45 protein-coding genes and 1 pseudogene (1 of these 46 running past the window's edge) are annotated in these 57,671 nt (G+C 64.2%); 24 read left to right on the top strand and 22 right to left on the bottom strand.

What is annotated here, in order from left to right; translation table 11 throughout:
- Positions 1 to 276 carry the 3' portion of a septation protein SepH gene (gene sepH / locus IWX64_RS08150; RefSeq protein WP_196866639.1) on the top strand. 972 nt of this gene lie to the left of the window's left edge, so 276 of the gene's 1,248 nt are visible here — the last part of the coding sequence; its start codon lies beyond the left edge, outside the window; the stop codon is at positions 274 to 276.
- Positions 277 to 328: 52 nt separating this feature from the next.
- On the opposite strand, the gene IWX64_RS08145 is transcribed toward sepH, so the two are convergent.
- The 4 genes from IWX64_RS08145 to IWX64_RS08130 are packed head-to-tail and all read right to left on the bottom strand — an operon-like array spanning position 329 to position 5,665.
- Positions 329 to 1,045: a thymidine kinase gene (locus IWX64_RS08145; protein WP_196866638.1), complete on the bottom strand. Its 717-nt coding sequence runs from the start codon at positions 1,043 to 1,045 to the stop codon at positions 329 to 331.
- Positions 1,038 to 2,234: an alkaline phosphatase family protein gene (locus IWX64_RS08140; RefSeq protein ID WP_196866637.1), complete on the bottom strand. Its 1,197-nt coding sequence runs from the start codon at positions 2,232 to 2,234 to the stop codon at positions 1,038 to 1,040. Before IWX64_RS08140 ends, IWX64_RS08145 begins: the two co-directional genes overlap by 8 nt.
- Positions 2,235 to 2,240: 6 nt before the next feature.
- Entirely contained in the window at positions 2,241 to 2,918 is a 678-nt protein-coding gene (locus tag IWX64_RS08135) for a DUF5998 family protein (RefSeq protein WP_196866636.1), read from the bottom strand.
- 44 nt (positions 2,919 to 2,962) lie between these two features.
- A complete protein-coding gene (locus IWX64_RS08130) occupies positions 2,963 to 5,665 on the bottom strand; it encodes a bifunctional acetate--CoA ligase family protein/GNAT family N-acetyltransferase (RefSeq protein WP_196866635.1) in 2,703 nt (900 codons plus the stop codon).
- A gap of 82 nt (positions 5,666 to 5,747) precedes the next feature.
- On the opposite strand from IWX64_RS08130, the gene IWX64_RS08125 reads away from it, so the two are divergent.
- Complete coding sequence (locus IWX64_RS08125; protein WP_196866634.1) at positions 5,748 to 8,228, top strand: DNA gyrase/topoisomerase IV subunit A; 2,481 nt, start codon at positions 5,748 to 5,750, stop codon at positions 8,226 to 8,228.
- Between the two features lie 2 nt (positions 8,229 to 8,230).
- Here IWX64_RS08125 and IWX64_RS08120 read toward each other — a convergent pair whose 3' ends face one another.
- On the bottom strand, positions 8,231 to 9,217 hold the full coding sequence (locus IWX64_RS08120) for a GNAT family N-acetyltransferase (protein ID WP_334683213.1): 987 nt from the start codon (positions 9,215 to 9,217) through the stop codon (positions 8,231 to 8,233).
- A 134-nt stretch (positions 9,218 to 9,351) separates the two neighbouring features.
- On the opposite strand from IWX64_RS08120, the gene IWX64_RS08115 reads away from it, so the two are divergent.
- Positions 9,352 to 9,717: a BlaI/MecI/CopY family transcriptional regulator gene (locus IWX64_RS08115; RefSeq protein WP_196866633.1), complete on the top strand. Its 366-nt coding sequence runs from the start codon at positions 9,352 to 9,354 to the stop codon at positions 9,715 to 9,717.
- A 4-nt stretch (positions 9,718 to 9,721) separates the two neighbouring features.
- Positions 9,722 to 10,699, top strand: coding sequence for a M56 family metallopeptidase (locus IWX64_RS08110; protein ID WP_196866632.1), 978 nt, complete (start codon positions 9,722 to 9,724; stop codon positions 10,697 to 10,699).
- Between the two features lie 160 nt (positions 10,700 to 10,859).
- On the opposite strand, the gene IWX64_RS08105 is transcribed toward IWX64_RS08110, so the two are convergent.
- Positions 10,860 to 12,968: a DNA gyrase/topoisomerase IV subunit B gene (locus IWX64_RS08105; protein WP_196866631.1), complete on the bottom strand. Its 2,109-nt coding sequence runs from the start codon at positions 12,966 to 12,968 to the stop codon at positions 10,860 to 10,862.
- A gap of 259 nt (positions 12,969 to 13,227) precedes the next feature.
- On the opposite strand from IWX64_RS08105, the gene IWX64_RS08100 reads away from it, so the two are divergent.
- Positions 13,228 to 13,452: a DUF7455 domain-containing protein gene (locus tag IWX64_RS08100; protein WP_196866630.1), complete on the top strand. Its 225-nt coding sequence runs from the start codon at positions 13,228 to 13,230 to the stop codon at positions 13,450 to 13,452.
- 102 nt (positions 13,453 to 13,554) lie between these two features.
- On the opposite strand, the gene IWX64_RS08095 is transcribed toward IWX64_RS08100, so the two are convergent.
- From IWX64_RS08095 to IWX64_RS08085, 3 genes are all read right to left on the bottom strand, one after another.
- Positions 13,555 to 14,802, bottom strand: coding sequence for an RNA polymerase sigma factor (locus tag IWX64_RS08095; protein WP_196866629.1), 1,248 nt, complete (start codon positions 14,800 to 14,802; stop codon positions 13,555 to 13,557).
- A gap of 285 nt (positions 14,803 to 15,087) precedes the next feature.
- Complete coding sequence (locus IWX64_RS08090; RefSeq protein ID WP_196866628.1) at positions 15,088 to 16,398, bottom strand: DUF4192 domain-containing protein; 1,311 nt, start codon at positions 16,396 to 16,398, stop codon at positions 15,088 to 15,090.
- Between the two features lie 98 nt (positions 16,399 to 16,496).
- Entirely contained in the window at positions 16,497 to 17,495 is a 999-nt protein-coding gene (locus IWX64_RS08085) for a proteasome assembly chaperone family protein (RefSeq protein WP_196866627.1), read from the bottom strand.
- A 177-nt stretch (positions 17,496 to 17,672) separates the two neighbouring features.
- On the opposite strand from IWX64_RS08085, the gene IWX64_RS08080 reads away from it, so the two are divergent.
- The 4 genes from IWX64_RS08080 (at position 17,673) to IWX64_RS08065 (ending at position 23,200) form a co-directional block, all read left to right on the top strand.
- A complete protein-coding gene (locus tag IWX64_RS08080) occupies positions 17,673 to 19,208 on the top strand; it encodes a leucyl aminopeptidase (protein WP_196866626.1) in 1,536 nt (511 codons plus the stop codon).
- 189 nt (positions 19,209 to 19,397) lie between these two features.
- Entirely contained in the window at positions 19,398 to 20,780 is a 1,383-nt protein-coding gene (gene lpdA / locus IWX64_RS08075; RefSeq protein ID WP_196866625.1) for a dihydrolipoyl dehydrogenase, read from the top strand.
- A 125-nt stretch (positions 20,781 to 20,905) separates the two neighbouring features.
- Positions 20,906 to 22,723 (top strand): 2-oxoglutarate dehydrogenase, E2 component, dihydrolipoamide succinyltransferase, encoded by a 1,818-nt coding sequence (gene sucB, locus IWX64_RS08070; protein ID WP_196866624.1) that lies wholly within the window; start codon positions 20,906 to 20,908, stop codon positions 22,721 to 22,723.
- Positions 22,724 to 22,768: 45 nt separating this feature from the next.
- Positions 22,769 to 23,200: an OsmC family protein gene (locus tag IWX64_RS08065; RefSeq protein ID WP_196866623.1), complete on the top strand. Its 432-nt coding sequence runs from the start codon at positions 22,769 to 22,771 to the stop codon at positions 23,198 to 23,200.
- A 74-nt stretch (positions 23,201 to 23,274) separates the two neighbouring features.
- On the opposite strand, the gene IWX64_RS08060 is transcribed toward IWX64_RS08065, so the two are convergent.
- Positions 23,275 to 26,664: a S41 family peptidase gene (locus tag IWX64_RS08060; protein WP_196866622.1), complete on the bottom strand. Its 3,390-nt coding sequence runs from the start codon at positions 26,662 to 26,664 to the stop codon at positions 23,275 to 23,277.
- A gap of 118 nt (positions 26,665 to 26,782) precedes the next feature.
- Here IWX64_RS08060 and IWX64_RS08055 point away from each other — a divergent pair, with 118 nt between their 5' ends.
- Positions 26,783 to 27,682, top strand: coding sequence for a TIGR01777 family oxidoreductase (locus IWX64_RS08055; RefSeq protein ID WP_196866621.1), 900 nt, complete (start codon positions 26,783 to 26,785; stop codon positions 27,680 to 27,682).
- Between the two features lie 40 nt (positions 27,683 to 27,722).
- Here the strand turns inward: IWX64_RS08055 and IWX64_RS08050 are convergent, their stop codons facing one another.
- Positions 27,723 to 29,471: a protein kinase domain-containing protein gene (locus IWX64_RS08050; protein ID WP_196866620.1), complete on the bottom strand. Its 1,749-nt coding sequence runs from the start codon at positions 29,469 to 29,471 to the stop codon at positions 27,723 to 27,725.
- Positions 29,472 to 29,582: 111 nt separating this feature from the next.
- Here IWX64_RS08050 and lipB point away from each other — a divergent pair, with 111 nt between their 5' ends.
- The 4 genes from lipB (at position 29,583) to IWX64_RS08030 (ending at position 32,559) form a co-directional block, all read left to right on the top strand.
- Positions 29,583 to 30,299 (top strand): lipoyl(octanoyl) transferase LipB, encoded by a 717-nt coding sequence (lipB, locus tag IWX64_RS08045; protein ID WP_196866619.1) that lies wholly within the window; start codon positions 29,583 to 29,585, stop codon positions 30,297 to 30,299.
- Between the two features lie 3 nt (positions 30,300 to 30,302).
- Positions 30,303 to 31,307, top strand: a complete 1,005-nt coding sequence (gene lipA / locus IWX64_RS08040) for a lipoyl synthase (protein ID WP_196866618.1) — start codon at positions 30,303 to 30,305, stop codon at positions 31,305 to 31,307.
- Positions 31,308 to 31,403: 96 nt separating this feature from the next.
- Positions 31,404 to 32,156 (top strand): DUF4191 domain-containing protein, encoded by a 753-nt coding sequence (locus IWX64_RS08035; protein WP_196866617.1) that lies wholly within the window; start codon positions 31,404 to 31,406, stop codon positions 32,154 to 32,156.
- Between the two features lie 64 nt (positions 32,157 to 32,220).
- Positions 32,221 to 32,559 carry a YciI family protein gene (locus IWX64_RS08030; protein ID WP_196866616.1) on the top strand — a complete coding sequence of 113 codons (339 nt, stop codon included), beginning with the start codon at positions 32,221 to 32,223 and terminating at the stop codon, positions 32,557 to 32,559.
- A 14-nt stretch (positions 32,560 to 32,573) separates the two neighbouring features.
- Here the strand turns inward: IWX64_RS08030 and IWX64_RS08025 are convergent, their stop codons facing one another.
- Positions 32,574 to 33,011 (bottom strand): RDD family protein, encoded by a 438-nt coding sequence (locus IWX64_RS08025; protein ID WP_196866615.1) that lies wholly within the window; start codon positions 33,009 to 33,011, stop codon positions 32,574 to 32,576.
- A 261-nt stretch (positions 33,012 to 33,272) separates the two neighbouring features.
- On the opposite strand from IWX64_RS08025, the gene glnA (IWX64_RS08020) reads away from it, so the two are divergent.
- A complete protein-coding gene (gene glnA, locus IWX64_RS08020) occupies positions 33,273 to 34,697 on the top strand; it encodes a type I glutamate--ammonia ligase (RefSeq protein WP_196866614.1) in 1,425 nt (474 codons plus the stop codon).
- A gap of 209 nt (positions 34,698 to 34,906) precedes the next feature.
- On the opposite strand, the gene IWX64_RS08015 is transcribed toward glnA (IWX64_RS08020), so the two are convergent.
- The 3 genes from IWX64_RS08015 to IWX64_RS08005 all read right to left on the bottom strand — a co-directional run bounded on the left by IWX64_RS08015 (position 34,907) and on the right by IWX64_RS08005 (position 41,010).
- Positions 34,907 to 37,918 (bottom strand): bifunctional [glutamine synthetase] adenylyltransferase/[glutamine synthetase]-adenylyl-L-tyrosine phosphorylase, encoded by a 3,012-nt coding sequence (locus IWX64_RS08015; RefSeq protein ID WP_196866613.1) that lies wholly within the window; start codon positions 37,916 to 37,918, stop codon positions 34,907 to 34,909.
- Between the two features lie 13 nt (positions 37,919 to 37,931).
- Positions 37,932 to 39,272 (bottom strand): type I glutamate--ammonia ligase, encoded by a 1,341-nt coding sequence (gene glnA / locus IWX64_RS08010; RefSeq protein ID WP_196866612.1) that lies wholly within the window; start codon positions 39,270 to 39,272, stop codon positions 37,932 to 37,934.
- A 124-nt stretch (positions 39,273 to 39,396) separates the two neighbouring features.
- The gene (locus tag IWX64_RS08005; RefSeq protein ID WP_196866611.1) at positions 39,397 to 41,010 is read right to left on the bottom strand and encodes an SLC13 family permease; all 1,614 of its coding nucleotides are present in this window, start codon (positions 41,008 to 41,010) and stop codon (positions 39,397 to 39,399) included.
- A gap of 116 nt (positions 41,011 to 41,126) precedes the next feature.
- Here IWX64_RS08005 and panB point away from each other — a divergent pair, with 116 nt between their 5' ends.
- Positions 41,127 to 42,023, top strand: coding sequence for a 3-methyl-2-oxobutanoate hydroxymethyltransferase (gene panB / locus IWX64_RS08000; protein ID WP_196866610.1), 897 nt, complete (start codon positions 41,127 to 41,129; stop codon positions 42,021 to 42,023).
- A gap of 1 nt (position 42,024) precedes the next feature.
- On the opposite strand, the gene IWX64_RS07995 is transcribed toward panB, so the two are convergent.
- Positions 42,025 to 42,189: an SPOR domain-containing protein gene (locus IWX64_RS07995; protein ID WP_019481305.1), complete on the bottom strand. Its 165-nt coding sequence runs from the start codon at positions 42,187 to 42,189 to the stop codon at positions 42,025 to 42,027.
- A gap of 60 nt (positions 42,190 to 42,249) precedes the next feature.
- Between IWX64_RS07995 and map the strand changes: the two genes are divergently transcribed.
- Positions 42,250 to 43,128 carry a type I methionyl aminopeptidase gene (map, locus tag IWX64_RS07990; RefSeq protein ID WP_196866609.1) on the top strand — a complete coding sequence of 293 codons (879 nt, stop codon included), beginning with the start codon at positions 42,250 to 42,252 and terminating at the stop codon, positions 43,126 to 43,128.
- A 62-nt stretch (positions 43,129 to 43,190) separates the two neighbouring features.
- Positions 43,191 to 44,030, top strand: a complete 840-nt coding sequence (gene ppgK / locus IWX64_RS07985) for a polyphosphate--glucose phosphotransferase (RefSeq protein ID WP_196866608.1) — start codon at positions 43,191 to 43,193, stop codon at positions 44,028 to 44,030.
- A gap of 289 nt (positions 44,031 to 44,319) precedes the next feature.
- On the opposite strand, the gene nrdR is transcribed toward ppgK, so the two are convergent.
- The 3 genes from nrdR to IWX64_RS07970 form a co-directional block, all read right to left on the bottom strand.
- Complete coding sequence (nrdR, locus tag IWX64_RS07980) at positions 44,320 to 44,817, bottom strand: transcriptional regulator NrdR (protein ID WP_196866607.1); 498 nt, start codon at positions 44,815 to 44,817, stop codon at positions 44,320 to 44,322.
- Positions 44,818 to 44,914: 97 nt separating this feature from the next.
- Positions 44,915 to 46,291, bottom strand: a complete 1,377-nt coding sequence (hisD, locus tag IWX64_RS07975; RefSeq protein ID WP_334683212.1) for a histidinol dehydrogenase — start codon at positions 46,289 to 46,291, stop codon at positions 44,915 to 44,917.
- 97 nt (positions 46,292 to 46,388) lie between these two features.
- The gene (locus IWX64_RS07970; protein ID WP_196866606.1) at positions 46,389 to 47,489 is read right to left on the bottom strand and encodes a D-TA family PLP-dependent enzyme; all 1,101 of its coding nucleotides are present in this window, start codon (positions 47,487 to 47,489) and stop codon (positions 46,389 to 46,391) included.
- A 1,023-nt stretch (positions 47,490 to 48,512) separates the two neighbouring features.
- Between IWX64_RS07970 and IWX64_RS07965 the strand changes: the two genes are divergently transcribed.
- From IWX64_RS07965 to IWX64_RS07950, 4 genes are all read left to right on the top strand, one after another.
- On the top strand, positions 48,513 to 49,637 hold the full coding sequence (locus tag IWX64_RS07965) for a TerC family protein (RefSeq protein ID WP_196866605.1): 1,125 nt from the start codon (positions 48,513 to 48,515) through the stop codon (positions 49,635 to 49,637).
- Entirely contained in the window at positions 49,634 to 50,506 is an 873-nt protein-coding gene (locus IWX64_RS17000; RefSeq protein ID WP_334683211.1) for a helix-turn-helix transcriptional regulator, read from the top strand. Before IWX64_RS07965 ends, IWX64_RS17000 begins: the two co-directional genes overlap by 4 nt.
- Before the next feature lie 162 nt (positions 50,507 to 50,668).
- Positions 50,669 to 51,253 carry a dTMP kinase gene (locus IWX64_RS07955; RefSeq protein WP_196866604.1) on the top strand — a complete coding sequence of 195 codons (585 nt, stop codon included), beginning with the start codon at positions 50,669 to 50,671 and terminating at the stop codon, positions 51,251 to 51,253.
- On the top strand, positions 51,250 to 51,705 hold the full coding sequence (locus IWX64_RS07950; protein WP_334683210.1) for a succinate dehydrogenase hydrophobic membrane anchor subunit: 456 nt from the start codon (positions 51,250 to 51,252) through the stop codon (positions 51,703 to 51,705). The genes IWX64_RS07955 and IWX64_RS07950 overlap by 4 nt, the downstream gene beginning before the upstream one ends.
- A gap of 194 nt (positions 51,706 to 51,899) precedes the next feature.
- Here the strand turns inward: IWX64_RS07950 and IWX64_RS07945 are convergent, their stop codons facing one another.
- Positions 51,900 to 54,530, bottom strand: a complete 2,631-nt coding sequence (locus IWX64_RS07945; protein ID WP_334683209.1) for a cation-translocating P-type ATPase — start codon at positions 54,528 to 54,530, stop codon at positions 51,900 to 51,902.
- 352 nt (positions 54,531 to 54,882) lie between these two features.
- On the opposite strand from IWX64_RS07945, the gene IWX64_RS07940 reads away from it, so the two are divergent.
- On the top strand, positions 54,883 to 55,731 hold the full coding sequence (locus IWX64_RS07940) for a universal stress protein (RefSeq protein ID WP_196866601.1): 849 nt from the start codon (positions 54,883 to 54,885) through the stop codon (positions 55,729 to 55,731).
- Between the two features lie 95 nt (positions 55,732 to 55,826).
- On the opposite strand, the gene IWX64_RS17275 is transcribed toward IWX64_RS07940, so the two are convergent.
- The gene (locus tag IWX64_RS17275) at positions 55,827 to 56,078 is read right to left on the bottom strand and encodes a PLD nuclease N-terminal domain-containing protein (RefSeq protein ID WP_442859044.1); all 252 of its coding nucleotides are present in this window, start codon (positions 56,076 to 56,078) and stop codon (positions 55,827 to 55,829) included.
- Positions 56,079 to 56,728: 650 nt separating this feature from the next.
- Between IWX64_RS17275 and IWX64_RS17270 the strand changes: the two are divergent.
- Positions 56,729 to 56,869 (top strand): annotated as a pseudogene (locus IWX64_RS17270) (tetratricopeptide repeat protein); the annotation flags it as partial.
- An 11-nt stretch (positions 56,870 to 56,880) separates the two neighbouring features.
- Here the strand turns inward: IWX64_RS17270 and IWX64_RS07925 are convergent.
- The coding region (locus IWX64_RS07925; RefSeq protein WP_196866598.1) for an IS3 family transposase at positions 56,881 to 57,671 on the bottom strand (791 nt) is incomplete at its 5' end.

The raw sequence follows: 57,671 nt of genomic DNA, 5'->3' as shown, positions 1-57,671 counted from the left end.
GACGACCAGGAGCACCAGACCTACAGTGATGGCTCGCCCCGCCTCTCCGAAGCAGTGAGCACTGAAACCCACGAGATCAGTATTTTCGCCCGGCCCAGCCGCCCGGTACAGCCGTCGGATGACCCGGCTGAGGCAACAGATGACCGCCAGGGACGGGACCCGGTGCCCGCCAGCTCACCGAAGGCAGCAGACGAGCCGGCAGATCGCAAGATCCGGCCGAAGCGGTCAAGCGTCCCCAGCTGGGATGAGATCGTCTTCGGTACCAAGAGCGACTAGGTGTACTGAGACCACGTGCACTGAGACAACGAAATGCTGCTTCCGTTCCCCCCTAGGGTGAGAACGGAAGCAGCATTTCGTTGCTCTTCATTGCGTTGGCTGTCCGCAGGGTGACCCGCCGGGTGTGGTGTCGCCGGCACAACGTTTCGTAACCCGTCACGGGCAGGTGGGGAGCGTCTTCCTCAACCCCGTCAACAATCGGTAGTTCGGGTTGCAGCGGGTCCCGCTGCACCTTCTGTAGTTCGACGTCGCCCACCACCACCTGGTCGCCCTCCACAACCATCACGCCGTCGATGGTCCGAGCATTGTGGGTAGCCCGCCGGCCGCACCAGCAGAGCGCCTCCACCTGAAGCACCTGGACCCGGTCCGCGAGTTCAATCAGCCGCTGTGAGCCCGGGAAAAGCCTGGTTCGGAAATCCGAGGTGATCCCGAACGCAAACACGTCGACGTCCATCTCATCGACAATGCGCGCCAGCTGGTCGATCTGCTCGCCGGTGTAAAACTGGGCCTCGTCGCAGATGAGGTAATCGACCCGTTCCGCGGCCGTACGCCGTCGGACAATCTCGGCCCAGAAATCGCTGCTGTCAGAGACCTCCACCGCCCCCGTCTGGAGCCCGAGCCGGCTGGAGATCATCGCCTCCCCCGCCCGGTCGTGGGAGCTGAAGAGCAAACCGGCACGCCCCCTGGCACGGTGGTTGTGGTCCATCTGCAGAGCCAGCGTCGACTTGCCGCAGTCCATGGTGCCGGAAAAGAAGATCAGTTCAGCCACGGGTGACCTTCCCGCCCGGACGGCCGAGCGTCAGCAACGGCACTTCGCGTTCAGCGCGGGTCAGGGAGCCGTGCTGCCCCACGACTTCCATCGCCGATTCGGAGGTGCGGCGGCGATCGTACAGCGCAATGGGTTCCCGTGCCGCGACCAGGAGGTCACCGATGCGAGGCAGGACCCGTTCGTCGACCTGTCCGAACAGCCCTCCCTCGATGGCCTGCTCACGGGTGAAGATCCACGCGAACTGCCCGTAGGCCTTCTGCCAGGCCGCGATGAGGCTCTCGCGCCGGTCAGCGGACAGACCGGGCTCCAGGTACAGGTGGAGCATCCGCGGCTCTCCGGCCGTGTGGGCGACTCCGTCGATCAGTGTGGGATCGGTCGAAAAGTCGTAGCGGTGCGCTACATCGACGTCGACCATCCCGTGGTCCGCGGTCAGCAGCAGCAGCGTGTCGGATGGCACGCGGGCGGCGAGCGTTTTGACAGCGGCGTCGACATCCTCCAGCTGGGTACCCCACTGGGGCGAACCGCAGCCGAACCGGTGTCCAGCCTTATCCATCTCGTTGAAGTAGAGGTACACGAGGGAGCGCTTCGTCGCAGCAAGCTGCTCATGTGCACTGCGCACCCGCGCCTGCAGGGTTCCCGCTGCCACGTAGCTGCCGCCCCTGAGTGCGGCGCGGGTCATGGCAGAATCAGCGAACTTCGGGAGGGAAACGCTCACCACGGGGATCTGGGAGGAAACCTGTTCGAAGACCGAGGGGTAGGGCTGCCAACGCTCTGGGTCCACTGCGGAGTCCCAGCCGCCGAGCATGTTCACCACCTTGTCCTGCCCGGGATCCAGGACGTCGTAGCCAACCAGGCCGTGCATCCCGGGAGGCAGACCGGTGCCGAGGCTGGCCAGCGACGCGGCGGTCGTTGACGGGAACGCCGATCCGATGGTGCGCGCGCTGTCCAGGTGCCGCCGCAGGAACGGAGCGTGCCCGCCACGTTTCTTCAGCAGCGCCGACCCGAGACCGTCGACCACCACCACGCAGACGCGGGACGCGTCCGGCAGGCCAAGGGCATTATCGAAGGGGCCGGTGGCCGAGGTGAGATCCAGGGCGGCGGCGGCGCTGGTAAACACCTCGGCGATGGTGCTGCGGCCATAGGCGGGTGCCGCCGGAAGAGGCTCCCGGTGTCCGGTTACGTGGTCCACTGCGGGCTAGCCCTGGTGGTGCGTCCGGCTGAAACGCGCACCGAGACCGGGCTGCCTGCGCGGCGCCGGAGCCAACGTGCCCGCGGCGGCGGGCGTGACCGGGTTGGCCGTGTTGACCTTCCGCAGCGCGCGGGCAAACGACTTGGCGTTCTGAACGGCCTGCATGCCGTCGGCCTCGGCGCTCACGCGGAGCACAATGTCCTCCTGCGAGATGGTGCCGGTGTAGCCGTGGTCAGCGTCGCACTGTGGGTCGCTGCAGCCGGCCGGTCCCATATCCAGCCGCTGGCCGCCGGACCAGGCGATAGCAAGGGTCAGTTCACGCGCCTGATCGGAGGGCTTGTAGTCCTGCGGCTGGGCGTACAGGTAGCTGAGCACCACTGACCGGATCTGACTGACCGGGACGGACTCGGTGGAGACCTGCGCCATCATCTGCTGCCCGTCCTCGTCCAGCTGCTGATCGTCCACGTGGGTGATCACCAGCATGTCTTCGGTGAGGACCAGCACGGTGATGTGGCGGTGCACCTCGTTCCGCTCGAAGTGAGTCTCCAGGTGAACCACGTGTGAGAGCGGTTCCCTGCCGTCGAGGGCATCGTGCACCGTGTCTGCGACCAGACGCGGATAGAAGCCAGCCCGTTCCAGGGAGGCGTCGAGGCTGCGGCGTTCAGCGGAGAGCGATGAGGTCATATATCCAGTTTCCCTTACGTGGGCGCCCGCCGCCTAACCCGGTGTCAGTCCCGCATGGCGCGCCGGGCACTGTCGGTCCGTCGCTGCGGGTTGCCCACCAGGATGTCCGTGCTCAGGATAACCAGCCCACCCGCCGAGACCAGCACCGGGTTGAACTCGAGCAGGGCAATCTCGGGGTGGCGGTCCTTCAGGACGGCAACCCTCTTGATCAGGTTCTCGATCGCCGCGATATCGGTGGCCGGGAGGCCCTGGTACCCGAACAGTTTGCGCGAGGCCCGGGGTGCACGGACCAGGTCCGAAATGTCCACGGTGGAGAGCGGCGGAATGCTGTGGGCCCAGTCGTCGAGGAGGTCGACGGCGTCGCCCGCCAGCCCGAAGGACAGCACCGGCCCCAGCAGTGGGTCCTCGATGGCACGGAGGGTGCACGCCTGACCGGATGGCGCCATCGCCTGCACCTCCATCCCGCTGACTCCGAAGGGCGCGAGCACCTTCTCCATCTGGGCAATGTTGAGGCGCAGAGAGTCGGCATCCTCGATGTTCAGCCGGACGCCGCCGAGATCGAGCCGGTGCCGGAGGTGCTCATCGACGGTCTTGATGACCACGGGCCAGCCCAGCCGGTCGGCGGCCGCGACCGCCTCATCGGCGGTGGTGAACCGGACAGCGGGGAGCAAGGTGATGCCGTAGTGGTCCAGCAGGGTGGCAGATTCTGCCGCGTCCAGGCGGGTCAGCCCGTCCCCGTCGACCCGTTCCAGCGCCTGATGGAGCAGCTCCGACGCCGCGTCCGGATCGATATCCGCCGGTTCGTGGAACCCGCCGTTGTCCCGGGCCCGCCACCGGGCGTACGTCACGACGGCTCCCAGCGCGGCGACTGCCGCTCCTGGGCCCGCATAGCACGGCACCCCCCGCTGGCCGGTAGGTTCCCCCACCGGATTGTCGGGGACAGCGAGCAGCCCCTCGGAGCGGACCATCGGGTCCAGGATGCCGGCGAAGGACGCGACCAGCGGCTTGTTGGCCGTCCCTGAGCAGTCCCTGAGGCAGGCGGCGATGGCGTCGACCGTCAGGCCCGGGGCGGGCAGCAGGGCAACGACCGCCGAGTGCACCTCCTCGTCCGCCAAGGCCTCCAGGACCGCTGCGCGGAGGGCGGGCAGGGCGACCGACTGTCCGGTGTCCAGGTCGATGTCGGTCACCAGGCGCCGTACGTCCAGGGATTGGGCGGCGGCTGCATCGGCCACCACCTTGCCGAGCGCCAGGGAGTTGCTGAACACCGCAAGGGTGGGACCGGCGGGCAGCGGCTGGCTGACAAGGATCTGGGCGATGTCCACCAGTTGGGCAGTGGTCTCTACCCGGATCACCCCCGACTGCTTGAGCATCGCATCCAGCGCGCCGGACGGCGCCTGGGTGGTGCGCACCGCGTGGCCCGGCGGCAGCTGGAGGCCCATCACGTCGGACTTCGCCACGATGACGGGTTTCGTCTTGGACAGTCGGCGGGCGATACGGGAGAACTTGCGGGGGTTACCGACCGATTCGAGGTAGAGCCCCACCGCCCGGGTGGAGGGATCATCTTCCCAGTACTGCATGGCATCGTTGCCGGAAATGTCAGCGCGGTTCCCGGCGGAGACGAAGGAGCTCAGTCCCAGTCCGCGCCGCCCGGCGGCCGCGTAGAGCAGAACACCGATCGCCGCCGACTGGCTGAACAGGCCCAGTGCTCCGGCGGTGGGCAGGGCGGGAGCCATTGACGCGTTGAGCCGGACCGCCGGGTCGGTGTTCACCAGTCCCAGGGATGCCGGTCCCACCACCCGCATCCCGTAGGCCCGGGCCCGGTGAACGAGGGTCCGCTGCCGGGCCAGGCCGGCGGCGCCGTCGTCGGCGAACCCGGCGGTCGCGACGAGCAGACCCTTGACGCCGGCCTCCCCACACTGGTCGACCACCGCTGCCACCTGGTCGTAGGGCACCGCGATGACCGCGAGGTCGACGGGCCCCGGCACCTCCGCGATCGATGCAAAGGAGATCATTCCCGCCAGTTCGAAGGCCTCGGGGTTCACGGCGTACACGTCACCGGTGTAGCCGGCGTCGATGATGTGTTCCAGGAGGGAGTACCCGATGGTTCCCCATTCGCGGCTGGCGCCGATGACGGCGACCGACGACGGCGAGAGCAGGTCAGCGACGCTGCGCGCCTCAGCGCGGTGCTCGCGGGACTCCATGACGGCTCGTGACTTCTCGGTGGGGTCGATGTTGAACTGCAGCATCACCACGCCGTCGTCGAAATGGCGCTGCACCTCATACCCGGCCTCAGCGAAAACGGTGATCATTTTCCGGTTCTCCGGAAGGACCTCAGCCGAGAACCGGCTGATCCCGTTCTCCCGGGCCGCTGCCGCGAGGTGTTCCAGCAGGATGGACCCCAGCCCCCTGCCATGATGGGCGTCCGAGACGTTGAACGCGACCTCCGCTTCGGTCGGGTCATCGAGCCGGTCATACCGGCCGATGCCCAGGATGTCGGTGCCGCGGGTGACAACGAAGGCGACCCGGTCGCGGTGGTCCACCTCGGTGAACCGCTTGAGCTCTTTGGTACTCAGCGACGACTTGTAGGTGAAGAACCGCAGGTAGATGGAATTCTCGGACTGCTGCATGTGAAAGTGCTGGACAGCATCCGCGTCGTCGGGCGAGATGGGTCGCAAATGTGCGGTGGCGCCGTCCCGCAACACGACGTCGGCCTCCCAATATTCCGGGTAATGTCCGCCAGCAGCCATAGACTCACCCTAGTGGGCGTTTGGCGCCCACGTCATTACCGTTGGCAGCACACCCCCTTCACGACCCGAGGACCACCCGATCATGGCCAGGCGCCAAACCACAGCAGCCCCGGTGGATTACACCGAGAACATCATCGATATCGACGTCACTTCCGAGATGGAACATTCGTTCCTGGAGTACGCCTACTCGGTGATCTACTCCCGGGCGCTGCCCGACGCGCGGGACGGGCTCAAACCCGTCCAGCGGCGCATTCTCTACATGATGACCGACATGGGTCTGCGGCCGGACCGCGGGCATGTGAAGTCCGCCCGCGTGGTGGGCGAGGTGATGGGAAAGCTGCACCCCCACGGGGATGCGGCGATTTACGACGCGATGGTGCGCATGGCCCAGGACTTTTCGCTGCGCCTGCCCCTGATTGACGGTCACGGCAACTTCGGCTCGCTCGACGACGGCCCGGCCGCCCCCCGGTACACCGAGGCACGGCTCGCGGCCGCGGCGCTCACCATGACCGACCATCTGGACGAAGATGTGGTGGATTTCGTCCCGAACTACGACAACCAGCTCCTGCAACCGGAAGTACTCCCGGCGGCGTTCCCCAACCTGCTGGTCAACGGTGCCACCGGCATCGCCGTCGGCATGGCCACCAACATGGCACCACACAACCTCGGCGAGGTGATCGCCGCCGCCAGGCACCTGATCAGCAACCCGGATGCGGGTCTCGATGACCTGATGCGTTTCGTTCCCGGACCGGACCTTCCGAGCGGCGGCAAAATTGTCGGTCTCGCCGGGGTGCGGGACGCTTATGCCACCGGCAGGGGATCGTTCAAGACCCGGGCCACCGTGGGCATCGAACAGCTCTCCGCCCGGCGGACCGGTCTGGTGGTGACCGAGCTCCCCTACACGGTGGGACCGGAAAAGATCATCGAGAAGATCAAGGATGCCGTCACCTCCAAGAAGCTGCAGGGCATCTCCGACATTGTGGACCTGACCGACCGCCGTCACGGTCTCCGGCTGGTCATCGAGCTGAAGAACGGATTCAACCCGAACGCGGTCCTCGCCCAGCTGTACCGGTACACGCCGATGGAAGATTCCTTCGGGATCAACAATGTGACCCTGGTGGACGGGCAGCCCCGCACCCTTGGCCTGGTCGAGTTGCTGCAGGTCTACATCAAGCACCGGCTCTCGGTGGTCCGGCGTCGCACCACGTACCGGCTGGGGCGCAAGAAGGACCGGCTGCATCTGGTCGAGGGTCTCCTGATCGCCATCGTTGATATCGACGAGGTCATTCAGATCATCCGCTCCTCCGACGAGTCGGCGCAGGCGCGGGAACGCCTGATGTCGATCTACGACCTGTCCGAGCTGCAAGCCAATTACATCCTCGAACTACGTCTGCGCCAGCTGACCAAGTACTCGCGGATCGAGCTCGAGAAGGAACAGGACGAGCTGCGCCGCGAGATTGCGCTGCTGGAAGAGCTGCTCGGCTCCGAGGAACGGCTGCGGGCCCTCCTGTCGGAGGAACTTGCCGACGTAGCGGAGAAATTCGCGACGCCGCGCCGGACGGTCCTGCTGGAGTCCGAGTCCAGCTCCCCGCTGAAGGGCACCGTGATGCCGACCGCTGCTGCGACCGGCGGCAAGCCGGCACCCCTGCCCCTCGAGATCGCGGACGACCCCTGCTGGGTCATCCTCTCCACGTCAGGGCAGCTGGCGCGCACCTCCACCCAGGATCCCTTCGGTGAGGGCGGGCAGCGGGTCAAGCACGATGTGTTCCGATCGGTCCTTCCCTCCACCGCCCGGGCAGAGGTCGGTGCGGTGACCTCCGCCGGGCGGATGCTCCGCCTGCAGGTGATGGACATGCCGGCGTTGGCCCCCACCGCTGGCATTCCGAACCTGGCCGGTGGCGTCCCCGCCCAGGAGTTTATGACCCTGCTTCCGGGAGAGGTCCTGGTGGGGTTGGCGCCCCTGGACACCGTGATCGCCCTGGGCACCGCACAGGGCGTGGTGAAGCGGGTGGCTCCCGAGTACCCGCTCAACCGGGACGAGTGGGAGGTCATTTCCCTGAAGCCGAAGGACCGGCTGGTGGGCCTGGCCGCTGCTGCCGAGCAGGATGCGCTGGTCTTTATCACCTCGCAGGCACAGCTGCTGCGCTTCCCTGCGGCGACAGTCAGGCCCCAGGGCCGCACCGCCGGCGGGATGGCGGGCATCAAGCTGGGAACGGGCGACTCGGTCATTCACTTCGGTGCGGTGACCGCGGACGACCCGGCCGCCGTCGTCGTCACCGTTGCAGCCGCCAGCGGGGCGCTGCCCGGCACCTCCGCGGGATCGGTGAAAGTCACCGAGTTCGCCGAGTACCCAGCGAAGGGCAGGGCCACCGCCGGGGTGCGCGCCCACCGGTTCCTCAAGGACGAGGATGGGTTGGTCGTCGCCTGGGCTGGACACGGACCGGCGAAGGCCGCATCCTCCAGCGGTGTGTCCCGGGCGCTGCCCACCGAGCACGGTCGGCGTGATGGTTCAGGCGTGGCGCTCAGCCAGACGGTCGATGCGATCGGGCCCAGCCCGGTCTGAGGCTAGATCGGTAGTTCGCAGACCCTGACCCGGTGGGTGGGTTCGTAGCCCAGACGTTCGTACAGGCCGAGCGCGCCTGACGGATTCTCGGTGTCCACGCCCAGACCTGCGTTCTCGATACCGTCGGCCGCGAACCGGCGCATCGCCTCGACGAGCAGCGCGGGGGCCAGCCGGAGCCCCCGCCAGTTCCGGCGCACCCCGAGCAGGTCGGTGTAGGCCTCCGTGTATCCCAGGATGTCCTTCGAGCCGGGATCGAAGCTGACCAGCTGGTAGGCGGCCACCTCGCCGGTTTCCTCGTCGACCACTGCCAGGGACCAATCCGGCTTGAACTCGGGGTGGGTCACTGTGTACCGCCAGGATTCCTCATCCCGCGGTTCGCTGCCCCAGTGGTCCTGGAAAGCTTCGTTGTGGGCCAGCCGGACCGCCTCGGAAAGTTCCTCGGAAAACGTCGCGATCCGTAGTCCCGCCGGGATCTCGACCGTCGGGATCTCGGTCCGCAGCGGGCGGGTCATCTCGGTGAAGTACCGCACCACGGAGTTCCCGGTCGCCTCCATCAGGGCCAGCTGGGAGGGAACCCGCTCCTCGGCGTAGGTGCGCAGCACGCCTGCCGCTGCGCCGTCTTCGTCAAGGCGACGACGGGCCCGCCCGGCCTGCCACCCATACAATGCGGTACCAATGCCGCGGCGCCGCCAGGCCGGATCCACTCCGCCCATCGTGTGGATCAGGGTGGAACCATGGTTCTTCTGGATGGCACCGAACGCGCGGGGCACGCCGTCAGCGTCCAGGCCCAGGATAGTGTCCTGCACCGGGTCTGTTTTCGACGATTCCAGAATCTGCTCCAGGTCGGCGCGCTCTTCAACCCAGTCCGGCTTGTCTTCCTCGGCCATGCGCTTGAGCAGTTCCAGCCACTGCCCGATATCGTCCGGCGTGATGGGCCGCCACTGCAGGGGCGTGCCGGTGGGAAAGTATTCCGTCACTGACTTAGTCATGGCAAAAGAATATGACACGAGGCCGGGTGAAGCATTTCGCCGTCGTCAATGTGATCTGTTCTACCGTATGTAGAACATTGCTGGAAAAGGGAGTAGATTTAGCCAGTAACCCACAACTAACACGAAGGATTTGCATGGCCACCCTCGGAGAACTCGAACGCACAGTGATGGACCTGCTGTGGGGCACCCCCGGGGCTTTGACAGCCAATGCGCTCCGCGACCTGCTGGCACTGGCCACAAATGAGGCCGTGGGCAAGGAACTCGCTGTGACAACTGTCCTGACCGTCCTGTCACGGTTGGAGAAAAAGGGCCTGGTGGAGCGGGAACGCGAAACCCGCCCACACCGCTACCGGGCCATCACCAGCCGCGAGGAACACACCGCCGAGCTGATGCACGAGGTCCTCGTCACCGCGCCGGACCGGGAAGCTGTTCTGGCACGGTTCATCGGAAGCGTATCGGACAGCGAGGCACAGGCGCTGCGTAAACTGCTCGGCAGCTGAACGGATGTTTTGGGCCGCCCATCTGTTGGCCGGGCTCGCCGTCGTTCTCGCCTGGCCCGCTCCGGTAGCACTGTCGCGGGCCAAGTGGCCCACCCGGGCACCAGCGATCGCCATGATCCTCTGGCAGGCCATTGCACTGGCCGGTGGGCTCTCGATGATCGGTGCCATGCTGGTGTGGGGGCTCGACCCGCTGGGAGACAACCTCGTGGAGGCTCTCGGCCGGTTGGGAGCCATGGCCGTCAGCAATGAGCCGGCCGCTGAACTGGGCCTAGTGCACGTCTTCGCGCTCAGCGCGGCAGGCTTGTTGGGCGCCCACCTGATCTTCACGCTGCTGTTGACCTACGCCAAGATCCAGGGCCAGCGTCGCCGCCACCGTGACATGCTGAACCTGCTCAGCTCACCGGCCGCGAACCGCCCGGCCACACTGGTCATCAACCACCCCACCCCCGTCGCCTACTGTCTGCCGGGGGGCGCCCGCTCAGTCACCGTCCTGTCGAACGGGCTGTTGGAACTGCTGACCGCGCAGGAGCTAGACGCCGTCCTGGTGCACGAGCGCGCCCACCTCCACCAACGCCACCACCTGCTGCTCTGGGCGTTTGCCGCCTGGCGGTCGGCACTGCCGTGGTTGCCGACTTCCCAGCTGGCGCAGCGAGCGGTCAACGAGCTGATCGAGATGCTCGCTGACGACGAGGCGCTGAAGACGGTTAGCGAGCCGGTCCTGGCACGGGCGATCGCCATTGTGGCGTCCGGTCCGCTGGACGCTCCCGACGGCGTCTGCCCACCCGACGCGTTGTCCACCACCATGCTGACACCCGGGCCTCCGAACGGGCAGGACACCGGATCCACGGTGAACCGTGTCCACCGGCTCCTCACCCCGCAGCCACCCCTTTCGCCCGCGCAGCAGGGAGTAGCCCTCGGCACCTCCGGCCTGCTGCTGGTGGCCCCCACCCTGCTCCTGATCGCCCCGTGGGTGTTGGGCTAGGACATCACGCCGTAGCCCGGGGCGCCCTCCACTCGTGGTGCCCCTGTGCAGGGAGGCCCTGGCGGGCACGGCTGCTCACCACGGGATCACCCTCACTGAGCATCAACGCTCATGCACATTGAAGCCACTCCCCTGGTGAGCATTCGTGCTGACTGAACGGTCAGGCGTCGATCTGCTCCCGGTCCAGGGACGCGGCGCCCGCCACGATGAAGTCCTTGCGCGGCGCGACATCGCTGCCCATCAACAGGTCAAACACCCGCTCCGCGGATTCGGCCTCCTGGATCCGGACCCGTCGGAGGGTTCGGTGCCGCGGGTCCATGGTGGTTTCGGCCAGCTGCTCGGCGTCCATCTCCCCCAGCCCCTTGTACCGCTGAATGGGTTCCTTGTACCGCTTGCCCTGCTTCTCCAGCGCGGCCAGGAGCCGGTTCAGCTCCTGCTCCGAGTAGGTGTAGATGGTCTCGTTGGCCTTGGACCCGTGGTTGACCACCTCCACCCGGTGCAGCGGCGGCACCGCAGCAAACACCCGTCCCGCGTCGACCAGCGGGCGCATGTACCTGAAGAACAGGGTGAGCAGCAGGGTCCGGATGTGGGCGCCGTCGACGTCGGCGTCGGTCATCAGGATCACCTTCCCGTAGCGGGCTGCGTCCAGCTGGAAGCTGCGGCCGGAGCCGGCGCCCACCACCTGGATCAGGGCGCCGCATTCGGCGTTGGCGAGCATGTCCCCCACCGAGGCCTTCTGGACGTTGAGGATCTTCCCGCGGATGGGGAGCAGCGCCTGGTAGTCGGAGGAGCGCGCCAGCTTCGCTGTGCCGAGCGCACTGTCACCTTCGACGATGAACAGTTCGGAACGCTCGACGTCGTCAATCCGGCAGTCGGCCAGCTTGGACGGCATCGACGAGGTCTCAAGCGCGTTCTTCCGTCGCTGGGTTTCCTTGTGAACCCGCGCCGAGATGCGGGACTTCATCTCCGCGACAACCTTTTCCAGCAGCAAGGCACTCTGTGCCTTGTCGCCGCGGGCCGTGGAGTTGAGTCTGGCGAGGATTTCCTTCTCGACCACCTTCGCCACGATGGCCCGCACCGCTGACGTGCCGAGGATTTCCTTGGTCTGGCCCTCGAACTGTGGTTCCGCCAACCGCACGGTCAGGACGGCTGTCAGCCCGGCAAACACGTCGTCCTTTTCGATCTTGTCGCTGCCGGCCTTGAGCTTCCGGGCGTTGGCTTCGATCACCTTGCGGAAGGACTTCAGGAGGGATTGCTCAAAGCCGCTCTGGTGCGTGCCGCCCTTGGGCGTCGCGATGATGTTCACGAAGCTCTTGACGGTGGTGTCGTAGCCGATCCCCCAGCGCAGGGCGATGTCGACCTCACAGTCGCGTTCCACCTCGGCGATCTCGCTGTGCCCGTTCTCTCCGAGGACCGGCACCGACTCCTTGAACCGTCCGGAGCCGTGCAGGCGCCACACATCGGTCACCGCGCTGTCGGCGGCAAGGAAGGTGGTGAACTCGGAGATTCCGCCGTCGTGCTGGAACACTTCCTCCAGTGGTCCTGCCTCGGCGGCGGTGCCAGCGAGACGGCGTTCGTCGCGCAGGGTGATCCGCAGGCCGGGTACCAGGAACGACGTCTGGCGGGCACGGGACTGCAGTTCCTCGTAGGAGAACTTCGCATCAGGGGTGAAGATCTGGCGGTCCGCCCAGTAACGGATCCGGGTACCGGTGACTCCTCGCTTGGTGGTACCGACCACCTCGAGCCGGGAGCTTTCGAGGAACGGCTCAAACTTCGCGGTGGGCGAGGGGGTCTTGGCGTCGAGGAAACGGCCGGGCTCGCCGCGTCTGAAGGACATCTGATAGGTCTTGCTGCCGCGGTCCACCTGGACATCCAGCCGGGCGGACAGCGCGTTGACCACGCTCGCGCCGACGCCGTGCAGCCCACCGGACGCGGTGTAGGACCCGCCGCCGAACTTTCCACCCGCATGCAGCTTGGTGAACACCACTTCGACGCCGCTGAGGCCCGTTTTGGGTTCGGCATCGACGGGAATGCCTCGGCCGTCATCGTGGATCTCGACCGAGCCGTCCGGGTGGAGTATGACCTTGATGCTTTGGCCGTGACCGGCGAGGGCCTCGTCCACCGAGTTGTCGATGATCTCCCAGAGGCAGTGCATCAACCCACGGGAGTCGGTGGAGCCGATGTACATGCCGGGCCGTTTGCGGACGGCTTCGAGCCCTTCCAGGACGGAAAGGTGACGGGCGTTGTATTCGGTGCTTGGTGGCGCCACGTTGGGTGAAACTCCTTGGCAGGTAGTACAGGTTGGAAGCGACACCGGAAGCCGGGCGCCGCGCCGGAGACCTCCGGCCGCACCCCTCCAGCATATTCCCCCGGGCCGACGGTTCGGGGTAGGCGGGCCGCACGGTCCGGCAGCAAAGGTGTGACGGCGTCGGACTGTGCTACGCGCTCAGCGAAAGATCACCCAGCCTGCGATGGATCGGCAACGAATAGTGGTTATATGAACTACAGGAACCACTAAGGAGGCAATCATGACAACAGCAGTAGCAACCCGCGAAATGACCGCGCTGGACCGCTGTGACCGCTGCGGAGCCCAGGCCTATGTGCGCGCAGTTCTTCAGTCCTCCGGTGGTGAGCTGCTCTTTTGTGGCCACCACGCGCGTTCCGTTGAGTCGAATCTCAGGCCGCTGACGTCCGAGTGGCAGGATGAGACCAACCGTCTGAATGCAGCACCCGGACCGGTAAGCGAAGACTAAAAGCGTCACCCGGGCCACGGCCCGGAACCAGAAAGGACCCCCACACTCCAGGTGTGGGGGTCCTTTCTGGTTGAAGCCGGTGTTCCCGGCCCCAAAGGTCTGCTAGTCCAGGTAGTCGCGCAGCACCTGCGACCGGGAGGGGTGGCGCAGCTTGGACATGGTTTTCGATTCGATCTGGCGGATCCGCTCACGGGTCACGCCGTAGACCTTGCCGATTTCGTCTAACGTCTTTGGCTGCCCGTCGGTGAGGCCAAAGCGCATCGCGACGACGCCCGCCTCCCGTTCCGACAGGGTGTCGAGCACCGAGTGCAGCTGTTCCTGCAACAGGGTGAAGCTGACGGCGTCGGCGGGTACGACGGCTTCGGAGTCCTCAATCAGGTCACCGAACTCCGAGTCACCGTCTTCACCCAGCGGGGTGTGCAGCGAGATGGGCTCGCGACCGTACTTCTGAACCTCGACAACCTTCTCGGGTGTCATGTCCAGTTCGAGTGCGAGTTCCTCGGGCGTGGGTTCGCGGCCCAGGTCCTGCAGCATCTGGCGTTGGACACGGGCCAGCTTGTTGATGACCTCGACCATGTGGACAGGGATACGGATGGTCCGTGCCTGGTCGGCCATGGCGCGGGTGATCGCCTGGCGGATCCACCAGGTGGCGTAGGTGGAGAACTTGAAGCCCTTGGTGTAGTCGAACTTCTCGACGGCACGGATCAGGCCCAGGTTGCCCTCCTGGATGAGGTCGAGGAACAGCATGCCGCGGCCGGTGTAACGCTTGGCCAGGGAGACCACCAGGCGGAGGTTGGCTTCCAGCAGGTGGTTCTTGGCCCGCTTGCCGTCATGGATGACCCATTCCAGTTCACGGCGCAGTTTCGGATCCAGCGGCTTGGCGGCGTCCTTGTCTGCGGCGAGCTTCTCCTCGGCGAAGAGGCCAGCCTCGATGCGCAGGGCGAGATCGACTTCCTGCTCCGCGTTCAGCAGAGCTACCTTGCCAATCTGCTTCAGGTAGTCCTTGACCGGGTCAGCGGTGGCACCGGCGGAAATAACCTGCTGGGCGGGGGCGTCGTCGTCGTCGGCGTCCGAGTAGACAAAGCCTGAACCGGCCTTGGTTTCGGCCTCGGCGGCCGCGCGCTCGGTGGTTTCAGCGGGCTCGACCGGGTTTCCCGCGGCGTCGATCTCCGGGCTGTCGTCTTCAACCTCGGCGGCGGCGGCGTTCTGCGCTGCCGCCTTCGCGGCCCGCGCTGACAAGGGCTTCACAGCAGCGGTCTTCGGTGCCGCCTTCTTGGGGGCGGCCCGGCGTTTGGTGGTCGTTACCCCGGGTTCTGTAACATCCGGTGCAGTTGTCTTCTTGGCCGACACAGAGAACCTTTCATACGGCGTCTGTGATGCTGCCAAGGGGGCAACACCACTATGACCCTGTCAAGTCCGTGATTGAATTCAAGGAGATTGACGGGGCTTTCCTCACTGAAGAGGAACTGTCCCGCCGCCTGCACTATTCCCCACACCATCCCGCGAAGGATGGGCGGTTGAGATACAGAACACTTCTTGACACACGGACCCGACCGGGTCTCAATTCCCATTGTCGCACGATTCGTGGGCTTCGATAAATCCCCTGCTCTCCCGAAACCGCCCGATCGCTGCCGCTTAGGTGGCAGCTGGGGTGCCGTTCCGCCACGCCAGATCCTTGTCCCTGGACCATTCGGGGAGCATACCCCGGGCCACCACCTCCTCGAGCAGCTCAGCGAGCGTGTAGCCGGGGTGCACCGTCAACGATTGCTGGAAATACAGGTGAGCGCGGGAACCACGACCGCGCGCCCACTCGATCCACCCAAGCATGGCCAACAGGGCGGCGAGGGGTTCACCCTCGGCGACGGCGGACAACCGGGTCAGGTGGCGGTGGGCTGCGTCGATCCGGTGCCATTGCAGCTGGCCACGGTAGCGACCGATCAGGACGTTGCAGTATCTGTCCCCGGCTGCCCCGGCGTCGGGTGCAGCTACATCGGGGGTATCCACGTCGGGATTTTCCACCTGGGGGGTCTCCCGATCAGCCGTGTCCGCGTGGGGTGTACCAGCGGGCCCAGCACCTCGGAGTAGACCGAGCTCAGCTGCCCCCTGCAGCGCGATGTCTTTGCCCAGTCCGGAGAGGACCAGCACAGCGTCCCGCATGCTGCGGCAGGTGAGGGACGCCAGCAGGTGCGCGGTCACCTCCAGGTCGGCGGCGGGTCCGCCCGTGGTGCACTCTGCCGGCGCAGGTTCCTCCGGTCTGGGTTCGGTCATGGCAGATTCAGGTGCGGTGTCGAACAACTTCTCCCAGAACGCCAGGGTGGCCTTGAATTGGGAGGCATCCCGCCAGCGTCGTCGCAGGCGGGACTCCTCGCGCCGCCACCGGCGGGTGAGGTCCGCCCGATCCGTCCACGGTTCGCGGCCGACGTTGCCCACGGCGGCGGTCAGCGACTCCGCATAGCTGCTCCCCCGGTATACCAATTCCGCGTTCAATGGGCTGTTCTGGACGCTGGCCAAGGGGTGCCCCGGCCAAGGACAGCAGCCCGGGTCCTGACAGAAATAGTCACGCCAGTAGTTCTCGTTCACCAGCCACCCATCGCGCAGAGCAAGGCCCGCCGCGTCCAGTGCCTGCCTGAGGTAGCCGACGAGCTCCTGGCGGGGCGGCGGTCCGTAACGGTCCCACGACTCTCCCGTATAGAGGATCATCAGCGCACCGTCAGCGGAGGTGTCGGAGGCAAGGATTGAGCAAAGGCCCGCCGCATAGGCGCCCGGGTCAGCGTCTGGATGGGGCAGGTCAACCCGCAGCGTCGCCCCGACCCGCTTTCCGGACATGGTGAGCAGGACCAGGCTCGCCTCCGGCTGGAAACCCAGCGTGTGGAGAATGTAGCTCTGGATGTCGGCTGGGGACGTGACCTTGAAGGGAGGCTCGGGTGGGGCTGGCGCGGATGTCATGGATCGAGCATGCCGTCGGCCCGGCCTGCGCGGCGACCGGGCCGACTCTATGTGTGTAAGACCCACACAAAAACCCTTGTGGAGGAAGGGTTGGAACCCTACGGTCCGGCTTCATCCTTGGGCTCGACGTCGGGCTCAGGCGTTTCGCCGGCCTTCCGGTCCTCTTCCAGCAATTGCTCGGACTCATCGGCGGCCTGTGGGCTGGCCAGGTAGGCTTCCACCGCGGCGCCGATCTCGTCAGCGTCCGCCAGTTCGCTGTTCTCCTTCACCAGGAGAGAACGCCGTTCGGCGGATCCAGCGCGCTCGTCGTAGCGCTGCTCAAGCGTAGTGACGACGCCCCGGACGTCGGCGGATCCGTCGACCTGCCGGGCGATCTGCCGTTCCACGTCGCGGCCGGCCTCACGCAACCGGTCGGTAGGCAGCACCAAAGACGCGGACGCACCGAGATACTCAAGGGCCGTGACCGCCGCGGGCGGGTATTCGGCTTCCGCGAGGTAGTGGGGCACGTGCACCACATAGCCGACGACGTCGTGCCCGGATTCGATCAGGCGCAGCTCAAGGAGGTGGCCCACTGACGCCTGCAGCTCAGCGGTTGGCCGCCAGGTATTCAATCCCTCGATCAGGTCCGCACGGTTCCCATGCACTGTCACGCCGAGCGGGCGGGTGTGCGGCACGGGCATCGGCACCGAGTTGATCCAGGACACCAGCGGTACCTCGAACCTGTCCACCAGGCCAGTCACCGCGCTGATGAACCGCTCCCACTGCAGATCCGGTTCAAAACCTGCCAGCAGCAGGAACGGCACGCCCATGCCGTCATACACCCGGTGCAGTTCAAGCCGGGGCGGGTGGTAATCGGCGAGGTGGTCCTCAGCGAAAGTGATCCGTGGGCGCCGGCTGCGGTAGTCGATCAGCTGGTCAGCGTCGAAGACCGCCACCAGTTCATGGTCAAGCGTGGTCAGCATTTCCTCGATCACCTGGGACACCACGTGCCCGGCGTCGACGAATCCAGTAAAACCAGCAAGAAGAGGAAGCCCCCGCAGCTGCTGGCCGTTGATCAGGTCGGCGTTTGAGTTGAACAGAGTTTCAGGATTGAGCATCTCCCCTCCTAACAGGTTCGCGGCTTTCTACAGATACCTTCTCCAACGTCGGAGGGGAGCAGATTCATTCCGCCCGACGTCAGGATCCCTAACAGACTACGATCGATAGTGGAACGGCGCGTCATCGAGCGCCCAGCCACCAATCTGTCCAGCACATGGAAGTGAGGAACACACCCAGTGAATATCGCCAGCGAACTCAAGCTGACAGCTGTCACCAAGGACTCCAAGAAGACCGCAGGTGACGCCCTGGTAATCGGCGTCGGCCAACAGTCCGGAGCGCCAGTCCTGCTCGACTCCCCGCTCTCAGCGAAGGATGCGAAGGCACTCGCCGACTCCCTGCCGCTGCTCGGCATCACCGGCGGAGCCGACGAGGTTCGCCGGCTCCCGGGCCTTGAAGGAGCCACCGCTGAAGTCCTCGTACTCACCGGTGTGGGCCGTCTACCATCGGACGGAACCCTTACCCAGGAGGCGCTGCGCCGCGCCGCGGGGGCGGCAATCCGCCAGCTCATCGGGCTCGACTCGGTAACCATCGCCCTGCCGGCGGCCACAGTGGCCGACGCCGCGGCGGTGGCCGAGGGTGCAGCGATGGGAGCCTACTCCTACGACGAGCACCGGTCCGCCCGCGCTGCCAAGGACGGCTCGCCGGCCAAGCAGCCGGTCAAGAGCGTCACCGTGGTGACCCCGGTGGCGCAGGACCGTCAGTTGAAAGCCGCGCTGAGCCGCGCCAGTATCATCGGCCGTGGCGTCAACATCACCCGGACGCTGGTCAACCAGCCGCCGAGCCACCTGTACCCGGAGACCTTTGCCCAGGCGGCCAAGGACCTGAGCAAGGGCCTGCCCATCAAGGTCACCGTGCTGGATGAGAAGCGCCTGGAGAAGGAAGGCTACGGCGGCATTCTCGGCGTCGGCAAGGGATCATCCCGGCAGCCGCGCCTGGTCAAGGTGGAATACTCCCCCAACTCCGCAAAGAAGAGCCTCGCCTTCGTCGGCAAGGGCATCACCTTCGATTCCGGCGGGCTGTCCCTGAAGCCGGCCGCCGGAATGCAGACCATGAAGCTCGACATGGCCGGCGCCGCCGTCGTGCTCAGCGCCGTCCTGGCGATCGCCGAACTGGGTCTGCCCGTGAAGGTCACCGGCTGGCTGTGCCTCGCCGAGAACATGCCGTCCGGCTCGGCCCAGCGCCCATCGGATGTGATGACCACTTATGGTGGACGCACCGTCGAGGTACTTAACACCGACGCCGAGGGCCGCCTCGTCATGGCCGACGCACTAGCAGCCGCCAGTGAAGAGGCCCCCGACGCGCTGCTCGACATCGCCACCCTCACCGGTGCGCAGATGATTGCCCTGGGCCGACGGGTGTCAGGAGTCATGGGCGACGACGACGTGGTGGATGCAGTCAAGGGTGCGGCCGACCGTTCGGGCGAGCTGTTCTGGCCGATGCCCCTCCCCGAGGAACTCCGACCGAGCCTCGATTCCCAGGTCGCTGACATCGCCAACATCGGCGAGAAGTTCGGCGGGATGATGACCGCCGCCGTGTTCCTGCGCGAGTTTGTTGGCGAAGTCAACGGACGCAAGATCCCTTGGGCACACCTCGATATCGCGGGACCTGCGTTCAACGAAGGAGCCCCGTACGGCTACACGCCGAAGGAAGGCACTGGCGTCGGTGTCCGCACCCTGCTGGCATACGCCGAAGACGTGGCCGCTACAAAGTAAGCCTGCTGGGCAGTCTCGCTTCCCAACCAGGGGTGAGACTGCCCACAAAGGGGCAAACATTGCCCTTCATCAAGTGGATGCTGGTGTGATCTGGGGATAGGGTAAATCCAGATCACACCAAGCATTCCGCCAAAATCATCAATCGACGGACCCAATGGCCCGTCACAGATTACGCGAGGGAGCGTCCAAGTGGCCGATACGGCAGCTGCGCAAGAATTCGACATCCTGGTACTGGGTGGGGGTAGTGGTGGCTATGCCGCTGCCCTCCGAGCCGTCCAACTGGGGTTCACCGTGGGACTCATCGAGAAGAGCAAGCTGGGTGGTACCTGCCTTCACAACGGGTGCATTCCCACCAAAGCGTTGCTGCACTCGGCCGAAGTCGCCGATACCGCGCGATCCGCCGGGAAATACGGCATCCAGGCGACCTTCGAATCGATCGACATGCCTGCCGTCAACGCCTACAAGGACGGCATTATTGCCGGCAAGTACAAGGGCCTCCAGGGTCTCATCAAGTCCAAGGGCATCACGGTGATCGAAGGTGCAGGCAAGCTGACCTCCACCTCCACCGTCGAGGTGGACGGCACGTCCTACACCGGCAAGAACATCATCCTGGCGACCGGCTCCTACTCACGGACCCTTCCCGGTCTGGAAATCGGCGGGAAGGTCATCACCTCGGACCAGGCCCTGCAGATGGACACGCTGCCCAAGAAGGCCATCGTGCTGGGCGGCGGAGTCATCGGCTGCGAGTTCGCCTCCGTCTGGAAATCCTTCGGCGTCGACGTCACTATTGTCGAAGGCCTGCCGTCACTGGTCCCGAACGAGGACGCCACCATCATCAAGGCGTTCGAGCGCGCGTTCAAGAAGCGTGGCATCAACTTCAACACCGGCACCTTCTTCGAGAAGGTCGAACAGAACGACGACGGCGTCGTCGTCACCCTGGTGGATGGCAAGACCTTCGAAGCAGACCTCATGCTGGTCGCCGTCGGCCGCGGACCCGTCACCGATGGCCTCGGGTACGAGGAAGCCGGTGTCACCATTGACCGCGGCTTCGTCATCACCAACGAGCGCCTGCACACGGGCGTCGGGAACATCTACGCGGTCGGCGATATTGTTCCCGGCCTGCAGCTCGCGCACCGCGGATTCCAGCAGGGCATCTTCGTCGCCGAAGAGATCGCCGGACTGAAGCCGGTCATCGTTGAAGACGTGAACATCCCGAAGGTGACCTACAGCGAACCCGAAATCGCCTCCGTTGGGCTGACCGAGAAGGCCGCCAAGGAAAAGCTCGGCGAGGACAGGGTCCTGACCCAGGAATACAACCTGGCTGGCAACGGCAAGACCTCCATCCTGGGCTCCGGCGGACTCGTCAAACTGGTCAGCGAGAAGGATGGACCGGTTGTCGGGGTGCACATGATCGGCACCCGGATGGGCGAGCAGATTGGTGAAGCACAGCTGATCGTGAACTGGGAAGCCTACCCGGAGGACGTGGCGCAGCTGCTTCACGCTCACCCCACGCAGAACGAAGCACTCGGCGAGGCGCACCTCGCCCTGGCGGGTAAGGCCCTGCACGGATAACCGTGCACTAAGCTCGCAACTAAGCGTTCCACCAGCATTACTCGCAACCTTGGCTCGAAGGTGTCGGGTCCCGATGGGGATCCGACACCGCACAGCAAGACCTAATCAGGAGAAACGGGGACACTATGTCTGAATCCGTCAACTTACCCGCCCTCGGCGAAAGCGTTACCGAAGGCACCGTCACACGCTGGCTCAAGGCGGTCGGTGACCGTGTCGAGGTTGACGAGCCCCTGCTCGAGGTGTCCACCGACAAGGTGGACACCGAGATCCCTTCGCCTATTGCCGGGGTCATCGAGGAAATTCTGGTAGCCGAGGACGAGACCGCTGAAGTTGGTGCGCCACTGGTGCGCATTGGTGACGGATCCGGCGGCTCCGAGGAGTCAGGTAGTTCCGATGACGCTGACGCGTCGGAGGCTGCTACTGAAGAGCCAGCGGCCGACGCCGAAGAGCCAGCCGCTGAGGAACCAGCAGCCGCGCCCGAGCCCGAAGAGAAGGCTCCGGAGTCCGAGTCCGCCGCCAGCGATGAGTCGGGTGATTCATCGGGCGAAAGCACCGAAGTGACACTTCCCGCCCTGGGCGAAAGCGTTACCGAGGGCACAGTGACCCGCTGGCTGAAGGAAGTGGGCGACGACGTCGAGGTTGACGAGCCGCTTCTGGAAGTGTCCACCGACAAGGTGGACACCGAGATCCCTTCCCCCGTCGCCGGCAAACTGCAGGAAATCCGCGTCGCCGAGGACGAGACCGCTGAAGTGGGTGCCGTTCTGGCGATCATCGGGTCCGGCGGATCCGCTCCAGCCAAGGCCGAAGGTGGCGCCGAGCCGGTTGCCGCTGCTCCGTCCGAGGAGCGCGAGGAGCCTGTCGCCGAGCCGAAGAAGGCCAAGGAAGAACCTGCAAAGGAAGAATCCGCTCCCAAGGAAGAGGCCAAGCAGGCAGCTCCCCAGGCCGACGAAGACAAGCCTGCAGAGAAAAAGCCAGCCGAACAGAAGCCCGCCGAGGACACATCGGGCGGCTCCGACGCAGCCTATGTGACTCCCCTGGTGCGCAAACTCGCGAACCAGCAGGGCGTCGACCTGCAGTCCATCAAGGGCACCGGCGTGGGCGGTCGTATCCGCAAGCAGGACGTCCTGGAAGCCGCCGAGGCGGCGAAGAAGACGTCCGAGCCAGCCGCAGCAACACCGGCACCCGCAGCAGCTCCAGCAGCACCCTCCGCGGAGGTCTCCAAGCTCAGGGGAACGGTCGAGAAGGCTCCAAGGATCCGGCAGACCATTGCCCGCCGGATGCGTGAATCGCTGGAGGTGTCAGCCCAGCTGACGCAGGTCATCGAAGTGGACATGAGCAAGGTCGCGCGGTTGCGCACCTCGGCCAAAGACAACTTCCAGGCGCAGAACGGTGCCAAGCTCACCTTCCTGCCGTTCATTTCCAAGGCGGTGACCGAGGCCCTGAAGCAGCACCCGAAGCTGAACGCCTCGTTCGATGAGGAAGCGAAGGAAGTCACGTACCACGACGCTGAGCACCTGGCGATCGCCGTTGATACGGAGAAGGGCCTCCTGGTTCCGGTCATCAGCGATGCCGGCAACCTGAACCTTGCCGGGCTGGCCAAGAAGATTGCCGACGTCGGGTCACGGACCCGCAGCGGCAAGATCGGACCCGACGAGCTGTCGGGTGGCACCTTCACCATCACCAACATCGGGTCGGTCGGTGCATTGTTCGACACCCCGATCATCAACCAGCCCCAGGTGGGCATCCTGGGAACCGGAGCGATCGTGAAGCGGCCCGTCGTGGTGACCGCTGATGGGGAAGACACCATCGCGATCCGCTCAATGATGTACCTCAGCCTGACCTACGACCACCGCCTGGTGGACGGAGCCGACGCCGGCCGCTTCCTGCAGTCGCTGAAGTCCCGTCTGGAAGCCGGCGCATTCGAATCGGATCTCGGACTTTAACCGCTCCACCCCCGAGGTCCGATACCAACCCGAAGGAGAACAGCTATGGCTACATCACGTTCAGCCCACACCGTTTGGAGTGGCAACCTGCAGTCCGGTAGCGGACAGGTCAGCCTCGACACATCCGGTATCGGCACCTATGACGTCACCTGGAAGGCACGTTCGGAGGACGCGGGAGGCAAGACCAGCCCGGAAGAGCTGATCGCTGCCGCCCATTCCTCCTGCTTCTCCATGGCATTCAGCCTCGCGCTCAGCGAGGAGGGCAAGACTGCCGAGAGGATCGAAACCAAAGCCGAGGTCGATTTCGTACCTGGTGAAGGAATCACCGCCATCCGGCTGGTCCTCAACGCGTCCATCCCGGACATCGACGACGCTGATTTCCAGCGGCTTGCCGAATCAGCCAAGACCGGCTGCCCAGTGTCACAGGCACTGGCCGGGGTCAAGAGCATCACCCTTGAGGCGACGCTTCAGTCTTAGCTCCTGAGTAGCGTAGACAGTAAAGGCGGCCATCCGGTTACCCGGGTGGCCGCCTTTTTGCATGCCCGGCCTGGCTAGCGACGCGGTGGCCGCGGCGGCAGCTTGCCCGGGTTCAGCTGCGGGTAGTTCGTCCGCACGGGTGGCACGTCGGTGGGGGTGGCAGCGATCATCTCCTGCAGGACTTCCATCCCACGCTGGAGCTGTGGGTCATTTCCCGTCGCATGGGCGTGCGGCGGGAATGGCACCTCGATGTCAGGGTCCACCCCGTAGTTCTCCACGCCCCAGGCCACGCCGCCGGTCATCCAGAACGCATACCGTGGCTGGGTGACAGCCGTTCCGTCCGCGAGGGAGAACCGGCCGTCGATTCCGACGACGCCGCCCCAGGTACGCGACCCGATCACCGGGCCGATCGCCCTGAGCTTTGACACCTGCGTGATGATGTCCCCGTCGGACCCCGCGAATTCGTCGGTCAGGATGACCACCGGTCCGCGGGGCGCGTGCGCGGGGTAGGTGCCCGGCTGCTCGCCCCGGGGAAAGGACCAGGCGGTGACTTTGCGGCCAATAAGTTCGGCGACCAGCTGGGAGGTGTGGCCCCCTCGGTTGCTCCGCACATCCACCACCAGTCCGGCGCGGGCGGTCTCCCGGTCGAGGTCGCGGTGCAGCTGCGCCCACCCCCTGGCCACCATGTCCGGAATGTGAAGGTAGCCGAAACGTCCCTCCGAGGTCTCGTGGACGAGCGTCCGGTTGGCGGTCACCCAGTTCTGGTAGCGCAGCCGTTCCTCGCTGCGCAGCGGCACCACGGCCACCCGCCGGACCTGGGGTTCACCCTGGTCCTGGCGCCTGACCACCGTGAGTTCGACGGTCTTGCCAGCGGCACCGGTGAGCAGCACTGCGGGCCCGTGCGCCGACGGGACGGGGACGCCGTCGACGGCTGCGATGATGTCCCCCACCTCCACTGCGACGCCCGGGGCGGTGAGTGGGGATACGGCCTGTGGGTCGGAGGACTCGCCGGCGAAAATGCGCTGGACTGTCCACCCCTGCTCGGCCGGAGCCAGTTCCGCGCCGAGGAAGCCCTGGGCACCCGTTCCCGGTTCTCCGAACAGCAGCGGCGTCACGTACGCGTGGGAGGTTCCCAGTTCGCCGTGGACCTCCCAGAGGACATCCACCAGGTCGTCATGTGATCCCAGCTGCTCCACCAGCGGACGGTAGCGGTCCCGGATGGCGGGCCAGTCGAGGCCGCCCATGCCCTGGTCCCAGAAGAAGTCGCGCTGCAACCGCCAGGTTTCGTCGAAGGCCTGGCGCCAGACGCTGACGGGATCGAGGAGGACGCGGATCCGGCCCAGGTCGACCTCCACGTTGTCCGGGGAGTCCTTGTCGACCTTGCCCTTGGTGGGGACGGCCGTCACCTTGCCTGCGTGGATGACGACCACTGTGGCGCCGTCGCCGCTCACCTCGAAGCTGTCCACCTCCGACACCAGGGTGTCGGCGTCACGCCTGGCGAGGTCAAAACGTTCAAGGCGTTTCGCCGGATCCTTCGCCGTGGTCGTGGCCCGCCCGTCGCCGGTCACCCCGACGCGCTCCATCGCTGTCCACAGCAGCGCACCGTCGACGGCGCGTAGACCCTCGTAGTTGCCCTGAGGAACGGGTACAGCGATGATCCGCTCGGCCAGGTGCTCCGGGTCGACGGTGATGCTGACGTCAGATTCGTCGTCGGCCTGGCTGGCGCCCATGGCGGCCCCCGGTGCGGAGGCGGCCGGGTGCACTGACGGCCCAAACGGTGACGGCGTCTCCGCCGACAGCGCCACCAGGAAGGGCTTGGTGGACACGGGAAAGCTGAGATCGAAGCGGTGGGTGTCATACACCGGGTCGAAACTCCGGTCAGAGAGGAGGGCTAGGAAACGGCCGTCGCGGGTGAAGACCGGCGAGTGGTCGCGGAACCGGCCATCGGTCACGTTGTGGACCTCCGCGCCGGGTTCCGTCCGGGCGAGCCGGACCCGGGTCCTGGCCCCTTCGCCAGTGACAGGTTCGGCCCACGTCAACCACTGTGAATCCGGGGAGAACGCCAGATCGTCCACCGCCCCGTGATGGGTTGACGCGAGGGTGAACAGGGTGCCACTGCAGAGCTGCAGGACAAGGATTTCGCCCATCTCCCCGGCGATGGCCACCCGGGTTCCATCCGGGCTGGTGGTGAGGTTGCTGGCACGGAATGGACCGTCGAACGCCCACCGCGAAACTCCCGAGGCGGCGGCCGTATCCTGCGCCACAACGGTATCTTCAGCTGCCGTTCCGTCTGTCACCGGCGTTGCGGTTGCCGCTGTTTTCAGGGAGGTGACCGTCGAGGGGACGTCTGCCCTGGGCCCTGCGCCTGGGACTCCGGTGGCAAACACGTCCCGGATGAACAAGGACTCCTCGCCGTCGTGGTCGGCGACGTAGGCCACCCGGTCGGCGCCAAGCGGTCGGCCGAGCCGGGCTCGCACCCCGGCGGTGGCTTCCACCACGCGTGACGGTCCGTCCCTGTGGGTCAGCCAGTGCAGGGTGCCGTGGCTCTCGACGATGCTCGCTGTGCCGGCAGGAACCGGGGTGGCGGCAGCCAGATGCCGGACCACGTTCAGCGGCTGGGGGCGGCGTCCGGTCGAGGCAGAGCCGAGGGAGATGTCCAGCGGGACGGGCTCGGCGTCGAGCGAGCCCATCAGCCAGAGGACACCGGCGGATTCGAAGACCACCCGGGTGCCATCGGTGGTGGCGTGCCGGACATAGAAGTCGTCGTGGTCGGTGTGTCGCTGCAGGTCCTGCCCCTGGGCGGTGACCGAGTACAGGTTCCCGTAGCCCTCATGGTCGGAGAGGAAGGCGAGCCGGTCGTTCACCCACAGGGGGTCGGAGATGTTTCCGTCGAGCTCCGGGATGAATCGGGCGAAGTCTCCGGACCCGTCGGCGTCCATCCAGAGCTTCCCGGCGGTGCCGCCACGGTAGCGCTTCCACCAGGCGGGCTCGCGGGTCAGGACACTGGCAATGACGACCGGCTGGATGCCTCCGGTCACCGGGCCCTGGACCACTGCGTCAAGTGGGCCGTAGGGGTAAACGGTCTGCGCTGAGCCGTCGAGGGGTACGCGGTACCCCCACGCGTGCCGTGGGTCCTGGTGGCGGAACGCACTGGTCGCGATGACATCGCCGTCGGGAGTGAACCCCCGGATCTTGGTGCTCTGATGGCCCCAGTAGGTCAGGCGGCGGAAATTGCCGCCTTCTGTGCCGGCGGCCACTACCTCCGGAGCGCCCGCCTGGGTGACGGTCCAGGCGATGGTGGTCCCATCCGGGGAGAACCGGGGGCCGCGTGCGGGCAGCTGCATTGCTGAAATACGCCAGGCCCGTCCCCCCGTCAGAGGGGCAACCCAGACATCGTTTTCAGCGACAAAAGTGATCAGGTCACCGTGGACATGTGGGAAGCGCAAATAGTGTGAGGGAACCATCCCACGATCATAGTCACTGGCGGCCCCGCGTCGGCCGACTGTACGAGTGTGGAAAACCCCTGGACGCCACGGGCACCACCTGTTCCTTTTGGGCCGCGCAGGATGGTGGGATAGGGGTATGAAAATTCTGATCTCCGGTGCGTCCGGAACCATTGGCAAGGCCTTCATGCAGCAGGTGGCCCCCGGGCCCCATGTGGTGACGCGGCTGGTCCGCCGCACTCCGTCCGCCCCGGATGAAATCCAGTGGGACCCCACGGCGGGTGGCCTGGACCCGGCAATCATGGATGCCACCGACGCCGTCGTGAACCTTTCCGGTGCGGGGATCGCTGGCGCGCCGTGGACGCGCGGCTACAAGGAAACGCTCTACTCGTCCCGGCTGACTGCCACCCGCACGCTGGTCGACAGCATGCAGCGGGCGGAATCACCGCCAACAGTGTTCCTGAGCCAGTCGGCGTCGGGATACTACGGGGACCGTGGATCGGAGCTGCTGCCGGAATCCGCAGCCTCCGGCGACCTGCTGCTCTCCGACATCTGCAGGCGGTGGGAGGCCGAGGCGTTGCGGGCACCCGATTCGGTCCGCACCGTCCTGATGCGCACCGGTGTAGTGATGTCCACCAAGGGTGGCGCCCTGCCCAAGCTCCTTGTGCCACTGCGGCTTTTTGTCGGTGGACCGCTGGGCTCCGGGAAGCAGTGGTGGCCGTGGGTGACCCTCGACGACCAGGCGCGCGCGATGGCTTTCCTGCTGGAGGCCGAGGTCAGCGGGCCGGTCAACATTGCGTCTCCTTCCCCGGCGACGGTCACCGAGCTGACGGAGGCGCTGGGCGCCGCCCTGAACCGTCCCACCCGGTTTCGGGTGCCGGAATGGTTGTTGACCGCGGTGCTGGGACAGTTGGCGCGCGAGTTACTTCTGCCCAGCGCACGTCTGGATCCGACGGTGCTCAGGGACGCTGGATTCGAGTTCCGCGAGGACTCGCTGGACGATCTGGTCCGGTGGGTTCGGGACTCACGGGGCGCCTAGGGTTGCCGGATCCGGGTTTTCCCTTCTCGGGTTCTCGCGCCTAGGGTTCCCTCACCTCCCGGATCAGCCACCGGTCCGCCACCCGCTGCAGGACGAAGACCAGCTGCTGGGTGACTGCCTCCGGGTCAACCCGGTGCGTCTCGCCGTCCGGCGAGGCCTCGGCATAGCCCGAGGTGGTGGCCGTCGCGGCGACCTCCACCGTGACCGTTGCCGCGTCATCAGCCGTGCTGCCCGCAGGGAGCTCTATTCGTTCAAGGTTCTCCAGGCCGATGCTGAGCCCGGTCAATACGTGTCCGCGGGTAGCCAGCTCGACGACGGCGTCCTCGTCGGCGGCCATCGCCGGCGACTCAGGGACGAAGACGTACCGCAACAGAGTCGGATCGGCCGTCTCGAAGGCGCGCTCCCGGACCCGAGACAGGTGCGGCAGCACCACCAGTGGATCGGTTCCGGCGAGGGCTTCGGTCAGGACATCGGCTGCCGCGTCGCTGGCGCGCACCGTTGGTCCAGCTGCCGGAGTGGACCCCCGAGACTGGGTCTGAGCCCGCGTCGGTGGTGCAACCGGAACCGGTGGGGTCGGGAGGGGTATCGCCGTCACTGCCGGTGACGGTGTCGGTGACGTTGACGGTGTCGGTGTCGAGCCCGACAGGACGGCACCGTCCGGGAGTTCGACGCTGCCCATTCTTCCGGCGTCCACGGGTCCGGGCACACTGACCAGCACGGCAGCAATCGCGAGGACAAGCAGGGTGAGGGCAGCGAACAGCACGGCCGCAACTTTGCGTGCCCGGCGCCGGGGTGGGGCGGCGGCCCGGCGTCGTGCACCCGAAGCGGGAGCTACCCGGCGTGGGGTGGACCTACGGGGAACGGGGGTGACGACGGAAGCCGTGAGTCCCCGTCGCCGGCGCTTTTTCTCTGGTTCGCCCGAGTCGGTTCGCCTGGTCCTGAGGCTCGGAGTGACATCGGGGTGGACGGCCGCCAGCAGGTCCAGCGGTGTGGCTGTCGCCGTTCGTTGCACGGCCCGCGCGAATTCGATCGCGGTGGGCCGATCGCCTGGATCTGACTCCAGCCCCCAGCTAATGAGGTCAACGAGCGCCTCGGGGGTGTCGGGGACCAGGAGTGACAGCGGCGGACGCTGGCTCGCCGGGCCGGGGATTCTGCCGGTCAGGGCAAACCAGCCGACAGCGGCCAGGGCGTACAGGTCCGCTTCGGTGTTCAACCCGTGGTGGTCGCTTGACGTCTCCTGAAACCCCGGGGTGCCCGCCGCCACATGACTGCCTTCCCCGATCAGGCGGGCGATTCCCAGATCGGCGAGCAGGGGCTTACCCAACTCGGTGAAGAGGATGTTGCCGGGCGCGACATCACCATGAACGGCACCTCCGTCATGCAGATAGGCGAGCACCTGGGCCATCGGCGTCAGGACGGTCACCACCTCGCCTGGGGAGAGCGGTCCCCGCGCCGAGACAAGGTTCAGTAACGATCCGCCAGCCGCGTAGTCCATTCGAAGCGCGGTGCCCTGCCCGGTCTCCACCACCTCGTGGAGAGCGAGGAGGTGCTCGTGGGCAAACCGGGAAAGCATCAGCTGCTCGCGGCGGACCACGTCCACGCCGTGGTCACCCCGACCCGCCGAATCCAGTACCTTGAGTGCGAAAACCGCTCCCTGACCGTTGCAGACCAGCCACACGGACGCGCTACCACCAGTGCCCAGGAGGCGTTCGCACTGGTAACCGGGCACGCTGGGTGGACGGGCGTCCTGATCGTTCCGGCGGCCCTCGCCGGCGGGTGTGCTGTCCATGTCCCAGTTCTAATGGATGCCGGGAAATCCTGCAGAAGTTATCCACAGGCCTCCGGGCCACGCTGACGGACGCTGTGAACTTTGGTCCCCGGGCAGGTCTACCCTTAAGCCATGACACTTCAGTACTCGCGTATTGGGCTGGACCCGGAGTTCGTCGACTATGAGACCGGCTGGGATCTGCAACGTGAACTCCACGCCGGCGTGGTGGCTGGCACGGCGCCCAGCACCGTGCTGCTTCTGGAACACAGCGCCGTGTACACGGCGGGGCGTCGCACCGAGGAGCACGAGCGGCCCTTCGACGGGACGCCCGTCGTCCCGGTGGACCGGGGCGGGAAACTCACGTGGCACGGTCCCGGCCAGCTGGTCGGTTACCCCATCCTCGCGCTCCCCGAACCGACGCGGGTGGCTGGCTATGTGGCCATCCTCGAGGACGTGATCATCGCCGTCCTGCGGGACTACGGGATCACGGGGATCCGGATCGAGGGCCGGTCGGGAGTCTGGGTAGCGGCGGACGACCAGAGGCCGGACCGAAAGATCGCCGCGATCGGGATCCGCATCAACCGGCGGGTCACCATGCACGGGTTCGCCGTCAACTGCAGCAACGATCTGGCCCCGTTTGAGCAGATTGTGCCCTGCGGGATCAACGATGCCGGGGTGACCACCATCTCGGCGGAAACGGGCGGGACGGTGACCCCGTCAGACGTCGTTTCGCGGATTGAAGAGGAACTGCGCAAGAATGAACCATCACTGGTTGTCGAGGCGGCAGAGGTTTCCCGCCCGTCAAGCACAGTCAACCCTGCCGGTCCCCACCGGCCGGAAGGAGCATAACCCGTGAGTCTAGCCCCCGAAGGACGACGCCTTCTCCGAGTCGAGGCCAGAAACGCCGAGATCCCGGTGGAGCGCAAGCCCGACTGGATCAAAGCGAAGGTGAACATTGGCCCCGAGTTCGTGGCCATGAAAAACCTGGTGAAAAAGGAAGGCCTCCACACGGTATGCGAGGAGGCGGGCTGCCCCAACATTTTCGAGTGCTGGGAAGACCGCGAGGCAACCTTCCTGATTGGCGGGTCCGAATGCACCCGTCGCTGTGACTTCTGCCAGATCGATACCGGCAAGCCCCAGCCGTTGGACCGCAGCGAGCCGTTCAAGGTTGCCCAGTCGGTGCAGTCGATGAACCTGCGCTACGCCACGGTGACCGGCGTCGCCCGCGACGACCTCGCTGACGAGGGCGTGTGGCTCTACGCGGAAACCATCCGGCAGATCCACAGCATGAACCCCGGCACCGGCGTCGAGATCCTCATCCCCGACTTCTCCGGCAAGCCGGAACACATCAAGGCGATCTGCGACGCCGCACCCGAGGTCTTTGCGCACAACGTCGAGACAGTCCCCCGGATCTTCAAGCGCATCCGCCCCGCCTTCCGATACGAGCGTTCGCTTGACGTGATCACGCAGGGCCGGGACCTCGGGATGGTCACCAAGTCCAACCTGATCCTCGGCATGGGCGAGACCCGGGAAGAAATTTCCGAGGCCATGCAGGATCTGCACGACGCCGGCTGCGACCTGATCACGATCAACCAGTACCTGCGGCCAAGCGAACGCCACCTCCCAGTGGACCGTTGGGTGAAGCCTCAGGAGTTCGTCGAATTGCGCGAGGAGGCCGAGGAGATCGGTTTCCTCGGCGTCATGAGCGGGCCACTGGTCCGGTCCTCATACCGTGCCGGCCGACTCTGGGCACGGGCCATGCGCAAGAAGGGACTCGAACTTCCCCCAGCGCTGGCCCACATCGAAGACTCCGGTTCGACGCTCCAGGAGGCGTCGAGTCTCGCACCCACGGGCTAGTCCGTGAGGTCTGCCGAAAGCACCCCAGGTCTGACGGCCGGGGGTGCTTTCGGCACGTCCACCCGCTATTAGAGGATCACGTAGAATTGAGGCACTATGGCCAACAGCATTGAATCAGACGGATCATCCACCCCCAAGCGGCGCCTTTTCTCCCGGAAGCCGAAGCCCCAGAAGGGGCCGAAGAAGACCGGGCGGATGAAGCAAATCTCCGAGGTCTTCAAGATGACCCGGCGGAACGACCCGAACGTTGTCTGGGTCATGCTGCTCGCGTTTCTTTCGATCGTCGCCGTCGGCCTGGTCATTGGTTTCCTGATCCAGAACTGGATCACGATGCTCATCATCGCGATTCCCCTGGGCTTCCTCGCGGCAGTGTTCATCCTGTCCCGGCGCGCCGAACGCGCGGCTTTCTCGCAGATTGAGGGCCAGCCGGGAGCCGCGGGCGCCGCGCTCAGCGTGCTGCGCCGTGGCTGGATCCTCCAGGATCAGCCGGTTGCCATGAATCCCCGGTCGCAGGACGCCGTGTTCCGTGCCATCGGCCGTCCCGGAATCGTCCTCGTTACCGAGGGTCCTTCCGCACGGGTGAAGCCCCTGATCGACGCCGAACGGCGCAAGATGGCAAGGATTGTCCCCAACGTCCAGATTCACGTCATCGAAGCTGGCCGCGGCGAGGGCCAGCTTCCCCTGGCGAAGGTGGCCAAAAAGGCGCAGAAGCTCAAGAAGACCCTGACCAAGCAGGAAGTCCAGGCCGTCAACAAACGCCTCACCGCCTTGGGCACCAAGCTGCCCATCCCCAAGGGCGTCGATCCGTTCAAGGCCCGCCCGGACCGCAAGGCCATGCGCGGACGCTAGACCTTCGATTACATGATCGGCTAGACGCTAGACCGCCACCGGCTGTTGGTGGCACCATCGGGCCATGACTAAATACCTCATCTCTTTCCCGAGCGAAGCCATGGTCCTCACTGACGAGGAGTTCCCCACCGTCGTCGCCGAGTCACACGCGGTGATCGAGGAAGCCAAAGCGGCCGGCGTGTATGTGTTCGGCGGCGGAATCGACGAGGAAGTGGATCCCGTTCTCGTCTCCGCTGACGGTCAGGTGAACACCGAAATCTATCCCGGCAGCGAGCTACGGGGCGGTTTCGCGGTGCTGGAGCTCCCCACCCGAGATGAAGCGGTCGAGTGGGCCCGAAAAATAGCAGCAGCGTGCAGGTGCTCGCAGGAACTGCGCGCGTTCATGTACGACCCGGCCAGTTAGATCCGGACGGCCTGCTAGATCCGGACAAGGACCGTCTGGACGGCGCGGTCGTGCACACCGCGTTGATCACGGTCCACGATGAGCGCGGGAATCACCAGGCAGATCAAGAGGGTTCGTACCGCCGCTTTCCCGTACCCTGCGGGGCGACCGCTGACTGTCTGCACCTGCATCCCCATGATGCGGTGCCCGATGCTGTAGCCGAAGAAGCCGACCAGCAGGATCTGTGTCACCGCGAACACGCCCAGCGTCGCGAAGCTGTTGTAGTCGAAGAACAGGTAGGAGATCAGCGAGCTGAGGGCCCAGTCGAGCAGCAACGCACCGACGCGGCGAGCTGGCCGGGCGATCGCCGCGGGCCCTTCCTTCGGCCGGCCCATCCCCTGCCCCGGCCAGTAGTTGGTGTGGTTCGACGGCGAGCCGCCGAGCCATGAGCCGATGTCATTTCTATCTACCACCGTCCAATCTTAACGCCTCCGGGTGGCACGGATTCCCGGCGTCGCGGTCGTACCCAAGCTCACTTTCCGACCGATGAGCCCAAATCAGGCTAGGCTAAAAGAGCCCCAGTCACCCGACCATCCTTAAGTAACGTGCCGGAAACAATTGCGACACCAGTGGGAAACTGCAATCTCCTACAGTTGTAACTATTGCGGCGGAGCGCTCAATGCCACTGATCTGCGCCCGGTCGTTATCCCCCACATGCGTTAGGAGCATAAACGATGTTCAAGAATGCGGACGAAGTCCTCAAGTTCATCGCTGACGAAGACGTAAAGTTTGTCGACGTCCGATTCACCGACCTTCCCGGAGTGCAGCAGCACTTCAACGTTCCCGCAAAGACAGTCGATGCAGACTTCTTTGTCAACGGGCAGCTGTTTGACGGATCCTCGATCCGCGGCTTCCAGGGAATTGCCGAGTCGGACATGCAGCTGATTCCGGACCCTACGACTGCGTTCATTGATCCCTTCCGCATGGAGAAGACGCTCGCGCTGAGCTTCTCGATTGTGAACCCTCGGACCGGCGATCCCTACCACCGTGACCCACGGGGCGTGGCAGAACGTGCCGAAGCTTACCTGAGCTCAACCGGCATCGCTGACACCGCGTTCTTCGCGCCAGAGGCCGAGTTCTACATCTTTGACAACGTGCAGTACGAATCCCTCCCCCAGGGCAGCTTCTACAAGGTGGACTCGGTCGAAGCCCCCTGGAACAGCGGCCGCGAGGAAGAGGGCGGAAACCTTGGCAACAAGACTCCGTTCAAGGGTGGCTACTTCCCCGTGTCCCCCGTCGACAAGCAGGCCGACCTCCGCGATGCGATCTGCGTCGAGCTGGACAACGCCGGCCTTGAGGTCGAGCGGTCGCACCACGAGGTAGGTGGCGCGGGCCAGGCGGAGATCAACTACAAGTTCACCACTATGACTCACGCAGCTGACGACCTGCAGAAGTTCAAGTACATCGTCAAGAACGTTTCCGATGCGTGGGGCAAATCGGCAACGTTCATGCCGAAGCCGGTCTTCGGCGACAACGGTTCAGGCATGCACTGCCACCAGTCGCTGTGGAGCGCCGGCGAGCCACTGTTCTACGACGAGCGCGGCTACGCAGGACTGTCCGACATGGCCCGCTGGTACATCGGCGGCCTGCTCAAGCACGCTTCGGCCGTGCTGGCGTTCACCAACCCGACGGTCAACTCGTACCGCCGCCTGGTCAAGGGCTTTGAAGCCCCGGTCAACATGGTGTACTCGCAGGGTAACCGCTCGGCCGGTATCCGGATCCCGATCACGGGTTCAAACCCGAAGGCCAAGCGCATCGAGTTCCGCGCGCCGGATCCCTCATCCAACCCGTATCTGGCCTTCGCTGCACAGCTGATGGCTGGCCTCGACGGCATCAAGAACCGGATCGAGCCAGCTGATCCGATCGACAAGGATCTCTACGAGCTGCCCGCCGAGGAAGCCAAGGACATCCAGAAGGCTCCAGGCTCACTGGAGGAAGCTCTGCTCGCCCTCGAGGCCGACAACGAGTTCCTGCAGGCCGGCGGCGTCTTCACCCAGGACCTGATCGACACCTGGATCGAGTACAAGCGCGAATTCGAGATCATTCCGCTGTCGCTGCGTCCGAACCCTTACGAGTTCGAGCTCTACTACGGCGTCTAGTCTCTAGCAAGGAGAAGGCCCGCACAGTAATTCCGTGCGGGCCTTCTTTCTGCCCAAAATTTACTGGACAGCAAGGGTCTATCGCTTGCATAACAAGTTCAACCATCCCGCTGACCACGAACGATCAGTGGGATTGTCTAGACAGTCCCACTGATCGGGGCTGCTGGGTGGGAAAATGCGACGGCGGCGCACCGGGATAGGTGCGAAACTCAGTACCCGTAGAAGGCGCGCTCAAAGATGGACCGGGCGCGCCGGGTCAGCCGCAGGTAGTCCTCTTCCAACAGGGCACCCATTCCGGGGCCGTACCCGCACCAGCGGGCCACCGCTTCCAGATCCCGGCGCGACGACGGCAACAGGTCCGACGCCTTGCCACTCCAGATCACGTTCGCCGCCCGCACCCGGCTCGACAGGCACCAGCTCTGCCGCAGGGTGGCCACGTCCGCTGCAGGAAGCAGCTCGGCTGCGGCGATGGCGTCCATCGCTGTGAGGGTGGAGGTGGTCTTCAGGGCATCGTTCCCGTGGGCGTGCTGCAGCTGGAGCAGTTGCACCAGCCACTCGACGTCGCTCAGGCCTCCCCGGCCGAGTTTAAGATGGCGTGACGGATCGGCTCCGCGGGGAAGCCGTTCCGATTCCATCCGTGCCTTCAACCGGCGGATCTCCCGCAGGCCTTGACTGGAAATGGCCTCCGGATACCGGATCGGGTCGATCAGCTGGGTGAACGCCGCGGCCAGCTCGTCGCTTCCTGCGACAGGCAACGCACGCAGCAGTGCCTGCGACTCCCAGACCAAGGCCCAGCGCCGGTAGTACTCTCGGAAGGACTCCAGCGACCGCACCATCGGACCCTGCTTGCCTTCAGGCCGCAGATCAGCGTCGATCTCCAGCACCCGCTCCGCCTGGATGGCAGGCGTGCAGGGCTGCTGCAGCAGAGCGGACAGCTGACTGACAATCCGCTCGGCCTGACCCTGCGCCGCTGCCTCATCGGCGCCGGGATGGGCACGGTGCACATACATTACGTCCGCATCCGAACCATAGGTGATCTCCCGACCGCCCTGCCGGCCCATCGCGACGACGACGACGTCGGTCAGCGGGGCTTCGTTCGCGAACACCGCACCCTCGGCGACATGCAGCGCGCCGAGAATAGCTGCCCGGTCGGTGGCGGACAGCGCCGCCCCCACCTCTGACTGGTCCAGCAGACCGGAGCTGTCGGCAATCGCAATCCGCAATAATTCCCGACGGCGGATCAACCGGATCAGCCGCATCGCCTCCCGCGGCTCCGGGTGACGTGACATTTTCGACTGGATCTCGCCCCACTGGGCTTCGAACTCGACCGGGACCAGATCCTTGTCGTTGCCCAGCCACTTCGTCGATTCCGGCGAGACTTCCAGCAGGTCGGCGATGAAACGGCTGCTGGAGAGGATGTGGCAGAGCCGTTCCGCGGCGGCCTTCGAGTCGCGGAGCATGCCCAGATACCAGTGGGTCTGTCCCAGCCCCTCACTGAGCCGCCGGAAACCGAGCAGCCCGGCGTCGGGATCCACGCCGTCGGCCAACCAGCCGAGCAGCACGGGCAGCAACTGCCGCTGCAGGGCAGAGCGCCGGCTGATACCGGAAGTGAGGGCCTCGATGTGGCGCATGGCCACCTTCGGGTCGAGGTAGCCCAGGGCGGCAAGGCGAGCCCGGGCCGCCTCGGGTGTGAGCTTGACGTCGTCGACGCTAAGGTTCGCTGCGGTGTTCAGCAGCGGGCGGTAGAAGATGCTCTCGTGCAATCCGCGCACCAGCCGCTTGGTCTGCTGCCATTGCTCCAGCAGGGCGGCAGCTGCGGGCCGGGTGGTGATCTGTGCACCCTGAGAGGTCATGGCGAGGGCGCGGCGTGAGGCGTCGTCCTCGGGCATGAGGTGGGTGCGGCGCATGTTGACCAGCTGGATCCTGTGCTCCAGGACGCGCAGGTACCGGTAGGACTCGTCGAACGCCTTCGCATCGGAACGGCCGATATAGCCCGCCGCGCTCAGTGCCGCGATCGCCGACGTGGTGTCCTTGATCCTGATCGTTTCGTCCGCCTTGCCGTGCACCAGTTGCAGCAGCTGGACGGTGAATTCGACGTCGCGCAGGCCACCTGGCCCGAGCTTCAGCTGGCGTTCCGCCTCGTGGGAGGGAATGTTGTCGGTGACGCGGCGGCGCATCGCCTGGACCGAGTCGACGAACCCTTCACGCTCTGACGAGTTCCAGACGAGAGGTGCCACGGAATCCTCGTACCGGCGGCCAAGGTCGGCGTCGCCGGCAATGGTTCGTGCTTTCAGCAGTGCCTGGAACTCCCAGGTTTGGGCCCATCGCGCGTAATAGGACAGGTGGGAGTCGAGGGTCCGAACGAGTGGACCGTCGCGGCCTTCCGGACGCAGGTTCGCATCCACCTCCCAGAGGCCCGGCTCGATACCGCTGGACGTGATGGCCCGGGAAATCCCGGTGGCCAGTGACGTCCCGATCTTCACGGCCAGGTCCTCGGCGAGGTCGGGCGCGTCGATCACGTAGATGACATCGACGTCGGAAATGTAGTTCAGCTCGCCGGCGCCGCACTTTCCCATCCCCATCACAGCGAGGCGGACCGATGCGATGTCGGCGACAGAGAAACTGCTCGCCAGTTCCGCGCGGGAGACGGCCAACGCTGCTTCGACCACCGCCGCTGCCAGATCTGCGAGCTCCTGGCCGACGGTGGGCAGGTAGTCCACGGGCGACGCCGAACACAGGTCCCGCACAGCAAGCTCCACCAGATGGCGGCGGTAGCGGGTGCGCAGCAGAGCGTAGGCTTCTTTCCCGCCGGTAGCGGCCACCGGCATGCCCGACGACGGGTCGGCGTCGACCGCTTCCAGGAGAGAGGACCGGAGGTGTGCGGCAGGAACTCCTCCGGGGGCCCTGCTGGGACTGACCTTGATGGTGTCGAGGTGCTCGGGCCGGCGCATCAGGAATTCTGCCAGCGCCTCCGACGCACCCAGGAGGCGGAACAGCGGTTCGCTGCTGGCACCGCCGTCGGCCACCACCGAAGCCAGACCGGGCTGGACCGCCAGAAGGCGGACCAGCGACTGCAGGGCAAGATCGGGGTTGGCAGAGCGCGCCAGCCCATCGAACAGGGCCCGCTCCGGGATGTCCTTCAGCTCCGGTGCAGCCAGGAACCGGGTGCTTTTCTCCAGATCAGTAAAACCCCTACTGATGAGTTGGCGGTTCAGGCTCATGGTGGGTGCCAGCTTAGAGGATCCCGAGGTTGCGCCGCAGTTCATAGGGCGTGACCTGGATGCGGTAGTCGTGCCATTCGGCGCGCTTGTTCCGCAGGAAGTTCTCGTAGACCTGCTCGCCCAGTATCCCGGCAACCAGTTCCGAATCCTCCATCACCCGGATCGCGTCGTGGAGGCTTGCGGGCAGCGGGTCGTGGCCCATCGCGCGGCGCTCGGTGGCCGTCAGGCTCCACACATCGTCCTCGGCGCCCGGCGGCAGCTCGTAGCCTTCCTCGATACCCTTCAGACCGGCGCCGAGCAGCACTGAGTAGGCGAGGTAGGGGTTGCTGGCCGAGTCGATACCGCGGTATTCGATGCGCGCCGACTGGCCCTTGTTCGGCTTGTACAGGGGGACGCGGACCAGTGCTGAACGGTTGTTGTGGCCCCAGGACAGGTAGCTGGGGGCTTCTCCCCCGCCCCAGAGCCGCTTGTAGGAGTTGACGAACTGGTTGGTGACCGCTGTGAACTCGGGGGCGTGTTTGAGGATTCCGGCGATGAACTGGCGTGCCGTCTTGGACAGCTGGAATTCGGCTCCGGCCTCGTAGAAGGCGTTGGCGTCGCCCTCGAAGAGGGAGAAATGGGTGTGCATGCCGGAGCCGGGGTGGTCGGAGAACGGCTTGGGCATGAAGGTGGCGTAGCTGTTCTGGGTCAGTGCCACCTCTTTGATGATGGTCCGGAAGGTCATGATGTTGTCGGCGGTCTGCAGCGCGTCCGCGTAGCGCAGGTCGATCTCGTTCTGGCCCGGCCCGGCCTCGTGGTGGGTGAACTCGACGGAGATCCCGACCGATTCCAGCATGGCGACGGCGGTGCGCCGGAAGTCCTGCGCCACGCCGCCCGGCACGTGGTCGAAGTAGCCCGCCTGGTCCACCGGTACGGGCTGGCCGTCCGGGCCCAGCTCGTCGGATTTGAGCAGGTAGAACTCGATTTCCGGGTGGGTATAGCAGGTGAATCCCATGTCCGCGGCTTTCGCCAGGGTCCGCTTCAACACCCCGCGGGGGTCGGCGGTGGAGGGCTCCCCATCCGGGGTGAGGATGTCACAGAACATCCTCGACGTCGGTTCCTTCTCCCCACGCCAGGGCAGGATCTGGAAGGTTGACGGGTCGGGCTGCGCCAGCATGTCCGACTCGAACACCCGCGCCAAGCCTTCGATGGAGGAGCCGTCAAAGCCCAGCCCCTCCTCGAAGGCTCCTTCCACTTCTGCCGGGGCAAGTGCCACCGACTTCAGTGAACCGACGACGTCGGTGAACCACAGGCGCACAAACCGCACATCGCGTTCCTCGATGGTACGGAGTACAAATTCCTGCTGGCGGTCCATTGCTACCCTCTTTCATGCAGTTGATTGGTGCCCGCCCATCATCACGAGGGCGGGCCACCAGTTCACTCTACTGGGCGGGGTCTCGTACGGCAGGATCACCACCGTTATGCCAGGCGGGGTGACGTCAGAGCACCAGGCCCAGGGCGAAAGGACCAATCATGACCGTGAAGATCGTGATGAGGATGACGCCCACGATATTGAGGACAATACCGCCGCGCACCATCTCGGTGATCTTCACGTTTCCGGTGGCGTAGACAATCGCGTTGGGAGGCGTACCGACCGGGAGCATGAACGCGCAGGTGGCCGCGAGGGCTGCCGGAATGAGCAGCGTCTGCGGGTCGATACCAATGCCGATGGCAACGCCGCCGAGGATCGGAATGAAGGTTGCTGCCGTCGCAGTGTTGCTGGTGATCTCTGTCAGGAGCAGTACAATCGTCACCACAACGGCCAGCAGCAACACAATCGGCAGGGCGCCGAGCCCGCTGACCTGCTCGCCGAACCAGGCGTCGAGCCCGGTCCGCGCAACCGCTCCGGCGAGGGCTAGGCCTCCGCCGAACAACAGCAGCACACCCCAGGGCAGGCCCTCTTCGGCATCCTTCCAGACCAGGGTCATGTTTCCCTTCTTGTCAGCCGGGATCATGAACAGTGCGATACCCGCCGAGATCGCAATCGCCGTGTCATCCAGCGATCCAAGCCATGGCATAGCCGACTCGACCGCGCCGATGTTCGACAGGAGACCCGGGAAGATCCAGAGGAAGGCGGCACTCGCGAACACCACGAGGACGGTCTTTTCGCCCTGGCTCATGGTGCCGAGCTTGCTGATCTCGGAATCGATCAGTTCCTTGCCGCCCGGGATTTCCTCGAGGGCGAACTTGAAGATGACACGGGTGATGAGCAGCCAGGCAATTCCGATGAAGACGACGACGATCGGGACACCGAGCATCATCCACTGGACGAAGCCGACGTCCTCACCGAGTTCGGTGCTGATGTATCCGGCGACGATCGCGTTGGGAGGGCTGCCGAGGAGGGTACCCAGACCACCGATGGTTGCTGCCCAGGCGATCGAGAGGATGAGGGCCACACCGAAAATGCGGACCTCCTTGTCGCTGACGACGTCGCTGATGGACTTGCCGGCGTCGAGGTCCCTGGCTGTCTGGCCGGTGGGTGTCTTGGACCCGTGGCTGTTCTCGACGACGAGGGTGAGGATGCTGAGCGCGATCGGGAGCATCATCAGCGTGGTCGCCGTGTTGGAGACCCACATCGAGAGGAATGCGGTGGAGATCATCAGTCCGAGGATGATCCGGCGTGGATGGGTGCCAACGCGGCGCAGGGTCAGCAACGCGATCCGGCGGTGCAGGTTCCATTTCTGCATGGCGATGGCGATGAGGAAGCCGCCGAGGAACAGGAACACGATGGGGTTTGCGTAGGGCGCCGTCGCCTCTGCCACCGTCGATCCGGAGAGCATCGGCAGCAGGACAATCGGCAGCAGCGATGTCACTGACAGCGGAAGCGCCTCGGTCATCCACCACACGGCCATCAGGCCGGCAATAGCCGCGACCGCCCGGGCCTCGTTAGGGAGCTCAGACCCGCCCAGGGCGAAGTAGATCACCAGGGCGATCGCCACCCCGAGTCCCCGCACCATCCAGAGGCGCCCTGCCGACCGGGTCGGCTCGCCGCCCTCGGTTGCGGCGGCTGTTGAAGTACCGCCCGCTCTTGATTCTTCTGCCTGATCACTCATAAGTTCAGCTCCTGCACGCCGTCGTGTTTTGAGTCACAACGTAACACGGGTGGTCATACCGATAACGGATGTTGCGGCCTACATACCGGCAGGGGGTCTGAAGTAGGCTCGGGTGTATGACTTCAGCAGAGATCCCAGCACCTTACGGGTCGGGCGCCCGAGACGCCGACGCGCCAGCCGTTGACGCCACGCCAGCCGTTGACGCCACGCCCCGGACGCCGGCCCGGATCCGCACCCATCACCTGCAGCAGGCTAAGACCGAGGGTCGGCGCTTTGCGATGCTCACCGCCTACGACCAGTACGCAGCGGAGATTTTCGACGACGCCGGCATCGAGGTGCTGCTCGTCGGTGATTCCGCCGCGAACAACGTACTCGGCTACAGCACCACACTGCCGATCACCGTGGACGAAATGATCATCTTCTCCCGCGCCGTCACCAACGGAGCGCACCGCGCGCTGGTGGTCTGCGACCTGCCATTCGGCAGCTATGAGGTCTCCCCCGCCCAGGCCATCGAGTCGTCGGTGCGTCTGATGAAGGAGGGCGGGGTCCACGCGGTGAAAATGGAGGGCGGACGGCATTACGCTGACACCGTCCGGGCCCTGTCCACCGCTGGAATCCCGGTGATGGCCCACGTCGGATTCACGCCGCAGAGCGAGCACGCCCTGGGCGGGTACCGGGTCCAGGGACGGGGTGACGCCGCCCAGGAACTGATTGACGACGCCGTGGCCCTCGCCGACGCCGGAGCATTCTGCGTCCTAATGGAGATGGTTCCCGCCGACGTGGCTGCCGCCGTCGACCGCGCCATCGGAGTGCCGACCATTGGGATCGGCGCCGGCAACGCGACCACCGGGCAGGTCCTGGTCTGGCAGGACATGGCAGGGGTCCGGACCGGGCGTCAGCCGAAGTTCGTCAAGCAGTTCGCTGATGTGCGGTCGGTACTGGCCGCGGCCGCGACGACCTACGGCGAGGAAGTACGCAACGGCACCTTCCCCGGACCGGAACACAGCTTCTGAGCTACTGCTCGTCCTCGGCGTCCCACGCCTGGTTGCGCTGCGCCACCTTCTCCAGGGCGCGCTCAGCCTCAGCCCGGGTGGGATAAGGCCCAATCAGTTTCCGCCAATCGGACTGTGCGTCCTCTTCAATCTCGTGGGTCTGTACGTTGTACCAGAACTCGGCCATGGGTGTCCTCCTCGATGGTCACTTTCGGCGGGACGCCGTACCGCCTATAAGATCAAGAGTATGCCTCAGCAATCCGTCAGCGCACCCGTAGGAACGCTTGTTCCGGGGACCGTCAGCCCACAGCTGCCGGTTCCGGCCAGCATTACCCGCCCAGAGTACGTCGGCCGCAGCGGGCCAGCACCCTTCACCGGGTCCGAGGTCAAGACTCCGGAGACGATCGAAAAGATCCGCCGGGCCAGCCGCCTGGCCGCTCAGGCCATCGTCGAGGTGGGACGCCACATTGAGCCTGGCGTCACCACCGACCACCTGGATCGGGTGGGACACCAGTTCCTTGTGGAGAATGGCGCGTACCCCTCAACTCTGGGCTACCGCGGGTTCCCGAAGTCCATCTGCTCCTCGTTGAACGAGGTGATCTGCCACGGCATCCCCGACACCACGGTGGTCCGCGACGGCGACATCATCAACATCGACATCACCGCGTACCTGGACGGGGTCCACGGGGACACCAACCACACCTTCCTGGTGGGCGACGTCGACGACGAGTCCCGCCTCCTGGTGGAGCGCACCAAGGAATCCCTGAACCGGGCCATCAAGGCGGTAGCCCCCGGCCGGGAAATCAACGTGATTGGGCGGGCCATCGAGTCCTACGCCCGACGGTTTGGTTACGGCGTGGTGCGCGACTTCACCGGGCACGGCGTCGGTGAAGCGTTCCACACCGGGCTGATCATCCCCCATTACGACGCCGCGCCGGCCTACAACCGGGTCATCGAGCCGGGGATGACGTTCACCATCGAGCCGATGCTCACCCTCGGAACCATCGAGTGGGACATGTGGGCGGATGAGTGGACCGTGGTCACCAAGGATCGCCAGCGCACCGCACAGTTTGAGCACACCCTGCTGGTGACCGACAGCGGCGCCGAAGTTTTGACCGTCCCTTAGCCATCGGGTTCCAGCGGCACCCTGCTGCGCCGGCGACCCATGACCTACCCCTGGAGATAAACGTGGGCAAAAGTACCGAGAAGAAGCAGGGCAAGCACCTGCCCAACACCGTCATCGGAATTGATATCGGTGGGACCGGCATCAAGGGCGGCATTGTTGACCTGGTGGCTGGCGAGATCGTCGGTGAGCGTTACCGGGTCCCCACCCCTCAACCATCCACCCCGGAGGCGGTGGCCGAGGTGGTGTCGCACATCGTCGCGGAGCTCTCCACCCGGCCCAACGCACCGGCGGCCGACGTCCCGATCGGTGTCACCTTCCCCGCGATCATCCAGCATGGTATCGCCCGGTCGGCGGCCAACGTGGACCAGAGCTGGGTGAACACCGACGTTGACGGTCTGTTCAGCAAGGTTCTCGGCCGCGACGTTCACGTCATCAACGACGCTGACGCCGCTGGCCTCGCCGAAGTGCGGTACGGGGCTGGCAAGGGGATCGACGGCACGGTGTTGGTCATCACCCTGGGCACAGGGATCGGGTCCGCGTTCATTTTCGACGGGAAGCTGGTGCCCAACGCTGAACTTGGCCATCTGGAGATTGACGGGTACGACGCCGAAACCCGTGCTTCTGCGGTTGCCCGCGAACGCGATGGGATCGACTGGGACGAGTACGCGGTCCGTCTCCAGCGGTACTTCTCACACGTCGAGTTCCTGTTCTCGCCGGAACTGTTCATCATTGGCGGCGGTATCTCCAAGCGCAGCAAGGAATACCTGCCCGCGCTGAACCTGCGCACTCGCATCATCCCGGCCGAGCTGAAGAATCAGGCCGGCATCGTGGGTGCCGCCCTGCAGGCAGCCCTGCACTTCAAGCGGCTCGCGAAGCTGGCGACGGCCGTCCCCGATGCCTGATTCCCATGCCTGACCACCCCGGTGGGGTCCTGGTTCCCGCAACCTGATCTCCTCCACCGGGGTACAGGCGGGCTCCCGGCATCTGGGTGCACCATGCGGCGACCAAGGGTGCGGTGGATGTGCTGGCCTGTCGGCGTGGCGTCCCACATCACCGGGCAATCCTGCCAGTGAGCGGTGGGCGCTGACCCGCCACGAAATGCGGGGGTAGGCGCGGGGGCCTGGCATGGTGAAGAAGTGGTGCCGGTGGTGGCGTCGGCTTCCCCTCCGCAGCCACCACCGGAGCATGGTGTTACCGCGCGGTCAGCGGCCTTTGGGCGCCGGTGGGGCCGGACTGGTCCTCGCCGGCCTCGCGGCGCAGCTTCGCGATAGCCGACTCGAAGTCCTCGAGTGAGTCGAATCCCTGATACACGCTGGCAAACCGGAGGTAGGCCACCTGATCCAGCTTCTGCAGCGGACCAAGAATTGCCAGCCCTACCTCGTGGGCGTCGATTTCCGCGGCACCGCTGGCACGAATCGACTCCTCGACCTCCTGCGCCAGGAGGGCCAGATCGTCTTCGGTGACCGGCCTGCCCTGACAGGCCTTCCGGGCACCGTTGATGACCTTGCTGCGGCTGAAAGGCTCGCCGACACCGGAGCGTTTGATAACGCTCAGGCTCGTGGTCTCGACCGTGGTGAACCGCCGTCCGCACTCCGGGCACTGGCGACGGCGCCTGATGGCTGAACCGTCGTCAGCCAACCGGCTGTCGACCACCCGCGAATCGGCGTTACGGCAAAAGGGACAAAACATGCCGCGCCTTTCAATCGGTGGTGATCGGTAGCGGGGCCACCGTGTGCAATATCACCATTCTAGAACTAGATATGGGAAAACTACAACAGTGTCATTACTACATGTTGTGGTTTCGGCTGAACCGGACGGTGACGGCGTCGCCGTGGGCCGGGAGGTCCTCGGCGTCGGCCAGGCTGGTGATGTGCTGGCTGACTTCCGCCAAGGCTGCCCTGTCGTAGTTGATCACCTGGACCGCTTTGAGGAAGGTCGTCACGTTGAGCCCGGAGGCGAACGTCGCGGTCCCTCCGGTCGGCAGAACGTGGTTGGACCCGGCGCAATAGTCGCCCAGGCTGACCGGGCTGTACTCGCCCACGAAGACTGCTCCGGCGTTGCGGATCCGCGCGGCGACCCCGGCAGCATCAGCGGTCTGGATTTCCAGGTGTTCGGCAGCGTAGGCGTCGCAGACAGCGATGCCGTGTTCGACGTCGTCGACCAGGATGGTGCCGGACTGTTGCCCTGCCAATGCCTCCCGCACCCGCTCGGCGTGTTTGGTGGTCGCGATCTGCGCTGACAGCTGGATCCGGACCATGGAGGCCAGCTCTTCGGAGTCGGTGATCAGCACCGATGCGGCCTGCGGATCGTGTTCGGCCTGGCTGATGAGGTCGGCGGCAATCAGCCGGGGGTCGGCGTCGGCGTCGGCCAGGACGGCAATTTCGGTGGTCCCGGCCTCGGCGTCGATCCCAACCGTGCCTTTCAGCAGGCGTTTGGCGGTCGCCACAAAAATGTTTCCCGGACCGGTGACCACATCGACGCGTTCCAGGGTGTCCTCGGCGGTCTCACCGTCCACCCCATACGCGAACGCGGCCACTGCCTGCGCTCCCCCGATCGCGTACACCTCGGCGATGCCGAGCATCTCCGCGGCAGCGAGGATGACCGGGTGTGGCAGCCCACCGAATTCCTTCTGCGGTGGGGAAGCGATCGCGATTGACTGAACTCCGGCGGCCTGCGCGGGCACCACGTTCATCACCACCGAAGACGGGTAGACGGCCAGACCGCCCGGCACATAAAGGCCCACGCGGCGAACGGCAATCCATTTGTGGGTCACAACGGCGCCCGGGGAGATCTCCACCTCAACATCGCCCGGGACCTGCGCGGCAGCGAATCGGCGAGCGCGGTCGATGGATTCGGCCAGCGCCAGACGCACCTCCGGGTCAAGGTCAGCAAGGGCCCGTGACAGCGCCTCCCGCGGAACGCGCGGCGACGTCTGCTCAACGCCGTCGAACTTCAGCGCCAGCTCCCGCAGCGCGAGGAGGCCGCGCTCCCGGACATCGGCGAGGATCGCGGCGACCGGCGCCTCCACCCCGGAGCCACCCACCTCGGGACGTGGCATCACCTCGCTAAGGGCTGCGCCGGTGAGGTCGCTGCCGCGCAGATCGATGGTCCGGAAGTCGGTAAAGGAATCAGTCGGAGACTGTTGAGCGAGCGAATTGTTCACCCTGTGAGTCTACCGGGCTACGCCAGCGGAGACCTGGTCGCTTTGACGCCGCTCCTTGCCTCGTGGCCATCAGAACCAGTCTGAGCCCGCAGGATGGCTACTTGTTCTTGCCGCGGGCGTCGACCCTCCAGCGGGCAATAACTTTGTCACCACTGACAACGGTCGCCTCATCGACAAGGTTCATGGTCAGGCACACGTGGTTTGGGATCACCCGCAGACGTGTTCCCAGCGCTGGAAGCTCACTATCCTCTGGCCAGATCACCGTGGCGTGATGCTCCGATAGCGCACTGATGCGCGCTTCTGGATGGTCCATGAGACGCCCGAAACCCTTCGCCCACGCCGGACGGTCACTGCCGATGATCTTGCTTCCCGCATCCAGGACACATCGACGGGGTGCTGAACCCTGCCCCTCATGGCGGCTCACGACCGTCGCCGCGATCGTTAGCGCGATCTCGTCGAGGGTGCACCGTTCAAGTTCCAGCTGCTGAGCATCCCCGAAGACATACACACCCGGCCGCACCTCGTTTGCCACTGACCGGCCAGCGAGGGCCGCCGTGGGAGTGGATCCCCCGCTGATCCTGGAAATGTCGAATCCTGCACTGCGCAGAAGGCTGGCTGACTCGTCGAGAGCGACCTGTTCCTGCTCGGCTGCTTTTACCGGCATTCCCGGTGCATAGCTGTGCCCGGGGAAGGTAAAGACCCCGGACACCCGAAGACCTGCAGCAGTTGCCGACTGGGCCACCTCAACAGCGTGTAATGGGCTGACTCCGCTGCGATGGTGTCCACTATCGATCTCCACCAGGATCTCTATCTGTTCGGCCGCGCCGGAAAGCGCCGCGCCCATTGCTTGCGCGGCCTCCACCGAATCTGTGCCGACCGCAACCCGGGCCACGGAGCTGAGCTGGGCCAGCCTGCGAGCATGATGAGGTGTGATCCACAGGGGGTAGGCGATGAAGACATCCCTCGCACCATGTTGCACAAAGACCTCGGCCTCACCGATGGTCGCCACCGTTAGTCCGACCGCTCCCGCCGCGAGTTGCAATTTGGCAATTTCCGGCATCTTGTGGGTCTTCACATGGGGTCGAAGGTCCATTCCCTTGGCCCCCACGACGGTCGCCATTCGGTGAATGTTCTGTTCCAGAACGTCCCGGTCAATCAGGACCTCCGGGGTCTCAATTTCAGCTGGTACAGCACTCATTGTTCCTCTTCCTGGCACCGGCCCTGCGGCATTTCTTACCCCGGTTCCGAACGGATGCTGGTTTCGGATGATGGGCCATTGTCTGACCCGAAAGGTAGTCCGAGGCCCTCATCGCACTGGTAGTTACCCTTTCTGCATACTGCCGCAGCTTCGTGTGATTCCGCAGTAATGCTAGCCTCGAAGCCTCAGAGCATAATCAGCTGAAGAATGATGGGGTTACTGAATGGGATATGCAGGGATCGTTGGTATCTTATACATTCTGGTGGTAGCGATAATCGTAATACTGGCGGTCTATGCGTTAGTGCTATTGACAGTATTCCTTCGACTTCGTATCGAGGAAATCAAGACTGCACAGGGTGCCAGGCGAATAGATTAGTGGGTCAGTTCTCCTCCGCAGGGAGGGTGAGCCCGTGACGCTGGCCGCCCGCAGGTATTCATCCCTCACCGAACAGTCGACCAGATTCTATGAGCTAGCGTTCATCTTCTCAACGCAAGGTATGGCAACCACTATGTTCAGGACGGGCTCGGCCATATCGGCATAAAGCACGAGCTAGGCAGTGTCTTCTCGTTGGAGGAGATCAAAGCGGCAAAACACAGTGCGGCCAAGGTCATCAAATTCGCCTCGACCCTCGTGTGGCGCTCCTGGAACGGGCCCCACATGGAACAACTGCGGGCTAAGTTTCCCGAGTACACCAACAAGAATCTTTCAGCTGCTCTTGACCATGCCCACTTTCTCAATCGATAGCCAATCGCACCCCTTCGACGACGTATCAGGTTTTCCCACCATCGCCCCCTCCGATCGGATCCCGAAAGCCTATTCACTTGGGGTCTGAGTTCAAGTGCTTGATATTTTGGATCTGGCTGAACCTTGACCCTGATACATGAAGCATGTTTCACTTATTCTGTACACGGAGGGGAGTATCCCCTGATTGTCCCGTCGTCACTACGGCCCTTAGCGGCCCGGCGGGCAAGGCCTTTACTGGCCGGGAAAGACCTCCGATCGAATCGATCGGAGGATTTTTTATGGATGTCCCATTCTGGATGTGGGCCGCGGTGCTTAGCTTCATCGTGGTGATGCTCGCCGTTGACCTCTTGGCTCACCGCAAAGCTCATGTCATTGGCGTGCGGGAAGCGGCCGTCTGGTCCTGTGTGTGGGTGGCTTTCGGAGTCGCGTTCGGCGTGCTGGTGTGGATGAACTGGGGTGCCGAATTCGGCCAGCAGTATTTCGCCGGTTACCTCATCGAAAAGTCCCTCTCGGTAGACAATGTGTTCGTTTGGGCCATCATTTTCAGCTACTTCGCGGTCCCTCGGGAGTTCCAGCACCGGGTGTTGTTCCTAGGCGTGTTGGGAGCACTGGTATTCCGCGCTATTTTCATCGCCGCCGGCGCCGTCCTCATCCAGAACTTCGCCTGGATCCTGTACGTCTTTGCCGCCTTCCTGCTCTACACCGGGTATCGGATGATCCGGCAGCGAAATGACCACTTGAACCCCGAACAATCGCTGGTGCTGCGCGGGTTCCGCCGCTTCATACCGATGACCGAGGCGTACCACGGACAAAAGTTGCTGGTACGGCGTAACGGTGTACTCCTGGCCACCCCACTGTTGGCGGTGCTGGTGTTGATTGAGTTCACCGATGTGGTCTTTGCCGTCGACTCGATCCCGGCAATCTTCGCAGTGACCGACGAAGTGTTCCTTGTCTTCACCGCTAACGCCTTCGCGATTCTGGGCCTTCGCGCCATGTACTTTTTGTTGGCGGACCTGATACACCGATTCATCTACTTGAAAGTCGGATTGGCCCTGGTGCTCGTCTGGGTCGGAATCAAGATGCTCCTGAAGATCGATCTTTTTTACATCCCCACGGCTGTCTCGTTGGCCGTGGTTGCAACGATCATCACGGTTTCCGTCGTCGCCAGCCTGCGCGCTACCCGCGGTCAAGGACGCAAATCCATCCCCCAGCCCACGGACCCGCCCTTCCGGGTTGCCACCGACGAAGAGAACATCGAGCTGGAACCGGTATGGAAGCGTCGCCGGACCAAAGCGCACACCCGCCAGCAATCCGATGCCGCAGATACGGATGGTGAGAGTGAGACCAGGGGCGGCGTCGAAGCTGACCGCGAAGTGTCAACCAAGGACGGAGGTTCGCGATGAATACCATCGTCCTAACGCAACGTCGCCCCATTGTTGCCATCATCACTCATGAAACGGACGCAGCAATCGTGGCTCATACCGCAGTAGGGGTAGCTTCAGACCAGGACAGGCCACTACTTCTTTTAGTACCTATCCAGCGGCCGGCGTTTACCGCCGACCCGGCGATCGTGGCACGGATCTATCACCGGTTACTCCGCGAAGCGGAGATCCTGGCCGCCCAGGCACAACCAATCCTTGTAGCGGCAGGATTCATCACACCCACCCGCGTGGCGTGGCACGGCGCCAGGTCTTTCAGACGATCCCGACCAGCCCGAGCCACAGCCCTCACCCGCGCCGCACACCGGGCACGCGCGGCTGTCATCGTCACACCGATCAAACTACCCAGGGCGCTGACACGCGGGATGGAGGTGCTGTGTCTAACAAATGACGACACAGCACAAAGATCAGAAGAAGCTTCATCGACGTCCATAGAAAGGACCGCTGCAATGCCGCACACCAGTTCACCGGATTTAGCTGCCGAAAGCCCGGCTGTTGGAGGTGAAGGCCAAGTGGTTGCTCCCTTTCACCGTCCACCCTGGACGTTCCTGACGAACCACGGCCACGTTTTGATCACCGTGGCCAGGAACCCGGACATGTTAGTGCAAGACATCGCCGAGACGGTTGGGATCACCCCGCGGGGAACGCTTCACATCCTCGCGGACCTCGAGGAAAGCGGATACCTCAACCGCACCAAGTCTGGACGGCGGACCCACTACACAGTGAAAAGGCACCAACATTTTCGCCACCCCTCTATCGCGCACCAAGAGATTGATGCACTGCTGAACCTTCTCGCGCCCACCGACGGAGACTCCCGAAAGGAGACACCGTGAAGACCCGGAGCAAGGCGAAAACGGTGACCAGGACAACGAAAAAGACGATGACTAGCGGCCCTGAATCTGAATTAGCAGAGAGAGGCTACGTAAGGCGGCGGAAAACGATATGACGAACGAACACGATGTCACTTGGTACACCAGAGAGGGCAGCCAAAGACGATGATAATTGTGCTCACCGGGGTTGATGGTGCAGGGAAAACAACGGCAGGGAAACTACTTGCCGAACGACTCTCCTCGGCGGCCTATCCCGCGGTCTTCACCACCAACCGGTCCGGACGACGCAGCATCACCTCATGGTGCAACCGTTGGAACATTCACCCACCTGGGATACTGCTTGATGCGATAGAAACCGGTATACGCTGCGTAAACGTGGTTATCTCGCACTTACGCGCAAGGAGCAGTTCTCGGTTGGTCATTATGGACCGTTACCTTTACTGTCAGCTCGCGCTGAGGCGGGTACAAGGCATAAGCCCGGGCTGGTTGCTGCCTACACTTCTCAAATTTCTTCCCGCCCCAGATATTGTCTTCTATTTTGCTGTCCACGCCGACACCGCCCACGCCAGGGTGAGTAGCCGGGCCGCGGATACTGAAACACTCGAGCACCTCGATATGTTCGACAACGCCTACCGGGCACTTCAAGCATTTCCGTCCTTCATCGTCATCGACGCGAACCGTTTCCCCGAGCAAGTCGTAGACGACATTCTGCAAGAACTCGGGGTATGCGGTCTGGGACTACAACCATGAGCTCCTCCCACCGCACTCCCATCAGCTCCTACCGCCACCGACCGCTCGCAAGTAGCAACTTTGAACTCATGGCCTGGCTGTTCATGCGGTGGTCCGGTGCGCTGCTCCTGATCCTGATCTTCGTTCACCTCTTCGTCAACCTCGTTCTCGGCGACGGTATCCAACAAATTGACTTCGCCTTCGTCGCAGGGAAATGGGCCAACCCCTTCTGGCAGTGGTTCGACCTCATCATGCTTTGGCTCGCGATGCTTCACGGCACCAACGGCCTCCGCGTGATCATCAACGACTACACGGACGCAGCCCGAACGCGCCTCGTGCTGAAAACCCTCCTGGCCATCTGCACAGCAACCATCATCGTGCTCGGAACACTCGTCATCTTCACCTTCGACCCCTGCCCCACTAACGCTCCCGCAGAAACACTCCCCACGTTCTGCCCAGAAGCGACGAGCTGAGCATCAGATCAGCTACCGCAAAGGCTCAATAGCGACTGGTCCCTAGCCTCCCGAAGGAGGAACAGAATACGACTACCGAAGCTGATTCCCACGACGGATTGCTGAACGGGAATAGCCGCTGCCGACCATACAAAGACTCTCGCGTGACCCTTCAGCCGCCGGATCATCGTCGTCTCGAGGGTCCTTGACTCTGGTCAAAAAATTGGTGCGTCGTGTCTGTGTGCCCAGCGTCGGACGCCCTTTTCTGCCTCCACGATAACCAGCACCGTTGAGCCGACGCCGACACAGAGAAGCCATTCCCACAGATGCAAAGGCGTAAGCCCAAGAAGGTCTGCCGAGACCGGCCAGGTCTGGACGGCCCAGTGCAGTGTCTGGGCGGCCAGGGAGGTGAAAAGGAGAGGTTTGTTGGCGAGCAACCGAAGCTGGAAGATCGACTTGGTCTCAGCCCGGGAACTGTGGACCTGGAAGAAAGTGAGCACCACGAACATGGTCAGGGCAAACGTGCGCGCATGGGTCTCTGTATACCCATTGTGCAGAGCAACGACGAAAGTCAACGTCACAGCCAATGCCATCCAGCAGCCGGTGATTCCGGCCCGGAACCACAGCGTGCGCGAGAGTACGCCCTCGGATGGCGCGCGGGGCGGACGAGTAAGCTCATCACCTTCTGCCGGTTCGAAGGTCAGAGCGATGTCCTGTGCGCCATTCGTGACGACGTTCATCCATAACATCTGGACCGGCAGGAACAGCAGGGGCGTCTCAGCGAAGACGCTTAACGTCACTGCTACTAGAGCCGCGGCACCAGTGGAGAGGAGGAAAAAAGTAGTCTTACGGACGGCCGAGAACGTGACCCTACCTTCTTCCACGGCGTGCACAATCGTGACAAAGTTATCGTCGGTCAGCACGACGTCGGATGATTCTCGGGCGACGTCTGTTCCGGACTTACCCATCGCTACGCCAATGGCGGCCGCCTTCAGGGCTGGGGCATCGTTGACCCCATCACCCGTGACGGCAACGACTTTCCCCTTTGCCTGCAGCACACGCACTATTCTGAGCTTCTCCACAGGCGAAACCCGTGCTGCCACGGACGTCTGCTCCAGGCGAGCGGCAAGCATATGGTCATCTAGGGCCGCCATTTCGGCGCCGGTTAGTGCTGGCCTATCCGTCGAGAGGCCGAGCCTACCGGCGATGGCTGTCGCGGTCACAGGATGGTCTCCGGTAATCATCATGACCTTGATTCCGGCCCGCCTACATCTCCCTATGGCATCAGCTACTCCGGCGCGCGGCGGATCGGTCATTCCCTCCATACCCAAAAATGTCAGGCCGGTCGGTGGCAGCAGCGGTGAAGACAGTTCCTCGTTGTCGGCGAGCACCCGGGTTCCAGTAGCGATGACGCGTAATCCTTCGCGACCCATCGTCTCGTTCGCCGCATGGACTCGGTTCGGATCTAGAGGAGCTGTGCCATCGGGTGCCGCCATGTCAACAGCCCCATCCAGGACCGCTTCCGGGGACCCCTTCACGTACAGGACGCGACGCCCGTCAGCATCCTGTACGACGGTCTGCGAATAACGCAGATGAGGCTCATAGGGTTGATGAGCGGCCGGTTCGGCTATGCGCTCCGCTTCGCTGATAGCGGCCCGGACCACAGCAATCCGGGCCATCGCAGCGTCTACCGCATCGCCTGAGTATTCGAGGCCTTCGTCCTCGGCAGAGAGTGTCGCCTCATTTGTCAGCGCGCCGGCCCGCAGAACAGCGCGAACCAACGGCGGGTCCATTGATGCGCCGTCGCCCTCATCGCCGGAAACGTCCAAGATCCCGTCGAAAGTCCAGATCCTCTCCACGGTCAGGCGGTTTTCAGTGAGCGTCCCGGTTTTGTCCGAGCCAATGACATTTGTGGACCCCAACGTCTCAACAGCAGGAAGGGTACGCACGATCGCGTTCCGTCGAGCCATTCGTGACACCCCCAGGCTCAGGGCCACCGTCAGGACGATCGGCAAGGACTCGGGAATGCTAGCCACCGCCAACCCGACGGCGGTGCGGAACATTGTGGAGACATCATTGCCAAGCACCAGCCCAGCAATAAAAATGAAGACGATGGCAGCCAGGACGATCATCCCGATGCGCCGCTCCAAGCTGTGAGTAAGCAACTGCAGCGGTGATTTCCCGGTCGGCCCTTGAACAAGGGCATTGATCTCCCCCAACGCGGTTCCTGCCCCCGTCGCAATCACAACACCTCTGCCCCTGCCGTTCCCCACGAACGTTCCGCTAAATGCCACGTTCGATTTATCTGCATCGCCAATTTCTGCTGGCAAAGCAGCTGTTTGCTTAGACGACGCAAAAGACTCCCCCGTCAGCATCGACTCATCCACTTGTAAGCCATTGACCGCGAAGAGTCGCAGGTCGGCTGACACCCTTTCTCCGCTCTCCAACAGCACCACGTCGCCAAGAACGACGTCGCGCCCCGGAACCACTTGTTCGGCGCCATCTCTGAGTACCCGGCACGTCGGGCTAGACAACGATTGGAGTGCACGCACCGCATCCTCGGCTTTTCGCTCCTGAAAAAATCCCAAGCTTGCGTTGATGAATAAAATCAGGAAAATCGCGCTGGCGTCCACCCAGTGCTCCTGGACCAGAGTCACCACTGCAGCCACCAGCAGGATACCGATCAGCGGACTGATGAACTGGCGAAGAAGCACCCGCCACCAGGGGCTCACGTTGGCAAAGCTCAACTCATTCGCGCCCAGTTCCGCCAGTCGGCGAGCAGCTTCGGAACTGCCGAGCCCTTGCGGGCCCGAGGACAAACCCGCGAAAACCTCATCAGGACTCATCGCATGCCATAAGGGCGGCCTAACTGAGCTCGGCGCGGAGGCCGCGGACTTGGCTGCCATAGGCTCAGTCTTCTGGGACACCGACTATCCGACAAGGGACCTTGGGACCGAGTTCTGCAACTTACTTTTACAAGACAATGGGGTCCCAGTGCTGCCCGTACGGCGCACGTCGAAGCCTTTCCGCAATCGGGCCTTTCGGCTCTTTCCGCCTGCATTCGATCAAGCCACTATTGAAGGAGACCCGCTACCGCATAGGACTGATGATGAACGCGAGCTTTGCACCGTCCCTGGTGAGAGGAATTGGCGGTTCCAGACCTGGGACTAGCCACCTAACTCTTCCTATGGTGCCAACGTGAGCACCCACGACACACAGGGTAAGCCGATCGTTGTTGGCTTCGACGGGTCTGACACAGCAGAACGTGCAGTGTTGTGGGCTGCGCATCACGCCGCAGCGACCTGGCTTCCCCTCGTCGTCACGCACTGCTGGATGGGAATGTCTCATCCAACGGTCCTCAGCCCGATGATCGACGACGCCGACAGTGCCCGGCGGGTCGCAGCAGAAAGAATTGCTGCCAGAGGTCTGGACCTCGCCAAACAGGCCGAACCGAAAGTCAACACAAGCGTTAAGATAGTTGCTGGGCGCCCCTCTGAGGTGCTCACCAAGGCCTCCACGGACGCTTCGCTGCTTGTCACCGGCTCTCGAGGACTAGGCGGCTTTAAGGGTCTTCTCATCGGATCTGTCAGCCTTCACCTCGCATCCAGCGCCTCCTGCCCCGTTGCGGTTGTACGCACAGAACGACCTGCGAAAAGGGGAATCCTCGTCGCTATTGATGGCTCCACTCAAAGCGACAAGGCCCTCTTGTTCGCCGCGGATATGGCAAGAGCGCAGCATACCTCTTTGCGTCTTCTACATATCCGTCCCTACAGCCGATATGCCATCACTCGGCCACCAGTCCCGGAATCAAAAGACGACCCCATCATTCAGCGGGCACTCAAACTGCTGCCGGATGACGTCGATGTCACCATTGTCGAAGACGAACTAGCCGGACCCACTGTCCCAAGAAATGTCGTGCTTCACGCACGAGAAGCCGCCTGCGTTGTTCTCGGGGCAAAGGGACGCAACACCCTTCCTGTTCGTCTCGGATCTACCGTGCACGCCGTCTTGCACTATGCCCAAGGGACTACCGTCATCGTCCGCTAACGAACTAAAAACCGATCCCCACCGCAACACTCAGTGTTTGGATGGCCTTCGGGCAAGCCGAGCCAAAGTGGAGGACCGGTAAGTGGCAGCCTTCTCTAATAACGGGAGTTGACTAGAGATTCGTTTACTGAGGGCGCGCTGCGGTGCCCGACGAGGAACCAGACGACCGGGCCAAGGAAGGGTAAAACGAGCGCTGCCCACACCCAAACCGCTTTGATCCTGGTAGTGAGGTGCTGGGAACGAAGTATGTCGATAAGTGCCGTTACAAAGAGCGCCAGGGCCAGGATAGAGATTCCCAGCACGCTAAACTCCCAGGCATTCGGCACAAGAGGATTTGACCCCTCCATGGCAAGTGACAGCACCTAAAACCCCCATCTCGACAGCATCTTTCCAGTCGGAGCTTGAACATACCCAACTCGAACAATTGGATAGCAGCATACCGGGATGTCAGCGACTTCAAATCCCGACGATTCCTCGACATTCCTCGGCCGCTCGTTGATCATCCGGGCATACAGCAACTTCCAGGAAACCAAACGTGATTCCTTCAAAACAGATTGTGGTTGACCAGGTCGTGGAGAACCTACTGCCAGCGGAGCTGATAAGTGACCATCCGGCGTTCAAACATGGTGGGCTACCTGACGATTTATCCGCCGGTCATCCCGGAGCCATTACGGATTCCAGGGAATGGCTCCGCTGCCATAAACAGATCGATTTGGGAGTTCCCGGGCCACTGAGAGTGCTCTGGACTCCAGAAAAAGATTCGGCTCGGTGAACTGTCCGACGTGGACGATGTAGGTCTCTGCCTTGACGCTACGGGGATGGGGTTCGGACCATGACCGCGTGGCAAGCTGTCACAATGACTAATGCCAACTGGGAGCAAACAATCAGGCGATTCTACGAGCAGGAATTCGACGATTCCGACACGCATGGCTCTATCGCGAGAATGCGTGAACTCGTATCAGGGCGTCCAGAAGGTGACGCCTAGGCGTTATTTGAGTTAGCCGGCGTGCACGACGCTCTTGGGCTCGAGGGCAAAGCGATCCCGCTCTACAGGCGAGCCATCGAAACCGGTCTCAAGGGTACAAGTGCACTTCGTGCGACTATCCAGCTCGCGAGTACCTGGTTGGGCCCCCGTTAGCAGTCCAGCGGCTATGCGATAGCTAATTGGTTCTCTGCGGTCCAGCGTTCCCAGTGTCTTGACGGTGTCAGTCCGTCGAGGGATCCGTGGGGCCGTTCATTATTGTAGATCTCTTTCCATTCGTCGGCCAAGTATTTCGCCTCGGCCATCGTGTCCATGATTTCTCCGGCGAGTTGTTCCCTCCTGAATTGGGCGTTGAATGATTCGGCGAATCCGTTCTGCCAGGGCGATCCCGGGTCGATGAACGCGGTATCGACTCCGGCGGTGGCACACCAGTCGATCAGCGCGGCGGCGGTGAACTCCGGACCATTGTCCGAGCGCACATAGGTCGGCACGATGCCGGTTTCGGCGATGATGTCCTCCAGCACTGCGACCACATCGGTCGCAGTGAAGGACCGTCTCGGGATGATGGCCAGGGCGGTGCGGGTGTATTCATCGATGACGTTGAAGAACCGGATATGCCGACCGCAGGAAGTCACGTCGGATTGGAAGTCGAAGCTGACCACGTGCATCGGGTACTCGGCCCGCAGGCGCTTGTGCTCGCCGGCGCCGGGACCGGTGCGGCGCTTCTTGCGCGCCTTGGGCTTGCACGTGAGTCCTTCGGCCCGCCAGAGCCGGCGGACGCGCTTCTTGTTCAGCGCCACGCCGTCCCACTGCGGTTGCTCGAGCAGGCGCCAGCGCGCCTTGCGCCAACCCCACGCCGGATACTTGCCGGCAACGGCGCGCAGATCAGAGCGCAACTGTGCCTCTTCAAAGCTGACCACGGGTCGGCCTTTGCGCAGCGCTGACCGGTTCTGCCCCA

The organism is Arthrobacter sp. CAN_A212 (genome assembly GCF_015752345.1).
Classification (GTDB): domain Bacteria; phylum Actinomycetota; class Actinomycetes; order Actinomycetales; family Micrococcaceae; genus Arthrobacter_D.
The sequence above is the reverse complement of the archived record's forward strand: the minus strand, read 5'-3'. Positions and strand labels throughout refer to the sequence as shown.

What these genes read in the sequence shown, in the direction of transcription:
- IWX64_RS08135 (WP_196866636.1), bottom strand. Translation starts at nt 2,918, where the DNA reads ATGACCTCATCGCTCTCCGCTGAACGCCGCAGCCTCGACGCCTCCCTG.
- IWX64_RS08130 (WP_196866635.1), bottom strand. Translation starts at nt 5,665, where the DNA reads ATGGCTGCTGGCGGACATTACCCGGAATATTGGGAGGCCGACGTCGTG.
- IWX64_RS08125 (WP_196866634.1), top strand. Translation starts at nt 5,748, where the DNA reads ATGGCCAGGCGCCAAACCACAGCAGCCCCGGTGGATTACACCGAGAAC.
- IWX64_RS08120 (WP_334683213.1), bottom strand. Translation starts at nt 9,217, where the DNA reads ATGACTAAGTCAGTGACGGAATACTTTCCCACCGGCACGCCCCTGCAG.
- IWX64_RS08115 (WP_196866633.1), top strand. Translation starts at nt 9,352, where the DNA reads ATGGCCACCCTCGGAGAACTCGAACGCACAGTGATGGACCTGCTGTGG.
- IWX64_RS08110 (WP_196866632.1), top strand. Translation starts at nt 9,722, where the DNA reads ATGTTTTGGGCCGCCCATCTGTTGGCCGGGCTCGCCGTCGTTCTCGCC.
- IWX64_RS08100 (WP_196866630.1), top strand. Translation starts at nt 13,228, where the DNA reads ATGACAACAGCAGTAGCAACCCGCGAAATGACCGCGCTGGACCGCTGT.
- IWX64_RS08090 (WP_196866628.1), bottom strand. Translation starts at nt 16,398, where the DNA reads ATGACATCCGCGCCAGCCCCACCCGAGCCTCCCTTCAAGGTCACGTCC.
- IWX64_RS08085 (WP_196866627.1), bottom strand. Translation starts at nt 17,495, where the DNA reads ATGCTCAATCCTGAAACTCTGTTCAACTCAAACGCCGACCTGATCAAC.
- sucB (WP_196866624.1), top strand. Translation starts at nt 20,906, where the DNA reads ATGTCTGAATCCGTCAACTTACCCGCCCTCGGCGAAAGCGTTACCGAA.
- IWX64_RS08065 (WP_196866623.1), top strand. Translation starts at nt 22,769, where the DNA reads ATGGCTACATCACGTTCAGCCCACACCGTTTGGAGTGGCAACCTGCAG.
- IWX64_RS08060 (WP_196866622.1), bottom strand. Translation starts at nt 26,664, where the DNA reads ATGGTTCCCTCACACTATTTGCGCTTCCCACATGTCCACGGTGACCTG.
- IWX64_RS08055 (WP_196866621.1), top strand. Translation starts at nt 26,783, where the DNA reads ATGAAAATTCTGATCTCCGGTGCGTCCGGAACCATTGGCAAGGCCTTC.
- IWX64_RS08050 (WP_196866620.1), bottom strand. Translation starts at nt 29,471, where the DNA reads ATGGACAGCACACCCGCCGGCGAGGGCCGCCGGAACGATCAGGACGCC.
- lipB (WP_196866619.1), top strand. Translation starts at nt 29,583, where the DNA reads ATGACACTTCAGTACTCGCGTATTGGGCTGGACCCGGAGTTCGTCGAC.
- IWX64_RS08035 (WP_196866617.1), top strand. Translation starts at nt 31,404, where the DNA reads ATGGCCAACAGCATTGAATCAGACGGATCATCCACCCCCAAGCGGCGC.
- IWX64_RS08030 (WP_196866616.1), top strand. Translation starts at nt 32,221, where the DNA reads ATGACTAAATACCTCATCTCTTTCCCGAGCGAAGCCATGGTCCTCACT.
- glnA (WP_196866614.1), top strand. Translation starts at nt 33,273, where the DNA reads ATGTTCAAGAATGCGGACGAAGTCCTCAAGTTCATCGCTGACGAAGAC.
- IWX64_RS08015 (WP_196866613.1), bottom strand. Translation starts at nt 37,918, where the DNA reads ATGAGCCTGAACCGCCAACTCATCAGTAGGGGTTTTACTGATCTGGAG.
- glnA (WP_196866612.1), bottom strand. Translation starts at nt 39,272, where the DNA reads ATGGACCGCCAGCAGGAATTTGTACTCCGTACCATCGAGGAACGCGAT.
- IWX64_RS08005 (WP_196866611.1), bottom strand. Translation starts at nt 41,010, where the DNA reads ATGAGTGATCAGGCAGAAGAATCAAGAGCGGGCGGTACTTCAACAGCC.
- panB (WP_196866610.1), top strand. Translation starts at nt 41,127, where the DNA reads ATGACTTCAGCAGAGATCCCAGCACCTTACGGGTCGGGCGCCCGAGAC.
- IWX64_RS07995 (WP_019481305.1), bottom strand. Translation starts at nt 42,189, where the DNA reads ATGGCCGAGTTCTGGTACAACGTACAGACCCACGAGATTGAAGAGGAC.
- map (WP_196866609.1), top strand. Translation starts at nt 42,250, where the DNA reads ATGCCTCAGCAATCCGTCAGCGCACCCGTAGGAACGCTTGTTCCGGGG.
- nrdR (WP_196866607.1), bottom strand. Translation starts at nt 44,817, where the DNA reads ATGTTTTGTCCCTTTTGCCGTAACGCCGATTCGCGGGTGGTCGACAGC.
- IWX64_RS07970 (WP_196866606.1), bottom strand. Translation starts at nt 47,489, where the DNA reads ATGAGTGCTGTACCAGCTGAAATTGAGACCCCGGAGGTCCTGATTGAC.
- IWX64_RS07965 (WP_196866605.1), top strand. Translation starts at nt 48,513, where the DNA reads ATGGATGTCCCATTCTGGATGTGGGCCGCGGTGCTTAGCTTCATCGTG.
- IWX64_RS17000 (WP_334683211.1), top strand. Translation starts at nt 49,634, where the DNA reads ATGAATACCATCGTCCTAACGCAACGTCGCCCCATTGTTGCCATCATC.
- IWX64_RS07955 (WP_196866604.1), top strand. Translation starts at nt 50,669, where the DNA reads ATGATAATTGTGCTCACCGGGGTTGATGGTGCAGGGAAAACAACGGCA.
- IWX64_RS07950 (WP_334683210.1), top strand. Translation starts at nt 51,250, where the DNA reads ATGAGCTCCTCCCACCGCACTCCCATCAGCTCCTACCGCCACCGACCG.
- IWX64_RS07945 (WP_334683209.1), bottom strand. Translation starts at nt 54,530, where the DNA reads ATGAGTCCTGATGAGGTTTTCGCGGGTTTGTCCTCGGGCCCGCAAGGG.
- IWX64_RS17275 (WP_442859044.1), bottom strand. Translation starts at nt 56,078, where the DNA reads ATGGAGGGGTCAAATCCTCTTGTGCCGAATGCCTGGGAGTTTAGCGTG.